This window comes from Streptomyces sp. ISL-10 (assembly GCF_018614575.1).
Taxonomy (GTDB): domain Bacteria; phylum Actinomycetota; class Actinomycetes; order Streptomycetales; family Streptomycetaceae; genus Streptomyces.
This window is the reverse complement of record NZ_JAGGOJ010000005.1, coordinates 224,115-279,931: the sequence shown is the minus strand read 5'-3', so window position 1 is coordinate 279,931 and position 55,817 is coordinate 224,115. Positions and strand designations below refer to the sequence as shown.

Annotated in this window: 57 protein-coding genes and 1 pseudogene (1 of these 58 only partly in view); 31 read left to right on the top strand and 27 right to left on the bottom strand. The window is 70.2% G+C overall.

Features of this window, described 5'->3' with window-relative positions; all coding sequences use genetic code 11:
- Positions 1-226 precede the first annotated feature (226 nt).
- Positions 227-535, bottom strand: coding sequence for a hypothetical protein (locus tag J7E88_RS06195; protein ID WP_005315450.1), 309 nt, complete (start codon positions 533-535; stop codon positions 227-229).
- A 407-nt stretch (positions 536-942) separates the two neighbouring features.
- Here J7E88_RS06195 and J7E88_RS06190 point away from each other — a divergent pair, with 407 nt between their 5' ends.
- From J7E88_RS06190 to J7E88_RS06170, 5 genes are all read left to right on the top strand, one after another.
- Positions 943-1,497, top strand: coding sequence for a hypothetical protein (locus tag J7E88_RS06190; RefSeq protein ID WP_215178153.1), 555 nt, complete (start codon positions 943-945; stop codon positions 1,495-1,497).
- Between the two features lie 139 nt (positions 1,498-1,636).
- Entirely contained in the window at positions 1,637-2,302 is a 666-nt protein-coding gene (locus J7E88_RS06185) for a hypothetical protein (RefSeq protein WP_215178152.1), read from the top strand.
- A 107-nt stretch (positions 2,303-2,409) separates the two neighbouring features.
- On the top strand, positions 2,410-2,922 hold the full coding sequence (locus J7E88_RS06180) for an SseB family protein (protein WP_308307328.1): 513 nt from the start codon (positions 2,410-2,412) through the stop codon (positions 2,920-2,922).
- Positions 2,919-3,566 carry a hypothetical protein gene (locus J7E88_RS06175; protein ID WP_215178151.1) on the top strand — a complete coding sequence of 216 codons (648 nt, stop codon included), beginning with the start codon at positions 2,919-2,921 and terminating at the stop codon, positions 3,564-3,566. The genes J7E88_RS06180 and J7E88_RS06175 overlap by 4 nt, the downstream gene beginning before the upstream one ends.
- Complete coding sequence (locus J7E88_RS06170) at positions 3,566-8,272, top strand: putative T7SS-secreted protein (protein ID WP_215178150.1); 4,707 nt, start codon at positions 3,566-3,568, stop codon at positions 8,270-8,272. Before J7E88_RS06175 ends, J7E88_RS06170 begins: the two co-directional genes overlap by 1 nt.
- A 462-nt stretch (positions 8,273-8,734) precedes the next feature.
- On the opposite strand, the gene J7E88_RS06165 is transcribed toward J7E88_RS06170, so the two are convergent.
- The 3 genes from J7E88_RS06165 to J7E88_RS06155 form a co-directional block, all read right to left on the bottom strand.
- Positions 8,735-9,478 carry a hypothetical protein gene (locus J7E88_RS06165; RefSeq protein WP_215178149.1) on the bottom strand — a complete coding sequence of 248 codons (744 nt, stop codon included), beginning with the start codon at positions 9,476-9,478 and terminating at the stop codon, positions 8,735-8,737.
- A gap of 250 nt (positions 9,479-9,728) precedes the next feature.
- Complete coding sequence (locus tag J7E88_RS06160) at positions 9,729-10,052, bottom strand: DUF397 domain-containing protein (RefSeq protein ID WP_215178147.1); 324 nt, start codon at positions 10,050-10,052, stop codon at positions 9,729-9,731.
- A gap of 11 nt (positions 10,053-10,063) precedes the next feature.
- Positions 10,064-10,924, bottom strand: coding sequence for a helix-turn-helix domain-containing protein (locus J7E88_RS06155; RefSeq protein WP_374196235.1), 861 nt, complete (start codon positions 10,922-10,924; stop codon positions 10,064-10,066).
- 202 nt (positions 10,925-11,126) lie between these two features.
- Here J7E88_RS06155 and J7E88_RS06150 point away from each other — a divergent pair, with 202 nt between their 5' ends.
- The 3 genes and pseudogenes from J7E88_RS06150 to J7E88_RS35590 form a co-directional block, all read left to right on the top strand.
- Entirely contained in the window at positions 11,127-11,543 is a 417-nt protein-coding gene (locus tag J7E88_RS06150; protein ID WP_215178145.1) for an ATP-binding protein, read from the top strand.
- Positions 11,540-12,055, top strand: coding sequence for a Uma2 family endonuclease (locus J7E88_RS06145; protein ID WP_308307327.1), 516 nt, complete (start codon positions 11,540-11,542; stop codon positions 12,053-12,055). The genes J7E88_RS06150 and J7E88_RS06145 overlap by 4 nt, the downstream gene beginning before the upstream one ends.
- A gap of 167 nt (positions 12,056-12,222) precedes the next feature.
- Positions 12,223-12,750, top strand: a pseudogene (locus tag J7E88_RS35590) (Uma2 family endonuclease); the annotation flags it as partial.
- A gap of 92 nt (positions 12,751-12,842) precedes the next feature.
- Here J7E88_RS35590 and J7E88_RS06135 read toward each other — a convergent pair.
- Entirely contained in the window at positions 12,843-13,637 is a 795-nt protein-coding gene (locus tag J7E88_RS06135) for a thioesterase family protein (protein WP_215178144.1), read from the bottom strand.
- A gap of 143 nt (positions 13,638-13,780) precedes the next feature.
- Positions 13,781-13,972 (bottom strand): hypothetical protein, encoded by a 192-nt coding sequence (locus tag J7E88_RS06130; protein WP_215178143.1) that lies wholly within the window; start codon positions 13,970-13,972, stop codon positions 13,781-13,783.
- Positions 13,973-14,214: 242 nt separating this feature from the next.
- Between J7E88_RS06130 and J7E88_RS06125 the strand changes: the two genes are divergently transcribed.
- From J7E88_RS06125 to J7E88_RS06115, 3 genes are all read left to right on the top strand, one after another.
- A complete protein-coding gene (locus tag J7E88_RS06125) occupies positions 14,215-15,021 on the top strand; it encodes an SAM-dependent methyltransferase (RefSeq protein ID WP_215178142.1) in 807 nt (268 codons plus the stop codon).
- 147 nt (positions 15,022-15,168) lie between these two features.
- The gene (locus tag J7E88_RS06120; RefSeq protein WP_215178140.1) at positions 15,169-16,182 is read left to right on the top strand and encodes a bifunctional lytic transglycosylase/C40 family peptidase; all 1,014 of its coding nucleotides are present in this window, start codon (positions 15,169-15,171) and stop codon (positions 16,180-16,182) included.
- A 255-nt stretch (positions 16,183-16,437) separates the two neighbouring features.
- Positions 16,438-17,166 (top strand): phosphatase PAP2 family protein, encoded by a 729-nt coding sequence (locus J7E88_RS06115; RefSeq protein WP_215178138.1) that lies wholly within the window; start codon positions 16,438-16,440, stop codon positions 17,164-17,166.
- A gap of 163 nt (positions 17,167-17,329) precedes the next feature.
- Here J7E88_RS06115 and J7E88_RS06110 read toward each other — a convergent pair whose 3' ends face one another.
- Both J7E88_RS06110 and J7E88_RS06105 read right to left on the bottom strand, forming a co-directional pair.
- Positions 17,330-18,892, bottom strand: a complete 1,563-nt coding sequence (locus J7E88_RS06110; RefSeq protein ID WP_215178136.1) for an FAD-binding oxidoreductase — start codon at positions 18,890-18,892, stop codon at positions 17,330-17,332.
- Between the two features lie 103 nt (positions 18,893-18,995).
- Positions 18,996-19,160, bottom strand: coding sequence for a hypothetical protein (locus J7E88_RS06105; protein WP_215178134.1), 165 nt, complete (start codon positions 19,158-19,160; stop codon positions 18,996-18,998).
- A gap of 164 nt (positions 19,161-19,324) precedes the next feature.
- Here J7E88_RS06105 and J7E88_RS06100 point away from each other — a divergent pair, with 164 nt between their 5' ends.
- Both J7E88_RS06100 and J7E88_RS06095 read left to right on the top strand, forming a co-directional pair.
- On the top strand, positions 19,325-20,149 hold the full coding sequence (locus J7E88_RS06100; protein ID WP_215178133.1) for a hypothetical protein: 825 nt from the start codon (positions 19,325-19,327) through the stop codon (positions 20,147-20,149).
- A gap of 122 nt (positions 20,150-20,271) precedes the next feature.
- The gene (locus J7E88_RS06095) at positions 20,272-20,463 is read left to right on the top strand and encodes a hypothetical protein (protein WP_251022194.1); all 192 of its coding nucleotides are present in this window, start codon (positions 20,272-20,274) and stop codon (positions 20,461-20,463) included.
- A 174-nt stretch (positions 20,464-20,637) separates the two neighbouring features.
- On the opposite strand, the gene J7E88_RS06090 is transcribed toward J7E88_RS06095, so the two are convergent.
- The gene (locus J7E88_RS06090) at positions 20,638-20,982 is read right to left on the bottom strand and encodes a metal-sensitive transcriptional regulator (protein WP_251022193.1); all 345 of its coding nucleotides are present in this window, start codon (positions 20,980-20,982) and stop codon (positions 20,638-20,640) included.
- 194 nt (positions 20,983-21,176) lie between these two features.
- Between J7E88_RS06090 and J7E88_RS06085 the strand changes: the two genes are divergently transcribed.
- Both J7E88_RS06085 and J7E88_RS06080 read left to right on the top strand, forming a co-directional pair.
- Positions 21,177-21,797: a DUF47 domain-containing protein gene (locus tag J7E88_RS06085; RefSeq protein WP_215178131.1), complete on the top strand. Its 621-nt coding sequence runs from the start codon at positions 21,177-21,179 to the stop codon at positions 21,795-21,797.
- A gap of 5 nt (positions 21,798-21,802) precedes the next feature.
- Entirely contained in the window at positions 21,803-22,801 is a 999-nt protein-coding gene (locus J7E88_RS06080; RefSeq protein WP_215178130.1) for an inorganic phosphate transporter, read from the top strand.
- A 931-nt stretch (positions 22,802-23,732) separates the two neighbouring features.
- Here J7E88_RS06080 and pstB read toward each other — a convergent pair.
- The 11 genes from pstB to mshD all read right to left on the bottom strand — a co-directional run bounded on the left by pstB (position 23,733) and on the right by mshD (position 35,576).
- A complete protein-coding gene (gene pstB, locus J7E88_RS06075) occupies positions 23,733-24,509 on the bottom strand; it encodes a phosphate ABC transporter ATP-binding protein PstB (protein ID WP_215178129.1) in 777 nt (258 codons plus the stop codon).
- Positions 24,510-24,560: 51 nt separating this feature from the next.
- The gene (gene pstA / locus J7E88_RS06070) at positions 24,561-25,637 is read right to left on the bottom strand and encodes a phosphate ABC transporter permease PstA (RefSeq protein WP_215178128.1); all 1,077 of its coding nucleotides are present in this window, start codon (positions 25,635-25,637) and stop codon (positions 24,561-24,563) included.
- Positions 25,634-26,629 carry a phosphate ABC transporter permease subunit PstC gene (gene pstC, locus J7E88_RS06065; RefSeq protein ID WP_215178126.1) on the bottom strand — a complete coding sequence of 332 codons (996 nt, stop codon included), beginning with the start codon at positions 26,627-26,629 and terminating at the stop codon, positions 25,634-25,636. The genes pstA and pstC overlap by 4 nt, the downstream gene beginning before the upstream one ends.
- Positions 26,630-26,726: 97 nt before the next feature.
- Complete coding sequence (gene pstS / locus J7E88_RS06060) at positions 26,727-27,857, bottom strand: phosphate ABC transporter substrate-binding protein PstS (protein WP_215178124.1); 1,131 nt, start codon at positions 27,855-27,857, stop codon at positions 26,727-26,729.
- 247 nt (positions 27,858-28,104) lie between these two features.
- On the bottom strand, positions 28,105-28,554 hold the full coding sequence (locus J7E88_RS06055) for an NUDIX hydrolase (protein WP_215178122.1): 450 nt from the start codon (positions 28,552-28,554) through the stop codon (positions 28,105-28,107).
- The gene (locus tag J7E88_RS06050; protein WP_308307325.1) at positions 28,551-29,885 is read right to left on the bottom strand and encodes a CHAD domain-containing protein; all 1,335 of its coding nucleotides are present in this window, start codon (positions 29,883-29,885) and stop codon (positions 28,551-28,553) included. The genes J7E88_RS06055 and J7E88_RS06050 overlap by 4 nt, the downstream gene beginning before the upstream one ends.
- A complete protein-coding gene (locus J7E88_RS06045; RefSeq protein ID WP_215178120.1) occupies positions 29,872-32,103 on the bottom strand; it encodes an RNA degradosome polyphosphate kinase in 2,232 nt (743 codons plus the stop codon). The genes J7E88_RS06050 and J7E88_RS06045 overlap by 14 nt, the downstream gene beginning before the upstream one ends.
- Before the next feature lie 199 nt (positions 32,104-32,302).
- Positions 32,303-33,280, bottom strand: coding sequence for an ABC transporter permease (locus tag J7E88_RS06040; RefSeq protein WP_215178118.1), 978 nt, complete (start codon positions 33,278-33,280; stop codon positions 32,303-32,305).
- Positions 33,277-34,158, bottom strand: a complete 882-nt coding sequence (locus J7E88_RS06035; RefSeq protein WP_215178116.1) for an ABC transporter ATP-binding protein — start codon at positions 34,156-34,158, stop codon at positions 33,277-33,279. The genes J7E88_RS06040 and J7E88_RS06035 overlap by 4 nt, the downstream gene beginning before the upstream one ends.
- Positions 34,155-34,553 (bottom strand): GntR family transcriptional regulator, encoded by a 399-nt coding sequence (locus J7E88_RS06030; protein WP_215178115.1) that lies wholly within the window; start codon positions 34,551-34,553, stop codon positions 34,155-34,157. Before J7E88_RS06030 ends, J7E88_RS06035 begins: the two co-directional genes overlap by 4 nt.
- A 99-nt stretch (positions 34,554-34,652) precedes the next feature.
- A complete protein-coding gene (gene mshD / locus J7E88_RS06025; protein WP_215178107.1) occupies positions 34,653-35,576 on the bottom strand; it encodes a mycothiol synthase in 924 nt (307 codons plus the stop codon).
- 469 nt (positions 35,577-36,045) lie between these two features.
- On the opposite strand from mshD, the gene J7E88_RS06020 reads away from it, so the two are divergent.
- Positions 36,046-37,863, top strand: coding sequence for a bifunctional UDP-sugar hydrolase/5'-nucleotidase (locus tag J7E88_RS06020; RefSeq protein ID WP_215178100.1), 1,818 nt, complete (start codon positions 36,046-36,048; stop codon positions 37,861-37,863).
- A gap of 177 nt (positions 37,864-38,040) precedes the next feature.
- A complete protein-coding gene (locus J7E88_RS06015; protein WP_215178098.1) occupies positions 38,041-38,916 on the top strand; it encodes a phosphatidylinositol-specific phospholipase C in 876 nt (291 codons plus the stop codon).
- Between the two features lie 51 nt (positions 38,917-38,967).
- Here J7E88_RS06015 and J7E88_RS06010 read toward each other — a convergent pair whose 3' ends face one another.
- The 6 genes from J7E88_RS06010 to J7E88_RS05985 form a co-directional block, all read right to left on the bottom strand.
- Positions 38,968-39,282, bottom strand: coding sequence for a hypothetical protein (locus J7E88_RS06010; RefSeq protein WP_215178096.1), 315 nt, complete (start codon positions 39,280-39,282; stop codon positions 38,968-38,970).
- Between the two features lie 113 nt (positions 39,283-39,395).
- Complete coding sequence (locus tag J7E88_RS06005; RefSeq protein ID WP_215178094.1) at positions 39,396-40,862, bottom strand: cell wall metabolism sensor histidine kinase WalK; 1,467 nt, start codon at positions 40,860-40,862, stop codon at positions 39,396-39,398.
- Positions 40,859-41,572: a response regulator transcription factor gene (locus tag J7E88_RS06000; RefSeq protein WP_215178093.1), complete on the bottom strand. Its 714-nt coding sequence runs from the start codon at positions 41,570-41,572 to the stop codon at positions 40,859-40,861. The genes J7E88_RS06005 and J7E88_RS06000 overlap by 4 nt, the downstream gene beginning before the upstream one ends.
- A gap of 20 nt (positions 41,573-41,592) precedes the next feature.
- Positions 41,593-42,624, bottom strand: coding sequence for a S1C family serine protease (locus J7E88_RS05995; RefSeq protein ID WP_215178088.1), 1,032 nt, complete (start codon positions 42,622-42,624; stop codon positions 41,593-41,595).
- 728 nt (positions 42,625-43,352) lie between these two features.
- The gene (locus tag J7E88_RS05990; RefSeq protein WP_215178086.1) at positions 43,353-44,375 is read right to left on the bottom strand and encodes a LacI family DNA-binding transcriptional regulator; all 1,023 of its coding nucleotides are present in this window, start codon (positions 44,373-44,375) and stop codon (positions 43,353-43,355) included.
- A gap of 24 nt (positions 44,376-44,399) precedes the next feature.
- Positions 44,400-45,179, bottom strand: coding sequence for a response regulator transcription factor (locus tag J7E88_RS05985; RefSeq protein WP_215178084.1), 780 nt, complete (start codon positions 45,177-45,179; stop codon positions 44,400-44,402).
- A gap of 368 nt (positions 45,180-45,547) precedes the next feature.
- On the opposite strand from J7E88_RS05985, the gene J7E88_RS05980 reads away from it, so the two are divergent.
- The 8 genes from J7E88_RS05980 to J7E88_RS05950 all read left to right on the top strand — a co-directional run bounded on the left by J7E88_RS05980 (position 45,548) and on the right by J7E88_RS05950 (position 50,801).
- Positions 45,548-46,360 carry an alpha/beta hydrolase gene (locus J7E88_RS05980; RefSeq protein ID WP_374196234.1) on the top strand — a complete coding sequence of 271 codons (813 nt, stop codon included), beginning with the start codon at positions 45,548-45,550 and terminating at the stop codon, positions 46,358-46,360.
- 70 nt (positions 46,361-46,430) lie between these two features.
- On the top strand, positions 46,431-46,685 hold the full coding sequence (locus tag J7E88_RS05975) for a MoaD/ThiS family protein (RefSeq protein WP_215178081.1): 255 nt from the start codon (positions 46,431-46,433) through the stop codon (positions 46,683-46,685).
- Positions 46,686-46,695: 10 nt separating this feature from the next.
- Positions 46,696-47,820: a hypothetical protein gene (locus J7E88_RS05970; protein WP_215178079.1), complete on the top strand. Its 1,125-nt coding sequence runs from the start codon at positions 46,696-46,698 to the stop codon at positions 47,818-47,820.
- A 169-nt stretch (positions 47,821-47,989) separates the two neighbouring features.
- The gene (locus tag J7E88_RS05965; RefSeq protein WP_215178077.1) at positions 47,990-48,739 is read left to right on the top strand and encodes a DUF2993 domain-containing protein; all 750 of its coding nucleotides are present in this window, start codon (positions 47,990-47,992) and stop codon (positions 48,737-48,739) included.
- Between the two features lie 309 nt (positions 48,740-49,048).
- A complete protein-coding gene (locus tag J7E88_RS37325; RefSeq protein WP_355648638.1) occupies positions 49,049-49,132 on the top strand; it encodes a putative leader peptide in 84 nt (27 codons plus the stop codon).
- Positions 49,133-49,280: 148 nt separating this feature from the next.
- Positions 49,281-50,120 carry a sulfurtransferase gene (locus J7E88_RS05960; RefSeq protein ID WP_215178075.1) on the top strand — a complete coding sequence of 280 codons (840 nt, stop codon included), beginning with the start codon at positions 49,281-49,283 and terminating at the stop codon, positions 50,118-50,120.
- A 39-nt stretch (positions 50,121-50,159) separates the two neighbouring features.
- A complete protein-coding gene (locus tag J7E88_RS05955; protein WP_215178073.1) occupies positions 50,160-50,447 on the top strand; it encodes a DUF1416 domain-containing protein in 288 nt (95 codons plus the stop codon).
- 39 nt (positions 50,448-50,486) lie between these two features.
- On the top strand, positions 50,487-50,801 hold the full coding sequence (locus J7E88_RS05950; protein ID WP_215178071.1) for a DUF3099 domain-containing protein: 315 nt from the start codon (positions 50,487-50,489) through the stop codon (positions 50,799-50,801).
- Here the strand turns inward: J7E88_RS05950 and J7E88_RS05945 are convergent.
- Positions 50,795-51,157: a DsrE family protein gene (locus tag J7E88_RS05945; protein WP_215178069.1), complete on the bottom strand. Its 363-nt coding sequence runs from the start codon at positions 51,155-51,157 to the stop codon at positions 50,795-50,797. The two genes, J7E88_RS05950 and J7E88_RS05945, sit on opposite strands and share 7 nt — an antisense overlap.
- 105 nt (positions 51,158-51,262) lie before the next feature.
- Between J7E88_RS05945 and J7E88_RS05940 the strand changes: the two genes are divergently transcribed.
- The 6 genes from J7E88_RS05940 to J7E88_RS05915 form a co-directional block, all read left to right on the top strand.
- The gene (locus J7E88_RS05940; protein WP_251022191.1) at positions 51,263-52,153 is read left to right on the top strand and encodes a hypothetical protein; all 891 of its coding nucleotides are present in this window, start codon (positions 51,263-51,265) and stop codon (positions 52,151-52,153) included.
- Positions 52,150-53,022 carry a hypothetical protein gene (locus tag J7E88_RS05935; protein WP_308307322.1) on the top strand — a complete coding sequence of 291 codons (873 nt, stop codon included), beginning with the start codon at positions 52,150-52,152 and terminating at the stop codon, positions 53,020-53,022. The genes J7E88_RS05940 and J7E88_RS05935 overlap by 4 nt, the downstream gene beginning before the upstream one ends.
- The gene (locus J7E88_RS05930) at positions 53,019-53,936 is read left to right on the top strand and encodes a hypothetical protein (protein ID WP_215178067.1); all 918 of its coding nucleotides are present in this window, start codon (positions 53,019-53,021) and stop codon (positions 53,934-53,936) included. The genes J7E88_RS05935 and J7E88_RS05930 overlap by 4 nt, the downstream gene beginning before the upstream one ends.
- 221 nt (positions 53,937-54,157) lie before the next feature.
- Entirely contained in the window at positions 54,158-54,730 is a 573-nt protein-coding gene (locus tag J7E88_RS05925) for an FABP family protein (protein ID WP_215178066.1), read from the top strand.
- A gap of 41 nt (positions 54,731-54,771) precedes the next feature.
- Positions 54,772-55,230, top strand: coding sequence for a Fur family transcriptional regulator (locus J7E88_RS05920; RefSeq protein ID WP_215178065.1), 459 nt, complete (start codon positions 54,772-54,774; stop codon positions 55,228-55,230).
- Between the two features lie 138 nt (positions 55,231-55,368).
- Positions 55,369-55,817 carry the start of a folate-binding protein YgfZ gene (locus tag J7E88_RS05915; RefSeq protein ID WP_215178064.1) on the top strand. 517 nt of this gene lie beyond the right edge of the window, so the window shows 449 of its 966 coding nt (coding positions 1-449); it begins with the start codon at positions 55,369-55,371; its stop codon lies off the right edge, out of view.

Below are 55,817 nucleotides of genomic sequence, written 5' to 3'. Positions count from 1 at the left end.
GCCCGGGAGGCGGGTGCGGGTCTGCCCGGAGCCGCCGAAGCCGTCGTTCGTGCGGTCGCCGTGCTCGTCGCCGAGGCTCATCAGGCGCAGGCCCCCTCAACCGGTCGTGGACGTGCTGCGTGCCCCGCAGGCGCGGGGTGGTGACGTGTCTTCAGGAACTTCGGGTACATCGGGGAAACGCAACCTCGGGGTGGGCCGGGCGAGCCCGGAAAGGGCGGGCGGGCGGCTAGACGGCCATCCCGTACACGATGGTGAACAGTGTCCCCAGCGAGCCGATGATGAAGACGCCGGTGAGGCCGGCGACGATCAGGCCCTTGCCCTGTTCCGCGCTGAACGTGTCGCGCAGGGCCGTCGCCCCGATGCGCTGCTTGGCCGCACCCCAGATCGCGATGCCGAGGCAGAGGAGGATGGCAATAGCCATCACGACCTCGATCATCACTCGAGCCTCGTTGCCCAGGCTTCCGAACGGTCCCCAGTTCGGGGCGATACCGCCGATGATGGTGGTGATGTCGCCCTTTTCGGCTGCCAGGATCATGTAACTCACCGCCCCTGTTGGGTTGTTCGCCGCCCACGCCCCTCGGCACGGGTCAGGTTCTATCTTCGCTGATGAAACCGTCCACGTAAGCCGACTTCGAGGGTCTCTTTACCCGATCTCCGCACGTTTGACCGAACAGGCTGCCCTGACCTGCGCGAGTGTGGCGCGATCCGGCGTCTGCATACATAACGTCACTCTGTTTATCACGGAGCGTGACGTCGGGCAATGACTGTCGTTGTGCCACCTTTGGGGTGGTCTGCGCTGCCGGCCGGCCGCGGTCGAGGGGTCCGGCTGGGCGGGATGCGGAGGCGTCTCGCTCATGTGATCGAAATCGCGCCAATGTCGACCATGAATCAGCCACCCTTCACTGGTTGCCATTCCAACTGGGGTCATGAAGGCCCGCTCGCATGGGCCATTCACACGCGCACCGTCCGCAAGTCTCCCGCCGGGACTCCCTGCGCCGCAGCGCGATCGTCGGTGCGGCGGGGCGACCGCCGCGAGTGGTGTGTGGCTCTGGCGCCGGCCGGCGTACGGCACCGAAACCCCGTCTCGCGGATCCACGTGAACTTCGGCAGTGGCGCGGCGTCCGAGATGCCGTCACGCCGGCGTACGGCTTCATCACCGGGCCGCGCGGCCGGGAGAAGTTCACGTTCACGGCGTTCGGCGACCAGGGAGCCGAACTCGCGACCACGGCGCAGCAGCCGATCGAGCCGAGCATGAACACCAAGCCGGCGCAGTCGTTCAACCCGGCGTTCCACGTCGTCGTCGGCGACCTGGCCTACGCCAACGGCGACCAGAAGCTGTGGGACGAGTGGTTCGACATGATCTCGCCGATGGCCACGTCCACGCCGTGGATGCCGTGCATCAGCAACCACGCGACCGAGAGCCAGCTCGACGTGCTGGTGTCCGGTGACAGCTGGGGCGAGTGGAGCTACGACCCGTACCGGACGCGCTTCCCCTGACCGGCAACGGCTACCCGGAGCTGGACAACTGCTTCTACTCGTTCCGCTACGGCAGCGTCGTTTTCATCAGCATCGACAACAACGACGTCAACACCGAGATGAAGCACAGCATCGGCTACACCGGCGGCCGTCAGCGGCTGTGGTCGAGAAGGCCCTCGCCGCCGAGCACGCGGACAAGGGCGTCGACTTCATCGTCGCTCTGGTGCACCAGGCGGCGTTCAGCTCCTCCTCGCGGCACGGAGCGGACGACGGTGTACGCGAGACCTGGCTCCCAGCTGTTGCCCGCTACTCGGTGGACCTGGTCCTCCAGGGGCACGACCACAACTACGAGCGCAGCCATGTGCTCGCCGGCAACCAGGTCGTCGCCGGCGTGCCCGACAAGCTGGACTCGGCACCGGGAACATCCTGTGCGGCAACGGCGGCGCGGTGCAGGACTCGTTCGACCCCTGTCCAGCCGGCCTGGGCCGCCTTCCGTCAGGCGCTAAAGATCGGCACGCTGAAGGTCGAGGTGGACCCGCTTACGCCCAACGGGATGAGCCGTCTCACCCTCGGCGACTACTGGGCACTGGACGGCTCGCCCATCGAGGAGGGCATCGTCCTGGAGAAGAACGCGAGGTCCGCGCCGCGCCAGGACGATGCGGCCGGCACCACCCCGCAGAGCGCCGCCCCGGCGAGCACGCCTACCTCTGCGGACGCTCCCGCGGGGACCATGCTGATCGGCGTGGTCCCGGCGGGAGCGAGGGGGCTCGCGATGCATGTCCGCACGCGTGAGGAAGCACTGGACGAGCGCGCCTCGCTGACCTGACGGGGCCGGCCGTCCCGCCGCGTGGCTGTGGGGTGTGATTGCCGCCATGGCAGGATTCGGTCCTTTGTTCGTTGCTCGTGGGAATGGGTGCGTGGCAGCATTCGTGGGTGACTGACAACGGGGACGGGACAGCGAAGCCTCAACGAGCTTCGCGGCTTGCGGAGTTGACCGATGCGTCGGTACCGACCACATCGTTTGAGCCGTCAACGATTCCACCGGTAACACCAACGGTGCCAGTGGCCGCTGAGCCGGTGGATGCGGTGACCGTCGCCCGCCGCGAGTTTGCGCGCTTGCTGGGGGAGTTCCGGCGCACGGCGGTGCTGGTGCCGTTCGATGCGCAGGGGAGTTTGTGGACGGCGGATTTCAACGGGGTGCGGTGGATCTGTGCCTTCTCGGACGAGGAGGCGTTGGCGCGGTTCGCGCGGGCGCAGGGGGATGCGGACCGGGAGTGGGCGTACCGGACGATTCTCGGCGCCCGGTTGCTGGATGTGATGGTGCCGATGCTGCCGGGGCCGGCCGGGGTCGCTTTGGACGCGGGCAGTGACGAAGGCATGGTGTTCCCGCCGGTGGAGGGCATCGTGCCCGATGCGGTGGCGGTGGATCTCGGGGGGATGCGGTGAGTGGGGGCGAGCCGGAGCTGAAGGCTCCGCCGGCGGCGCTGGCGGAGATCGCGAACGGGATCAATCTGGCGCATGCCGAGCTGAAGGAGCTCGGGATGATCGGCGAGGCGTCGGTGGGGCGAGGGTTCTCGGACCTCGCGCTGTCGGGGCTGGAGTTGGGCCATGGCGGGCTGGCGGCGGAGTTCGAGACCTTCTGCAGCCGCTGGGAGTGGGGGGTTCGGACGCTGACGCTGAAGGGCAACGCATTCGCCAAGGGGGTCGGTCTGTCAGCGGGTTCGTTCGCCGAGCAGGAGCAGTACGTCAAGGACGCGTTCAAGATCGGTGTGAACTCGCTGAACGGTAATCCTCATCTGTCGGAGGACGAGGTCAAGCAGATGAGCTGGGACACGATCCGTGACCAGCACGCGTGGGACAACGCGGACTGGAGCCGCGAGTCGATGGCTGAGGCGCACGGCGAGGTCAAGCAGACGTGGAAGAACACGACGTATGACGTGATGGACGCGCAGATGGACTCGATGGAGCGTTCCGGGCTGATCGATCCGAAGATCCGGGATGCGATGGACGAGCAGTTGAAGGAGGACCTGGATCCGGATCAGGCGACGATCGACCAGGCTGAGCAGCCGCGGTGGGGGGAGAGTCGCTGATGGACTGGCGGGGGCTCGGGGACAAGCTTGTCGACGGTGCCGACCGGGCGATCGACAAGGGCAAGGAAGTGGTCGGCGAGGGTGTCGACTATGTGACCGACAAGGCCGGCGAGGGCCTGCGGCACTACGGGCATGACGCGGTCGCCGAGGCCGTCGAGGACTGGGGGGATGAGACCGCCTCCTCCCTGGGCGCGGAGGTCGGCGAGAAGCAGCTCGGGCAGAGTGAAGAGGCGAATGAGCTGATTCACGGCAAGCCGGAGAAGATCGCCGCGACGGTGAAGAACCTGCGGGACTTCCAGACCGCGTTCGACCTCGTCGGCGGCGGGATGAAGAAACTCGACTCCCATCACTGGAAGGGCGAGGCCGCCACCACCTTCCGGGAGAAGTTCCAGACGCTGCCCACGGACTGGCTGCGCGCGGCGGATGCGTTCGAGGACGCGGCCAAGGCTTTGGAGACCTACTCGAAGGCGATCGTCACGGCGCAGGGCAAGGCACGGGAGGCGATCGCCCTCTACAAGGAGGCGAAGAAGGACTACGAGAGGGCGGCTGCGGACTTCAAGAAGAAGGCCGACGCCTACAACGCCGCCCGCAACGGGGACAACCCGCTGCCGCACCCCGGCGAGTTCTCCGACCCCAGCACCGCGAAACGCAAACGCGCCCAGGAGATCCTGGACGACGCCCGTGCCGCGCGGAACCAGGCCGCGGACACCGCCAAGGCCGCGGTCAAGGCCGCGCTCGCCCACGCGCCGAAGGACAAGACTGGACTGGACAAGCTCCAGACCGAGCTCATGGACTACAGCCTGGGCCAGAGCATCGAGCTGGCCCACTTCGGCGGCGGCATCATCAAGGGCACCGCCGGGCTGGTCAACTTCGTCCGCTCGGTCAACCCGATCGACATCTACAACCTGACCCACCCCGCCGAGTACTACAAGGGCGTCAACACCACGCTCGCCGGCCTCGCCTCCACCATCGCCAACCCCGACCGCGCACTGAAGAACGCCTGGGACGCCGCCAAAGGCGACCCTGCCGAATTCCTCGGCCGCCTCGTCCCCGAAATCCTGGGAACCAAGGGCGCGGGTGTCGTCAAGGGCGTGGCCACAGCGGGACTGCGCAGCGGCGCGAAGCACGCGATCACCGAGGCTGCGGAGACGGGGGCGCACAAGGCACTGGACGATCCGCCCAAGCATTCCCGCACGAAGGAGTCGGTGGAGAGCGGTAACACGGACCCGATCGACCTCGCCACCGGCGTGATGTATCTGCCGCAGACGGACATCACCCTGCCGGGCACGCTTCCCCTCTCCTTCCGCCGCCGGGTGGCGTCCGACTACCGGGCCGGCCGTTGGTTCGGCCCGTCGTGGTCGTCCACCGCCGACCAGCGCCTGGAGATCCACCCCGAGGGCGTCATCTTCGTCTGCGAGGACGGACTGCTGCTGTCCTACCCGCACCCCGCCCCGGGCGTCCCGGTCATGCCCAGCCACGGACCGCGCTGGCCCCTCGACCGGGACATCGACGGCGACTACACGGTCACGGACCCGGGCACGGGCCGTGTGTGGCACTTCACCACACGCCACGACGACCTCGCCCTCCTCGCCCAGATCGACGACCGCAACGGCAACTGGATCACCTTCGAATACGACGAGTCCGATGCGCCGACCTCGATCGTCCACCACGGCGGCTACCACCTGAAGCTCACCACCAGCGACGGCCGGATCACCGCCCTGCATCTCGCAGGCGCGGCACCGGACGGGTCGGATCAGGAGATCCTGCGCTATGGCTACACCGACGGCCACCTCACCTCGGTCACCAACTCCTCCGGCCTGCCCCTGCAATTCGCCTACGACGAGCACGGCCGCGTCACGTCGTGGACCGACACCAACGGCAGCGCTTACACCTACGAGTACGACGACCAGGACCGCTGCATCGCCGAAGGCGGCTCGGCCGGCCACATGGCCCTTCGACTCGCCTACAGCGACCCGGACCCGGAGACCGGCCTGCGCGTCACCACCGCGACCACCAGCGCAGGTGCGGTCCGCCGGTACGTCATCAACGACGCCCACCAGGTCGTCGAGGAGATCGACCCGCTGGGCGCGGTCACCCGCTTCGAACGTGACCGCTACAACCGGCTCCTGAGCCAGAACGACCCGCTCGGCCGCACCACCCGCTTCGCGTACGACGAAGCCGGTCACCTCACCACGGTGGTGCGTCCCGACGGCCGCGAATCGACCGCGGAGTACAACGACCTCGGCCTCCCGGTCCGCGTCGTGAACCCGGACCGGACGGCCGCCCGCCAGGAGTACGACGAACGCGGCAACCGCACCAGCGTGACAAGCCCGTCCGGGACCGTCACCCGCTACACGTACAACGATCCCGGACACGTCACCGCCGTCACAGACGGCCTTGGAAACACCACCCGGATCCGCTGCAACGCTGTCGGGCTGCCTGTCGAGGTCACCAACCCCCTCGGCGCGACAACTCGGATCGACCGGGACGCCTTCGGGCGACCGGTCACCCTCACCGACCCGCTCGGCGCGGTCACCCGCCTGGAATGGACGCCCGAGGGCAAGCTCGCCCGCCGCATCGACGCCGACGGCAGCGAGCAGTCATGGACGTACGACGGCGAGGGCAACTGCCGCACCCACACCGACGCCATGGGTCAGGTGTCGCGCTTCGAGTACACCCACTTCGACCTCATGAGCGCCCGCACGGGCCCGGACGGCGTGCGCTACGAATTCAGCCACGACCACGAGCTGCGCCTTACCCAGGTGCTCAACCCGCAGGGTCTGACCTGGGACTACGCGTATGACGCGGCGGGGCGGCTCATATCCGAGACCGACTTCGACAACCGGACGCTGACGTACGAACGGGACCCGGCGGGCCGTCTGACCGCCCGAACCGATGCGCTCGGCCAGACCCTCCGCTACGAGCGGGACGAGCTCGATCGCATCGTCCGCAAGGACGCCGCCGGGGCGGTCACGACCTTCGCGTACGACTTCACCGACCAACTCGCGGAAGCCGTCAACGCAGACGCCACGATCACCTACCTGCGTGACCGCTACGGCCGCCTCGTCTCCGAGACCGTCAACGGCCGCACCATGTCGTACACGTACGACGCACTCGGCCGCCGCATCGGCCGAACGACCCCCACCGGGGCGGTCAGTGCCTGGACCTACGACGCCGCGGGCCGCCGCACCTCCCTCACCACATCCGGGCGCACCCTCACCTTCGAACACGACGCCGCAGGCCAGGAAATCGCCCGCCACATCGGCGACACCGTCTCCTTCACGAATGAGTACGACCCGCTCGGCCGCCTCACCAGCCAACAGATCACCGGCGCCGGCCGCAGCATCCAACGCCGCGACTACACCTATCGCGCCGACGGCAACCTCATCGGCCTCGACGACCAGCTTGCGGGCACGAAGACCTTCGACCTCGACGCGGTCAGCCGGGTAACCGCCGTCCACGCGGCAGGTTGGACAGAGCGCTACGCCTACGACGAAGCAGGCAACCAGACCGAGGCCTCCTGGCCCGCTTCCCACCCCGGCCAGGAAGCGGTCGGCACCCGCGCCTACACCGGCACCACCATCAGCCGCGCAGGCAGCATCCGCTACGAACACGACCCGCTCGGCCGCATAACCCTCCGCCAGAAAACACGCCTCTCACGCAAGCCGGACACCTGGCGCTACGAATGGGACGCCGAAGACCGCATGCGTTCGGTGACCACACCGGACGGCACGGTCTGGCGCTACGAGTACGACGCGCTGGGGCGGCGCACAGCAAAACAACGCCTCGCGGACGATGGCAGCACCGTCCTGGAGCTGGTCGTATTTACCTGGGACGGCACCACGCTCTGCGAGGAAACGTCCCAGAGTGAAGATCTGCTTAACCCGGTCGCGTTGACGTGGAACCACCAGGGCCTCCGGCCACTCACCCAGTACGAAAGGATTCTTGATTCCAAGCCATCACAGCAAGCGCTCGACGAACGCTTTTTCTCCATCGTCACAGATCTCATCGGAACCCCAAGCGAACTGATTGGCGATTCAGGGGAGCTTTCCTGGGGTAAGCGGTCCACACTGTGGGGTAAGACAGCGTGGGAAGCCTCCAGTTCGGCGTACACCCCACTCCGGTTCCCTGGTCAGTATTTTGATCCAGAAACCGGTCTCCATTATAATTTTCATCGCCATTACGATCCCGAGACAGCCCGTTACGCCAGTGAGGATCCGCTCGGAATTTCTCCTGCCTCAAATCCGGCAACCTACATACACAATCCGCTGACATGGTCTGATCATCTCGGCCTCGCCCCCGACTACCAGGAATTTCATACGGTGCAAGACCGCTGGAACGCGCAAAGGCTGCGTGGCGATGGGGAGCCGTGGCCCACGGAAGATATCAGAGGGCAGTACGGTGAGGGCGTCTACTCATGGGGGACGGCAGAGGAGGCCGTCCGTTACGCCGAGCGGCTGCGCACCCGCGGCGCCGACGTGGAAATCCTGCGCTTCAAGGTCTCAGCGAGTGACTTCGACGGAATGCGTAAGGCGGACGTAATCGAGATGAGCCCCGCCGAAGCCGAGGCGTTCGTCGACAAATACAGCCGGCTCTACGGTGACGGCACACCTCACGACTTCGACTACATACGCGGGCCGACCGGAATGGGAGATGAGCACTTCTTCAGAAAAGAAATATTCCATCTTTTGAAATTCAATAGCTGAGGACTCATGAGAAAGTACCAATATCGATTTAGGAGTCGGCGCGGAGGCTTGGCTGCCGATATCACGGCTGACGCATATGTGTCAGCAGCGCCTCCAGATAGGGCCATCCAAATCGACCGACGGGTATGGCTCACAACTCCAATGGCAGGGATGCATTGGAGAGACGTGGCGTGGATTTCCCTCAGCATTTCACTCCATTCGGAGGGGCTTGCGACTAGGTACCCGGACGGGGTGTGCGTCGACGTCGAGTCCCTCGCGTTTCCACTCAGCGACTACCGATCCGAGGTGGCAGCTCTCGCCATGGACGGCTGGCTTCGGGAGGAACTGGGTCTACCCCCGGTCGGTATTGATGTGAATTTCAGTGAATCAACTGGCTCCTACTCCTTCACCTGGGGGCACGGTCAAAATCCATTCGCCGACGAGTGGCCATTTCCGACGCTATAATTCGCGCGTTGAGGTGTTTTACAGCTGTGCGTTGGAGTGATGAGGGCAGAAAAGTCGCGGAAAGGCCCAGCCAGAGCGGGGCTTCACCGTGGTTAATACGGATCTGTTACCAGTGCTCACTCCCAGAAGGGATGACGGCAGGCTCAGTCGATCGGCTGGCGCACTTCCTTGCGGATCTTCAGGGTCTTCCCCTGCGATGTCTTCGAGGTCGACGGAGTCGGGGTCCTGCGCGTCTGAAGCGGGCGTGAGGAAGGCGACGTACGCGGCCGTGTTCTCGTCGCCCCACGCGCAGACCGGAACGGTGGACGTGCCGTCCGTGTCCTTCGACAGCATCACCGTGCACTTGAACTCGACGTCCGATCCCGTTGGAGTGATCGACCGCGCAGGCTTCGGCTCGCTCATGCCGTCGCCCTTGCGCATGCCGTCCAGAAGGCTGTCGCGGGGCTGCTCCGGATTCCGGAACTGCCCGTACATGCCGGTGATGACGGCCCCGCTCTTCCTCGTGCTGCTGGTGCCGTTGTAGGAGCCGAGGACGGCCTTGACGTTCCGGGCGTCCGGGCCGGCACCGTAACCGCTCTTCTCCGCGTCGGCGTTCGCCTCCGAGGAGCCGTCCTTGATCAGTTCGTACTCGCCGTCCAGGAGCGTCTTCGGCACCGTCAGCCGGTATGCGGCCATGGGGAACGGCTCCGAAGAGTCGTTTCCTCTGTAGGCGAGGAAGTAGAGGCCGAGCCCCGCCGCTATCGTCCCGAAGACGACGCTCAAGGTGAGAATGGCGGTGCTCTTGCGTCGCGGTGCTGGGGGCGGAGGCCCCCAGGTGGCTTGCCCGGGATACGGCTGGTACGGCTGCAGAGGCGCGGTGGGGTGGCCGTAATGCGGCTGAGGAGGGGTGTGCGGGTACGGCTGGCCGTATGGCTGTGGCTGGGGCGGCCGTCCGTACGGTCCGGTCGGCTGCTGAGGCGGAGGCATGGTCATGATCGCACGCTACGTCAGACCGCCGACCGGCTCGGAGCAGTTACCGGACAGGTCGACCGAAGTGGTCGAACTCGCCGGCCTGAACGCCCCGTACGAACGCCTCCCACTTCGGGCCCGTCGTCGTCACGACCTCGCCGATGCGGACGAAGCCGTCGGGGGTGTGGGCGACGGTTATGTGGGGGCTCGGCGTGCCCGTCTTGAGGGCGTGCGTGAGGGTGGCGAAGGTGGCGGGGGTGGTGTGGAGTACGGCCCCGGCCGGGTCGCTGCTCTCGGTGAGATGGACGCCGGATGCATCCGCAGCAACGTTTACGCAGGCTTCGCCCTGAGCGCAGTACGAGGACTTCTGCCACGCATACGCGGTCATTCGGGTTCCCTTCACAGGCTTTCGGCGAGGTTGTGGACAAAGGTCCGGGACTCGTCCGGGGGCAGGGCCAGTGTCTCCAGACGAGCGAACAGTTCGCGGTACTGGGAGAGTTCGTTGGCACCATCGACGAAGGCCACGCCATGGGACTGGTCGAGCTGAACGGTGTCGAGCCGGGGCACGGCGCCGTGCACGTAGTTGATCGACTGGCCGGACCCCGGATATGAGCCGGCGGCGAAGGGCAGGACCCGGATCGTCAGGTGCTCCAAGGTGGCGAGCTTCACCAGGTGCTGGAGCTGCACCCTTGCGATCTCGGGCCCTCCGAACTGCATGCGCAGCGCGGCCTCGTGGATGATCGCCTGGTAGGGGATCGGGTTCGTCCGGTAAAGCACCGCCTGCCGTTTCATGCGGTGGGAGATTCGGTGCTCGATATCGGAAGGTGGTAGCTCGGGGATCGCCTGGCGATAGATCTCGCGGGCGTGTTCGGGCGTCTGCAACAGCCCCGGGATGTGGGCAGTATGCGCCGTACGGAGCCGAGTGCCGTGATGTTCGAGCTCTGCGAGATCGAGCAAGCCGACCGGCAAGATGTCACGGTACTCCTCCCACCAACCACGGCTCCGGTCCTCTGCCATGGCGGCGAGCGCGTCGACGAAGCCGTTGTCCGCACACGAGTAGACGTGTGCCAGCGCGCGGATGCGGCTACCGCTCACACCGAAGCGGGCCGTTTCGACATTGCTCAGCTGCCCCTGGGCAACGCCCAGCCTCTGAGCGGCCTGTGTCGAGCTGAGGCCCGCACCTTCGCGAAGTCGGCGTAGTTCGGAGGCAACGCGGAGGCGTCTGGCGGTAGGAGCTGCCCTCCCGGCCAATCGGCACACCCCATTCGGTCATCAGTGCGTGGCGCCACTCTGGCGAAGGAAGATTGGCGCCGATTCTTACGTAGGTGGCGCAAGTGATACTTGCACCACCCTAGCCTCTGTCTCAGGCCACCCGCCTGGAAGCACCCCGCTCGACGGAGCGGCCTGGTCACCAGGCATCCCAGTCCAGCCAGCCAACGCGCCCTCCGTCGAGGGGACTTCCATGCCCACCGTATCCCCGCCCTGGACCTACGCCCTCCAACTCCCGCAGGATCCCCGGGCTCCCGGTATCGCCCGGCACACCCTGCGCGCCGTCCTGAACGCGCACAGCCTGGCACGGCTGGTCGAGAGCGCCGAGTTGCTCGCCTCAGAGCTCGTGACCAACGCCCTGCGGCACACCGACGGCCCGTACGGGCTTCGGCTGCGGGCGGTCGGGCAGGGCCGGATCAGGCTCGGGGTGTGGGACACCAGCCCCGACCTCCCCGCGCCCTTCGAAGGGCTGCCGCAGCGGCCCGCGCCGGATGCGGAGGGCGGGCGCGGGCTGTGCCTTGTCGCGCACTGCGCCGACGCGTGGGGAGCGACCGCGCTGCCGCAGGGCGGGAAGCTGCTCTGGGTCGAGCTGGGCGGGGGGCGGGCGTGATCGGCCGCCGCCTGCTGCCGCGCAGCCCGCGCGAGCTGGCGAGGATGATCTCGCGCGCGACGGGCTTACGCGTCGAGGTCCTCGGCGGCAGCCTCGTGCTGTCCCGTACGGACTGTGCGACGCGGGCCGAGGTGGTGCGGCGGCTCGCTGCCACGCTGCCGGCCGAGTGCGGTGTGCCCGTCGCGATGCCCATGGATCCTGACGACTTCGCCGTACCCGACCTCGTCGTCCGACGCGAGGGCGGTGGGCCGGAGATCGCCCTCGTTGTCGAGGTCGTGGCTCGGCAGGAAAAGGCCAGGGAGATGGTGCAGAAGAACGACTGGTACGCGGTCGCCTGCGTATCGGCCCTGCTGGTCGTCGATCCTCGACATGGCACATGGATGCTCGGCACCCGTCCGCGTGATGGGCGTTACGGGGAGACCCGGGCCGGTCGGTACGGCCAGGACATTCCCCTGCCCGCACCCCTGTCCCGCTCCCTCTCGACGAGTGGACTGCCCCGATACGGGGCGTGAGGTCGGGGCGTTGTCAGTGGCGAGTCGTACCGTGACGTTGGTGGCGAGTGCGTCGCAAAGAGGAGGCGGTCGTGTCCGAGGCCCATGACTACGCCTGGCAGTACGAGCCTCCCCCCGGCCGCACCCGCGCAGCCGAGGAGCCCGAGTCGCAGGGATGGAGGCCGTCCATGATGTCTGTACTGCCGCCGCTGCGTCCCCGCCCGCGCCCCGGGAATCTGCGCGAGGTCGCCGAGAAGATCGAAGCAGCGACGGGTCTGCGCGTGCAGATCGTGGGAGGAAGCCTCGTGATGTCGCTGACACTCCGCGGCACGCACGCGGGAGTGATCCATCAGGTGCGGCGACAGATCGACGAGGCAGTGCCGGGGCACTTGGCCGCGTACGAGGTGTCGTCGATCGCGATGCCGGGCGATTCCGATGACTATGTGACACCGCACTTGGTCGTTCTCCCGACGGGCTGGGGGGACGACGAAGACTGGTTGGCGGATCCACAAGATGTCGCCCTGGCCGTCGAGGTCATCTCCCAGTCCGAGAAGGCCCGGGACATCACCCAGAAGGCCGACTGGTACGCCGTTGCCGGCGTCCGTGCCCTTCTCGTCGTCGACCCCCGTCATGGCACCTGGGCCCTGCACGCGAAGCCGGACGGCAGCAGCTACAAGGACACTCTGCGCGGCTCATACGGCGAGGACGTCCCGCTGCCGGAGCCGCTGGCGCTCGTCCTGGCCACCGGTGACCTACCCGTGTACGAGGCCCGCCCCGCTGACGTTCGCTGCGGTGACAGCCCGTCCCGTCAGCGCGGGCCGATGAACAGGCTCTGGGCGCTGCGGCCGATCGGGCCCTTCTCGTCGTGGAGGCGTGCGTCCGCCAGGCCGATGCCCGCCTCGTCCACGCTGGTGCGTGCCTCGACGCAGACCCACTCGCCCACCGGGTGGCGGTGCAGATGGACCGTCAGGTCGGGGTTGATGAAGACGTGCCGGGAGAAGTCCAGGACGTTGCTCATCCCGTTGCCGGAGTCGGCGGCGACGAGGACGCGGTCCAGCGGGCGGGGTGCGTCTCCCGCGACGAGTGGCATCCGCATGCGCATCCAGCACGTTCCGGGTCCCTGCTCCTGCCAGGCGCCCTCGGCGAAACGGGTCTCGACCGCCGTGTGGTAGCCGATGTCCCACGGGACGCCGAAGAAGGGGGTGGGAGCCGTGTCCTCGGGGGAGGGGAGCAGCGGGCCCTGCGCGACGGATGGGCCGGGCTCGTGAGTGGTCCGTACCCGAAGGGCACGGGCGAGCATCGCGGGCCGGTCCGAGCCTTCCGGTGTCAGCGTTGCCTCGACGACCTCGACGCTCCGGCCGGCGCGCACCACGGAGATGGACACCTCCAGGGGCGCGATGGGCACCGGGCGCAGGATCTCGTACGTGACGCGTGCCAGGCGCATGTCCGTACGCGCGTCCGGGCGTTCCTCGATGGCGCGGCCCAGCAGCGCGGCGGGAGGGCCTGCGTGCTGGGAGGCGGCGTCCCAGGGGCCGCGGGTGTGCTCGGTGGGGGCGTAGCGGTTCTCGGAGAGTCGCTCGTAGAACGCCTGGTGGTCCGTCATGCGGGGCCGCCTTTCCCTGCCACCTCGCGGATGGGTGTACGGCACACGCTACCCGCCGGTAACCGTGTGATCCAGAGGCCGGAGCACGGCAAAGGGCCCGTGATCCCCTGCGGGTCACGGGCCCCTTCCGGCGGCCTGCGGGGTCAGCCGGAGGCGACCATGTAGCCGAGCAGTGCGACCGCGATGCCCAGCAGCGCGATGAAGGTCACCGTGGCGGCGGTGCCGCCGGCGTCGCTGCGGCGACCCTGGCGGCGCGCCTTCATCGCCCCCGACAGGCCCCCGTTCTGCGTGTTGTCCGTGCCCGGCGCTTCGGTCACGATCGCAGAGTTCTTCACGTGTTACTCCTGTGTTGCCGGCCCGCCGTGGTCGTCGGAGGGCGTCTGACCTCAGCCTTCCTGGCTGCATTACACAGAGTAGCGGCTATGGTCCAGACCACTTGCGCGGGGGTCGGACCCCGCGCGACCGGCGCCGGCCGCACTGCCGCTGCCCTCCCGCGACCGTATGCCCGGCCCGTGGAAGCGGACTCTTTTCACGCCAACCCTGCTGCTACACAGCGCAGTTGACTAAGGTGCCTGGCGTGACCGACGACGCGCACCTGAGAGCACGTATCGACGCCACCCGGCCCCATACCGCCCGGATCTGGAACTACTGGACCGGCGGCAAGGACTACTATCCCGTCGACCGCGCGGCGGGCGACCAGATCCGCGCCCTGCACCCCGGCATCGGCGACTACGCGCTCGCCGACCGGCGCTTCCTCGGCCGGGCCGTGCGCCACCTCACGGCCGAGGCCGGCATCCGGCAGTTCCTCGACGTCGGCACCGGACTGCCGAGCGCCGAGAACACGCACCAGGTCGCCCAGCGCATCGCGCCCGACGCGCGCATCGTCTACGTGGACAACGACCCGCTCGTCCTCGTCCACGCGCGCGCCCTGCTCACCGGCACGCCCGAGGGCCGCACCGACTACCTCGACGCAGACCTGAGGGACACGGACGCCATCCTCGGACAGGCCGCCAGGACGCTCGACCTCACCCGGCCGGTGGCGCTGATGCTGCTCGGTGTCGTCATCTTCGTCGAGGACGACGAGGAGTCGTACGCGGTGGTGCGCCGCCTCATGGACGCGCTGCCGGCCGGCAGCCATCTGGTGCTGTCGCACACGATCACCAGCCCCGACATGCCGGACGTGGACGCGGCGGTCGCCTTCTGGAACGAGAACGGCACACCGCGCCTGACCCAGCGCACGCCGGAGCAGGTGACCCGTTACTTCGACGGCCTGGAGCTGCTGGAGCCGGGCGTCCTGTCGTGCAACCGCTGGCGGCCGGACGAGGAGGACCTGGCCGCCCCGGCCGAGGTGGCGATGTACGGCGGCGTCGGGCGCAAGGGGTAACGGCGCCCAGGCGCGGCGGGGTGTGGGGGCGGGGCGCGGCGGGCGCGCCGGGACGACTCGAGGCACGGCGGCGCGCCCTGGTGCCAAGTGGCCGGGCACCTACACTGGCTTCCGGGCGGACTACCGTGCGGTGGAAGGTGGTTGACGGTGCGTAAGGCGTGGCTGATCGGTGGCGCTTCGATCGGGCTGTGTCTGAGCTTCGTCGCGCTGCTCGTCGTCGGGACGTTCTCGGCCGCCGCCGGGCTGATCGGCGGGGGCGTCAAGGGCGGTGCCGTGGGCCTGGCCAAGGGGGCCGTGCCCGGGCTGTACCAGCCGCTGGTGCAGCAGTGGGGGAATCTCTGCCCCGCCATCAACCCGGCCCTCCTCGCCGCGCAGCTCTATCAGGAGAGCGGCTGGAATCCCAAGGCGCAGAGTCCCGCGGCCGCGCAGGGCATCGCGCAGTTCATCCCCGGCACCTGGGCGACCCATGGCATAGACGGGGACAAGGACGGCGACCGTGATGTCTGGGACCCGGCCGACGCGATTCCGTCCGCCGCTTCGTACGACTGCGAACTGGCTGGATATGTACGCAAGGCGCCGGGTGACCCGACCGACAACATGCTGGCCGCCTACAACGCCGGCGCGTATGCCGTCATCAAGTACGGCGGAGTCCCGCCGTACCGCGAGACACAGAACTATGTGAAGGTCATCCGTAGCCTGGAGAAGAGCTTCGCCAAGCCCGTCGGCCGGGTGGAACCGTCGCGACAGGCGGCCGGGGCCATCTACTTCGCCCAGAAGAAGCTCGGCACCAAGTACCTGTGGGGCGGCAACGGAACTGCCGAGCAGGGCGGGCGGTTCGACTGCTCGGGCCTCACCCAGGCCGCGTACCGCACCGTCGGCATCGAGCTGCCGCGGGTGGCCAACGACCAGTACAACGCAGGTCCGCACCCCGCGCGCGACGAACTGCTGCCGGGCGACCTGGTCTTCTTCTCGGACGACCTGACCAATTCGCGCGCGATCAGACACGTCGGCATCTACGTCGGCGGCGGGTACATGATCAACGCGCCTTACACCGGAGCGGTGATCCGGTTCGACAAGATCGACACACCGGACTACTTCGGCGCGACCCGCGTCACCAAGGACGGTGCTGCGGCTCTGCCGACCGACCTGCCGCCGGCGTGAGCCGGCGTGGGAGGACCGGATCGGATGGCTGGAACTCGACTCCTCGGCCACCGCTCTGAGCTGCGACGACGTGTCACTCTTCGATAACGTCATGGTGATCGTTCGGTGGAGGCTGGAACGACACCGGGGATCACGTCGTTCCCTGGACTGGGACGGCCGCACTGACCATGCAGCACACACCGGACTGACCACGGGGGTTGGCAAAGCGGCGCACAGGCTGGTGCGCCGGTGGCACAAGGCAAGGGGCCGCGGCAGATGTCTGGACTCGCAATCGGGTTTCCCCTGACGGAGTCGAGGGGCGGGACGAACCCCGACGTCGGCCTGCTCTACGACATCAACGGCCTGGCCAAGGACGCACCCGGCTGGCTGGATCGGACCATGGAGTTCGTCGGCGAGTACGGCATCATGCTCGGCCTGGTGCTCGTCGCCCTCTGGTGCTGGTGGAGCGTGCGCAGGCGGGGCACCGCCGAGGACTCGGTGGCCGCGGTCGCCGCGCTGATCTGGACGCCGCTGGCGGCCGGCATCGCTCTGCTGATCAACATCCCCATCCGCGGATTCGTCGAACGGCCCCGGCCGTTCGTCGACCACGAGGACCTGGAGGTCCTCGTGGTGGGCAAGACCGACTTCTCCTTCGTCAGCGACCACTCCACGTTGGCGATGGCCATCGGCGCCGGACTCTTCATCGCCCACCGCAGGTTCGGGCTCGCCGCGCTCGTCCTCGCCGTGGCGGAAGGCTTCTGCCGCGTCTACATGGGCGTGCACTATCCGACCGATGTCATCGGCGGCTTCGCGCTCGGCACGGCCGTGACCCTGCTGCTCGCTCCCCTCGCCCTGGCGCTGCTCACCCCGCTGGTGTCGGCGATCGCGGGCTCGCGCCGGCTGTCCTGGCTGGTGCGCTCCCGGCGGACCGGCGGCGCGGCCCTGGTCACGGAGCCGCTCGACATGGAGGGGTCGGATCCGGGCGAGAACGGCCTCGCGGCGTAACAACCGGGCCGCGTACGGCATCCCTTGTGGGAACGTGCGGGACGGGCGACGCGGTGTCAGAAGGGGCGAGGGCCCGGACGAATATCGTCCGGGCCCTCGTCTTGTCATCCCTCACACCATCGCCTGGGCACATCGCACCTTCACGTGGTCCGCCGGACAGAACTCAGAGGGCCTGCGGGTACGCGAAGACGCGGTCGGGGTCGTACTGCCTCTTCAGGCGCGTGAGCCGGTCCGCGGCCGGACCGTAGTAGGCCTGGCGCCAGTTCTTCAGATTCGGGTCGGCGTAGTTCTGGTACGCCGCCCCGGACGCGTACCGCCGCATCGACGCGTGGGCGTCCTTCAGCCAGGACTGCTGGGCCGTGCCGGCGGTGCCCGGCTGCCATGCGGCGATGTACTGGGCCAGCATCCGCGAGCGGCGGTGTACGAAGGACGTCGCCAGCGGGTCCACCCGGTTCACCGCGCCGCCGAGCGCGGTCAGCGCGATCGAGCCGCCGCCGCCCCGGTTCGCGGGGATACGGGTGAACGCCTCGGCCGCCGCGATCAGCGCCTGCCGGCCGGCCGGTGCCAGGTCGCGGTCGAAGAAGTCGGAGGCCGCCGCGTACGTCTCGCGCGGCAGCGCACCTCGCGGGTCGCGGCCCGGGGTGGTGCCCGGCAGGCGGCACTGGGCGGCCGGGAGGGAGAGGCAGCCCGCGTAGGCGAGCATCGCGTCCAGATAGCCGCGTGGGCGCAGTGCCGCCGAGGACGCGGGCGAGCCCGCGGCGTCGGCGAGCCGGTCGAGCGCGTTGCGCAGGTCGCTCTCGCGGCCGAGCGTGAAGGCGGCGACGGAGAGCGTGGGCCGCACGCCGCCCGGGCCCGCGGCGAGGTGCAGCGACGACCAGATCTCGTCCGGCTGGTCCGGAGCCCACCGCTGCCACGCGGCGATGACGGCAGCGGCCCGGGGCCAGGGCCAGGTCAGAAAGGCGCTGACGGTCGGCGGCGCCGGGTGCGTACGGAAGCGGAACCGGGTCACCACGCCGAAGTTGCCGTTCCCGCCGCCGCGCAGGGCCCAGAAGAGGTCCTTGTTCTCGGTGGCGCTCGCGGTCAGCGTCCTGCCGTCGGCGGTGACGAGCGTCGCCTCGGTCAGGCTGTCGCAGGTGAGGCCGTAGGCACGGGAGGTCACACCGTGGCCGCCGCCGAGGGTGAGGCCGGAGATGCCGACCGTGGGGCACGAGCCCGCGGGGACGGTGCGGCCGCGACGGGCAAGAGTCCTGTAGACGTCGACGAGTTTGGCGCCGGCGCCGATCACTCCGTCGGCGCCGACGCGGTTGAGTGACGACACGTCGATGACCAGCCTGCCGTTGCCGGACGACCAACCCCCGTAGGAGTGACCGCCGTTGCGGATGGACACCGGGGTGCCGTGCGCCTTCGCGTACGCCAGGCACTCCTTGATGTCGTCCTCGTCCGCGACGTAGGCGACCGCGGCGGGCTTCTGCCCGTCGAAGCGGGTGTTGTACAGCTGCCGGGCGCTTCGGTAGTCGGCGTCGCCGGGCCGGATCAGCTTCCCGTCGAGGCCGCGCGCGAGCGCGGTCCAGTCGGCGGGGCGGGGCGGCCGGGCCGATGTTCTCGTGGTCGTCGGGGTCCGGGTGGCCGGCGTCGTGGTGGCACCGCGGCTCCCCCCGCTGCACGCAGCGGTGGTCGCAGCAGTGGTGAGAGCAACAGCAGTGGTGAGCAGCGTACGCCGGTCCATGGGGCCTCCTGGGAGTGGAGACGGTACGGGGCGAAGGCGGGTTCCCGCGAGCCCCGGTCGGCGCGAAACGGCTGATCGGCCCGTACGGGCGGCCGGTTCGGTGTCAGGCGGTCGAGGCGTGTGCGCGGGCGTCCGTACGCGCCCGGTCCCTGGACCGTCTCGCGGGGCCGGACCAGCCGCAGCTGCAGCGGGCGACAGCGAAGGAACCACGTTCGACGGTCGTGGTGAGGTGCGCCGGATTGCCGGCGGGCAGGTCCTGCTGGGGCACTTGTCAACCGTACTGCCCCGGCAGCGTGTCGCAGGGCGTGGGGGCCGGCGTGACGAGGTGACCGGGCCGTCGTTATCCGAAGGGAGTGTCCCCAGGCTCCCCCGGACCGAGGGGAGGGGTGGGGTTCGTCCAAGCAGTGGTCCGGCTTTGGGGGTTGGCAGGCGATGGTGGTGCAGCAGCACAGGCGCAGGGGCGGCGCGGTCGCCGTCGCGGCGACCGTGGTGGGGGTGATGGCCGCCACCGGGTGCTCCGGCGCGGGCGCCGCCGAGGACGGCAAGGGACAGGGCGCCACCGACGAGGTCCGCCGTGCGGCCGACGCGCTGGCCGGGGCGAAGAGCGCCAGGGCGCGTACGTCGATGGAGATGGCAACGGGCGGCACCCGGGTCACCATCCGCGGCGAGGGCGGTTACGACTTCGTCCGGCGGATGGGCCGGCTGACCGTCGTCCTGCCGCAGAACCCCGCCGGGGAGGACGGGCACGAGCCGATCACCGAACTGCTGACGCCGGGCGCGCTCTACCTGAAGAACCGGGGTGCGGGGGTGCCCGCGGACAAGTGGGTGCGGGTCGACACCACCACGCTGGCGGACGGGAACCTCGTCACCGGCGGCGCGACCGACCCGCTGGCCGCCGCCGAACTGCTGCGCGCCGCCGAGCAGGTGACGTACGTGGGCGAGACGGAGCTCTCCGGCCAGAAGCTGCGGCACTTCCGGGGCACGACGGACATCGGCAGGGCGGCGAAGACCGCCGAGCCGCACGTGCGGGCGTCGCTGGCGGCGGCGGCCAAAGGGTTCACCAGGGACGTCGTCCCGTTCGACGCGTATCTCGACGAGTCCGGTCTGCTGCGCAAGGTGCGGCATCGTTTCAGCTTCGTGAACGACGGCCGCACGGTGGCGGTGACCTCGACGACCGTGCTGTTCGACTTCGGAACCCCGGTGCGGGTACGGCTCCCGGACCGGAAGGACATCTACTCCGGCAAGATCAAGGCCTGAGCGGTGCGGACGGGGCAGCGTGAAGGGGCCCGGGAAGGCCAGGGCCCAAATGGTCCGGACGTGCCATGCGCGGTGTGTGTCCGCTCCCTACGCTAGGGAACCGACATCGGCCGAAGAGGTGATTGCACGTGGCTCCGCTCAGTACGACGACGGTCCAGGAGGACCACGTGGCCGTCGCCCTCGCCGAGATCGAGCTGTGCGGTGAGCTGATGATCGCGGCGTCCGCGGCGGACGAGGACCGGCTCAGCCCCGACCGTATCGACGAGGTGCTCATGGTGGCGGCGGAGAGGTCGGCGGGGGCCGTCGGAGCGTGATGATCGCCACCCGTCGTCGACGGCCCGGACGGGGTCGTACGGCACGGGGGTCCCTTCACCGGCGCTGCACCGGCGCGCGGGCGTGCGAGCGTATAGATCAAGCCACTCGCGCCGTCCCGCGCGGCGCGGCGGTCCGCGGTGCGGGACGGCGCGAAACGGGCGGAAACGGCCCGTTCAGGTGCGCAGTAGGCGAGCGATCGCCTTCGTCGCCTCCTCCACCTTCGCGTCGACCCCGGCGCCGCCTTTGACGGCCGCGTCGGCGACGCAGTGCCGTAGGTGCTCCTCCAGGAGTTGCAGCGCGAAGGACTGCAGCGCCTTCGTCGAAGCCGAGACCTGGGTGAGTATGTCGATGCAGTAGACGTCCTCGTCGACCATCCGCTGCAGCCCACGGATCTGCCCCTCGATGCGGCGCAGCCGCTTGAGGTGCTCGTCCTTCTGCTTGTGGTAGCCGTGCACGCCGTGGTCGTGGTCGGTCTCGTGGTCCGTGACCGGGGGGCCGGCCGCCTCGGTGGTCGTCATCGCGTCCTCCCGCTGTCCAGAAAGGGAATGTATACCCCGCGTGGGTATATCGTAACGAATCATGGGGAAACCTGTGGGGGTCTGTGCTGATCACGCCGGTTCATGGGCGACACTGGGACCTTGCCGGTTAGCCGTGGCCGGATGATGCGCCTAGCATCACCCTGACCGCATCCAAAGCACCCCGAGGACCCCACGTGCGTTTTCGTCTGACCCCCAGGGAGACGAGCTTCTACGACATGTTCGCCGCGTCCGCGGACAACATCGTGACCGGCTCGAAGCTCCTGATGGAACTGCTCGGCGCGGACTCCAGCGCCCGGGCCGAGATCGCGGAACGGATGAGGGCAGCCGAGCACGCCGGGGACGACGCGACACACGCGATCTTCCACCAGCTGAACTCCTCGTTCATCACGCCGTTCGACCGCGAGGACATCTACTCGCTCGCATCGTCGCTCGACGACATCATGGACTTCATGGAGGAGGCCGTCGACCTCGTCGTCCTCTACAACGTGGAAGAGCTCCCCAAGGGTGTCGAGCAGCAGATCGAGGTCCTGGCCCGGGCGGCCGTGCTGACCGCCGAGGCCATGCCGCACCTGCGCACCATGGACAACCTCACCGAGTACTGGATCGAGGTCAACCGGCTGGAGAACCAGGCGGACCAGATCCACCGCAAGCTGCTCGCCCACCTCTTCAACGGCAAGTACGACGCCATCGAGGTCCTCAAGCTCAAGCAGATCGTGGATGTGCTCGAAGAGGCCGCCGATGCGTTCGAGCACGTCGCGAACACGGTGGAGACCATCGCGGTCAAGGAGTCCTGAACTTCGTGGACACCTTTGCCCTGATCGTGACCATTGGTGTCGCGCTCGGATTCACGTACACCAACGGCTTTCACGACTCCGCGAACGCCATCGCGACCTCCGTCTCCACGCGTGCGCTGACGCCGCGCGTGGCGCTGGCGATGGCCGCGGTGATGAACCTGGCAGGTGCGTTCCTCGGACAGGGCGTCGCCAAGACCGTCAGTGAAGGACTCATCGCGACGCCCGAGGGCTCGCGCGGCATGGGCATTCTCTTCGCCGCGCTGGTCGGCGCGATCGTGTGGAACCTCGTCACCTGGTACTTCGGCCTGCCGTCCTCCTCCTCGCACGCGCTGTTCGGCGGCATGGTCGGCGCGGCGCTCGCGGGCGGGACGGACGTCATCTGGACCGGCGTGCTCGAGAAGATCGTCATCCCGATGTTCGTGTCGCCCGTCGTCGGGCTCATCGCCGGTTACCTGGTGATGGTCGCGATCATGTGGATGTTCCGGAAGTCCAGCCCGCACAAGGCGAAGCGCGGTTTCCGTATCGCCCAGACGGTTTCGGCGGCCGGCATGGCACTCGGTCACGGTCTTCAGGACGCTCAGAAAACGATGGGCATCGTGGTGATGGCCCTGGTCATCGCGGACGTGGAGAACGCGGGCGACCCGATCCCGACCTGGGTGAAGATCGCCTGTGCGCTGATGCTGTCGCTGGGCACGTACGCGGGCGGCTGGCGCATCATGCGGACGCTGGGCCGCAAGATCATCGAGCTGGATCCGCCGCAGGGGTTCGCGGCGGAGACGACGGGTGCGTCGATCATGTTCGGCTCGGCGTTCCTGTTCCACGCGCCGATCTCGACGACCCATGTGATCACCTCGGCGATCATGGGTGTGGGGGCGACGAAGCGGGTGAACGCGGTGCGGTGGGGTGTCGCGAAGAACATCGTCCTCGGGTGGTTCATCACGATGCCGGCGGCGGCGACGGTTGCCGCGCTGAGCTACGGGGTCGTGTACGTGGTCTTCGGCTGACGCCGAGCCGTGAGGAAAGGGCCCGGTCACCTGGGGGGTGGCGGGGCCCTTCTGCTTTCCCCTGCCCGCTCCTGCCCGTTACCGGGGCTCCGCCGGCCGGACTCTCGGGGGCTCCGCCCCCGGACCCCCGCGCCTCAAGAGCCGGCGGGGCTGGAGGTTGCCGTGCGCAACCGGGGCTCCGTCCCGCACCTCGCGCCTCAAGAGCCGGCGAGGCTGGAGGTTGCCCTGCGACACGCCTCAATGCCGACGAGGTGACAGTGCCTGCGGGCAACTCCAGCCCGTCCGGCGATTGAGGACACCGCCGAGGGCGGTACCGGGGGCTCGGGGCGGAGTCCCGGTCCGGGAAGGGGATCCCTGCCTACGGTCGTCAGACCGTGGGGGCGAGGCGCCGTCGAAGGGCAGGTACCGGAGTCGGGGGAAGCCGGTACTGGAGGGGCTCAGCGCCACAGTCGTCGGACCATAGGCATCGCCGCAGCGGTACCGGAGGTTCCAGGCGGAGCCAGGTCCGGGCGGGGCGGAGCCCGGTACGGGAGGGGTGGCGGCTCACGGTCGTCGACCGGTAGGCGTCGCCGTAGCGGTGCTGGGGGTTCCGGGCGGAGCCAGGTCCGGGGAGGGGGATACCTGCTCGCGGTTCGTCGGACCGTGGGTGGTGCGAGGCCACCGCCGCGGGCGGTACGGGGGCGGGGCGGAGCCCGGTACGGGAGGGGTGGCGGCTCACGGTCGTCGACCGGTAGGCGTCGCCGTAGCGGTGCTGGGGGTTCCGGGCGGAGCCAGGTCCGGGGAGGCAATACCTGCTCGCGGTCGTCGGACCCGTGGGGGGTGCGAGGCAAGGGGCCGCCCCCGGGTGGAGACACACGTGGGCCCGCCCCCGGGAGAGGGAGCGGGCCCTTCGTCTTGTGGGTGGCACCGCCATGCAGCACCCCAAGACGTCTTATCCGAAGCGTCCCGAGATGTAGTCCTCGGTCGCCTGGACGGACGGGTTGGCGAAGATCCGCTCGGTGTCGTCGATCTCGACGAGCTTGCCGGGCTGACCGACCGCCGCCAGGTTGAAGAAGGCCGTGCGGTCCGAGACGCGCGCCGCCTGCTGCATGTTGTGCGTCACGATGACGATCGTGAAGCGCTCCTTCAGCTCCCCGATCAGGTCCTCGATCGCGAGCGTCGAGATCGGGTCGAGCGCCGAGCAGGGCTCGTCCATCAGCAGCACGTCCGGCTCGACGGCGATCGCGCGGGCGATGCACAGGCGCTGCTGCTGACCGCCGGACAGACCCGAGCCCGGCTTGTTGAGGCGGTCCTTGACCTCGTTCCACAGGTTCGCGCCCTTGAGGGACCTCTCGACGATGTCGCTCAGCTCGGACTTCTTGTAGTTGCCGTTCAGCCGGAGGCCCGCCGCGACATTGTCGAAGATCGACATGGTCGGGAACGGGTTCGGCCGCTGGAACACCATGCCGACCGTGCGGCGCACGGCCACCGGGTCGACGTTCGAGTCGTACAGGTTCTCGTCGTCCAGCATCACCTTGCCCTCGACGCGGCCACCGGGGGTGACCTCGTGCATACGGTTCAGGGTGCGCAGGAACGTGGACTTGCCGCAGCCGGACGGGCCGATGAAGGCCGTGACGGAACGGGGCTCCACCGTCATCGAGATGTCCTCGATCGCCTTGTGGGAGCCGTAGTAGGCGGTCAGGCCGCTGACGTCGATTCGCTTGGCCATGTCACTTCACTTCCAAAAGTGCCCCGCGTCGGCGGAGCCGATGTCGTGGCCTCAGCGGCCGGTCTTCGGGGCCTTCCAGCGGGCGATGCCGCGGGCGACCAGGTTGAGGAGCATGACGAAGGCGATCAGCACCAGCGCGGCGCCCCAGGCGCGCGCGATCGAGGCGTCCGTGCCGACCGCGTACTGCTCGTACACGTACAGCGGCAGTGAGGACTGGGCGCCTTCGAAGGGGTTCGGATTGATCAGCTTCGTGCCGAACACGAGCAGCAGCACCGGGGCGGTCTCACCCGTGACGCGCGCGACGGAGAGCATCACGCCGGTGGTGATGCCACCGATCGCGGTGGGCAGGACCACCTTGAGGATGGTCCGCCACTTCGGCACGCCGAGGGCGAGCGAGGCTTCGCGCAGCTCGTTCGGAACCAGCTTCAGCATCTCCTCGGTGGAACGGACGACCACCGGCATCATCAGGATCGCGAGCGCGATGGCGCCGGCGAAGCCGGAGGGGCCGAAGCCCAGCATCAGGTTCCATGTCGCGAGGACGAACAGACCGGCGACGATCGACGGGATACCGGTCATGACGTCGACGAAGAACGTGACGGCCTTGGCCAGCTTCCCGCGTCCGTACTCGACCAGGTAGATCGCGGTGAGCATGCCGATCGGCGCGGCGATCACCGTGGCGATAAGGACCTGCTCGATGGTGCCGAGCAGCGCGTGGTAGATGCCGCCGCCGGGCTGGGCGTCGAGCACGCCGTTCATCGAGTGGCTGAGGAAGTGGCCGTCGACGACCTCCATGCCCTTGCTGATGGTGACCCAGCCGAGCGAGAACAGCGGCACGACGGCCAGGACGAAGCAGACCCAGACGAGGCTGGTGGCGACGCGGTCCTTGGCCTGGCGGACGTTCTCCACCTTCGCCGTGATGACGTAGGTCGCGGCGACGAAGAGCAGCGCGGCGATCAGGCCCCACTGGACGCGGCTGTGCCAGCCGGCGCCCAGGCCGACGCCGCAGCCCGCGGCGATCGACCCGGCCGCGATGGCGGCCGGCGCCCAGCGCGGCATGCGCGCGTGCGACAGGGGGGCGGTGCGTACGGCGGCGGGCACCGGACGCGTGTCCTCAATGACCTTGCTCATGCGTTGGCCCCCGAGTACTCCTTGCGGCGGGCGATGATCGCGCGGGCCGCTCCGTTGACCAGCAGGGTGATGACGAACAGGACGAGGCCGGAGGCGATCAGCGCGTCACGGCCGAACTCGTCCGCCTCGTTGAACTTCGCGGCGATGTTCTGCGCGAACGTGCCGCCGCCCGGGTCCAGCAGGTGCCCGGAGATGACGAAGCTGGGGGACAGGACGACGGCGACGGCCATCGTCTCGCCGAGGGCGCGGCCGAGGCCCAGCATCGAGGCGCTGATGATGCCGGAGCGGCCGAAGGGCAGCACCGACATGCGGATGACCTCCCAGCGGGTGGCGCCGAGGGCGAGAGCGGCCTCTTCGTGCATCCGCGGCACCTGGAGGAAGACCTCACGGGTGACGTTGGTGATGATCGGAAGGATCATGATCGCCAGCAGGATGCCCACGGTGAACAGGTTGCGGGCGACGCCCTCGCTGGTCTTGTCGAAGATGTAGGTCCAGCCGAGGTACTCGTCGAGCCAGCTGTTCAGGCCGTCGATGTAGGGCACCAGGAAGATGGCGCCCCACAGGCCGTAGATGATGCTGGGAACGGCGGCCAGCAGGTCGACGACGTACGCGAGCGGGGCGGCGACCTTGCGCGGCGCGTAGTGCGAGATGAACAGCGCGATGCCGATGGCGACCGGCACGGCGATGACCATCGCGACGACCGAGCTCACGACCGTGCCGAAGGCGAGCACGGCGATGCCGAACACCGGCGGGCTGCCGGCCGGGTTCCACTCGGAGGCGGTGAGGAAGTTGGCGTCGTCCTTGGAGATGGCGATCGCCGCGCGGTACGCGAGGAATCCCGCGATCGCGGCCATGATCATCAGCAGGGAGATGCCCGCTCCCCGGGACAGGCCCAGGAAGATGCGGTCGCCGGGGCGGGGCTTTCCGCGGGCGCTGCGCTCGGCGCCGGGCGCGCGCGGCGGTGGGTTCGTCGTGGTGGTTGCTGTATCCATTGTCAGTCTCCGGTCTGCGGAGCCGTGGGGCTCCAGGCGGCGGTGCACCGGATGCCGGGGCCGGTCCGCGCGGTGGCGGACCGGCCCCGGCCGGACGTCAGGCCAGGGTGGGGACGATCTCGCGGACCTTCGCCGCGATCTCGGCGGGCAGCGGGGCGTAGCCGGCCTCGGCGAGGACCTTCTGGCCCTCGTCGCTGACGGTGTAGTTGAGGAACGCCTTCAGGGTCGGCAGCGTCTCCGCCTTGTTGCCCTTGTCGCAGGCGATCTCGTACGTCACGAGGATGATCGGGTAGGCGCCCTCGGCCTTGGTCTTGTAGTCGAGGGAGAGGGCCAGGTCGTTGCCGGTGCCCTTGATCTTGGCGGCGGCGATGGCCTTGGACGCGTTCTCGGTCGTGGCCTCGACCGGGGCCGCGGCACCGGTGTTCAGCTTGACGGTGTCGATGGACTGCGAGGTCGCGTACGACAGCTCGAAGTAGCCGATGGAGCCCTGGGTCTGCTTGACCTGGGCGGCGACGCCGGAGGAGCCGTTGGCGGCCTGGCCACCGGGGGCGAGCCACGACTTCGACTTCGGGTCGTGCTTCCAGTCGGCCGGGGCGGCCTCGCTGAGGTACTTGTGCAGGTTCTGCGTGGTGCCCGACTCGTCGGAGCGGTGGAAGGCCTGGATCTCGGTGTCAGGCAGCTTCACGTCGGGGTTGAGCTTGGCGATGGCCTCGTCGTTCCACTTCTTGATCTTCGAGTCGAAGATCTTCGCCAGCGTGGAGGAGTCGAGGACCAGGTTGTCCACGCCGTCCAGGTTGTAGCCGATCGCGACGGGGCCGCCGACCATCGGCAGGTTGATGCCCTGGCCGCCCTTGCAGATCTTCTTGGACTCCTCGGTCTCCTCCGGCTTCAGCGCGGAGTCGGAGCCGGCGAAGGCGACCTGGCCCTGGTTGAACTTGGTGATGCCGCCGCCGGAGCCGATGGCCTGGTAGTTGACCTCGACGCCGGAACAGGCGGCCTGGAAGTTCTTGACCCACAGGTCCATGGCGTTCTTCTGGGCGGTCGAGCCGGCCGCGAGAAGCTGGCCCTTGGCGTCGTCGCACTTGACGTTCGACGCAGCGCCGGTCTTCGTGCCGCTGCCGGGAGTGGTGTTGTCGTCCGAACCACACGCCGTGAGGACCAGGGCGCCGGACAGGGCGAGGGCACCGAGCGCGGTGGCGCGAAGCCCGTTCTTGCGCTGAAGCTTCACTTTCGGGTGTTCCTTCCAGAAGCCGCCGGACGCTGACCTTTGTCGTCACGTTCTGTGGCGGCGTGTGTCGGGGGTGGGGGACCGGCACTGCACCGGACACCGTGTAAGGCCGAAATTAGGCAGATCAGGTGAAGTGACCAACGGGGGAGAGTGAACGCAAGGTGAACCGTGTCGGGCGGCCTGGTGCTGTTCCAGGATTGACCTGATCGAGAGCGCCTGCTCCCCGGTCCGGCACGACCGGGGGCGCTCAGGCCGTGTGCAGCGCCTGCATCAGGGCGTCGATCAGCGCGCGGTCCCGGGGCTGGGTGAGCCGGTTGCGGGCGGCGGCGGGCGACAGCCAGACGATGCGGTCCACCTCGGTGCTGGCGGCGAAGGAACCCGAGCGGGCCTCGGCGGCCCAGTACACGACGTGCTTGGGCCGGCCGCTCGCGAGATAACGGAGGGAGGGCAGCCGGGCACCCGGGATGCACCGGTGGCCGGTCTCCTCCAGGACCTCGCGCAGGGCGGCGGTCAGCGCGTCCTCACCGCGCTTGAGCTTGCCCTTCGGGTGCGACCAGTCGTCGTATTTCGGCCGGTGGACGAGGCAGATCTCGATGCCGTCGTCCCCGTGCGGCGAGCGGCGCCACAGCACGCAGCCGGCGGCCCGCACCAGCTCGGCGCCGGCCGGCTGCCCCTGCTTCGCGGCGCCGTCGGTCATGGCGCGGCGACCGTCACCGTGGCGTGCCGCCACTCCTGCTGGAAGGCGAACCTGGCGGCCTCGACCTCGTGCCGCTGGTCGGCGTGGAGCACGCCGAGGGCATACGCGGTGGCCGGCGCGATCCGTGGCGTACGGGCCGCTGCCGCGGCGGCCTCGGACGCCTCCGCGGCGTCGCGATGGTGGTCCAGCACGAGTCCAGCGTGGCACAGGACCGGTTCGGCGCCCGGATGCAGCACCTCCTGCGCGTAGCGGTGCACCCGCAGCAACCTGCGGACCTCGTGCCACGGGACGTCCTGCTCCTCGCCGGCGGTGGTTGCCGCGAGGCCGTTGACCAGGGCGTCCGCGTTGTACGGGTGGGCCGCGCGGCCCAGCGGCAGCCGGGCGACGGCGTCCAGGAGGCGTCGTTCCGCGACCTCGGCGAGCAGGCCGAGCGTCTCGGCGGCCGGGCCCGCGGCGGCGGGGGCCAGCGGGAGCTCGGAGGCGAGTAAGGCGACGGAGTCGGCGACGGCGTGGAACCGGGAGGAGCCGAGCGCCTGCAGCGCGGCGGAGTGCGCCCGGGTCCGGGCGAGGGTGAGCTGCCGCTCCAGCAGGGCCCCGGCCCGCGCGGCCCCGACGGTGAGTGCTCCACCGCGCGCGGGGGCCGGGGCCCTGCCGGCGCCGGGGCCGGGGCCGGCGGGACGGTCCGGGTGTGCTTCACGGTGCCCGGCCGAGCTGTCCGCTGCGCTCGGCAGCGTGTCGGTCGTGACGCCCGAGGCGCCGCCTCGGGAGGCGGCCGCCGCGTCCGCGCGCCGCACGCCTGCGTCGCGCCCTCGGACCGGGCGCGCCCCGGCCGTGTGGCCGCCTGCCGGGAGGGCCGCCTCCTCAGGCGTGTCGGGACCGCCGGGGACCGGCGTCACCGGGCCCGCCGTACGGCCCGGTACTCCCGCCGCAGCGTGGCCGCCCGGGCCGCAGTCGTACCGCACGGGCAGTTCCGTTCGCGCCGGTGGCAGGGGTGCGGCGCCCGACAGGCGCGACAGTGCGTCGAGCAGGCGGGCCAGGCGGGACGTGCAGGCGTGCTCCTGCGCCAGGGTCGCGGACAGCCAGCCCAGCTCCGTCCGCAGGCCGTCCGCCCAGGCCGGGTCGAGCAGGGGGCGGAAGGTGTGAAGCGTCCCGCTGATCCGGCTCGACGCAGCCCGCAGCGCGCGCGCCGCCTCCGCCGTGCCCGCCGTGTCCGCGCCGCTCTCGCCGTGCAGCCGCAGACTGCGCAGGAAGTCTCCCGCCTGCGTGTGGAGGTAGTGGGCGACCGTCTCGCCCGCCGTGGCGGTGTCGCGGGAAAGGTCAGGGCTGTGCACGCCGGCGCCTCCGGGCGTCTATGAGCGTCTCCTGTACGTGCCGCAGCGGCTGACCGTCGGTGTCCGTGGCATGCCGGGTCCACGCGCCGTCCGGGCCGAGATGCCAGGACGACGTGGTGTCGGACATGCCCGACTCCAGCAGCCGGGTCAGGGCCGCGCGGTGGGCCGGGTCGGTGACCCGTACCAATGCCTCGATACGGCGATCGAGGTTGCGGTGCATCATGTCGGCGCTGCCGAACCACACCTCCGGTTCGCCGCCGTTGCCGAAGGCGAAGACGCGGGAGTGCTCGAGGAAGCGGCCGAGTATCGAGCGCACCCGGACGTTCTCCGAGAGGCCCGCAACGCCGGGGCGGATCGCGCAGATGCCGCGGACCCAGATGTCGACCGGGACACCCGCCATCGCCGCCCGGTAGCAGGCGTCGATGATCGCCTCGTCGACCATGGAGTTGACCTTGATGCGGACGTATGCGGGGCGTCCGGCGCGGTGATGGGTGATCTCCTTGTTGATGCGGGAGATCAGGCCGTCGCGCAGGGACTTGGGGGCGACCAGCAGCCGGCGGTAGGTCTCGCGGCGGGAGTAGCCGGAGAGCCGGTTGAAGAGGTCGGAGAGGTCCGCGCCGACCTGCGGGTCGGCGGTCAGCAGCCCGAGGTCCTCGTAGAGCCGGGCGGTCTTGGGGTGGTAGTTGCCGGTGCCGACGTGCGAGTAGCGGCGCAGCGTCTCGCCTTCCTGGCGGACGACGAGCGACAGCTTGCAGTGCGTCTTGAGGCCGACGAGCCCGTAGACGACATGGCAGCCGGCCTCCTCCAGCTTGCGCGCCCACTTGATGTTGGCCTGCTCGTCGAAGCGGGCCTTGATCTCGACGAGGACGAGGACCTGCTTGCCGGACTCGGCGGCGTCGATGAGCGCGTCGACGATCGGGGAGTCGCCGGAGGTGCGGTACAGGGTCTGCTTGATGGCGAGGACGTCGGGGTCGGCCGCGGCCTGCTCCAGGAAGGCCTGGACGGACGTGGAGAACGAGTCGTACGGGTGGTGCAGCAGTACGTCCCGTTCGCGCAGGGCCATGAAGATGTCGGGCGCGGAGGCGGACTCGACCTCGGCCAGCTCCCGGTGGGTGCCCGCGACGAACTTCGGGAACTTCAGCTCGGGCCGGTCCAGCGCCGAGATCCCGAACAGGCCGGTGAGGTCCAGGGGGCCGGGCAGCGGGTACACCTCGGCGTCGGAGACCTTCAGCTCGCGCACCAGCAGGTCGAGCACGTACGGGTCGATGGACTCCTCGACCTCCAGGCGGACCGGCGGGCCGAAGCGGCGCCGCATGAGCTCCTTCTCCAGGGCCTGGAGCAGGTTCTCCGCGTCGTCCTCCTCGACTTCGAGGTCCTCGTTCCTGGTCACCCGGAACATGTGGTGGGCGAGGACCTCCATGCCGGGGAACAGCTCTTCGAGGTGCGCCGCTATGACGTCCTCCAGCGGCACGTACCGCTGCGGGGAGGCCTCCAGGAAGCGGGAGAGCAGCGGCGGGACCTTGACCCGGGCGAAGTGGCGGTGGCCGCTGACCGGGTTGCGCACGACGACGGCGAGGTTGAGCGAGAGTCCCGAGATGTAGGGGAAGGGGTGCGCGGGGTCGACGGCCAGTGGCGTGAGGACCGGGAAGATCTGCTGGCGGAAGAGGGTGAAGAGGCGGGCCTGCTCCTTCTCGGTGAGCTCGGGCCAGCGGATGAGGTGGATGCCCTCGTCGGCGAGTGCGGGAGCGACGTCCTGCTGGAAGCAGGCGGCGTGGCGCGCCATGAGTTCGCGCGAGCGGGTCCAGATCAGGTCGAGGACCTCGCGGGGCTGGAGACCCGACGCGGAGCGGGTGGCGACGCCGGTGGCGATACGGCGCTTGAGTCCTGCCACCCGGACCATGAAGAACTCGTCCAGGTTGGACGCGAAGATGGCGAGGAAGTTGGCCCGCTCCAGCAGGGGCGTGGCCGGGTCCTCGGCGAGTTCGAGGACGCGTTCGTTGAACGCGAGCCAGCTGCGCTCGCGGTCGAGGAACCGCCCCTGGGGCAGCTCGCCGGCGAGCATGTGCTCCGAGTCCTCGACATAGGTGTCGAGATCCGCGTCGAGATCGGGTTCGAGATCGGAGACGGTGGCGGCGACGGTATGCGGCCGGTGCGCGGCTATGGACGCGACGGACGGCTGGGGGTGCTGGACCGGGACCTCGGCGGGCTGCTGGCTCATGGCCCCATTGTTCCGCGCGGAAAGTGTCACCGGCGCGTCGGAGAGGGCCGGGGCGAGGGCTTTTCTCCGGTCTGGGGAGTCGGGCACAGCGGGCTGCATTGGCCGAGGGTCGCAAGGGTGTCTGAATGCCCGGTAACGACTACATGACGTGAGGAAAACGTGGCGGGGCCCTGGGGGGCGTCCGGGGCCCCGCGGGGCGTCATCCGTGCCGACGGCGGAAGATCCGGAACGCCGCGTAGGCGGCGACGGCGGCGATGGCGAGGACGACGGTGGTCTCGACGAGCTGGAGCGGCCACAGGTGCGATGCCGGATGGTAGTCGTACCAGCGGCCGGTGATGCCGTGCTCGGCGAAGCAGGCGGGGCGGTCGACGACGCGGCACATGTCGCCGAGGCGCTCGTCGCCGAGGCGCTCGCCGGACGAGGTGAGCAGTCCGGTGTCGGTGACCAGCCAGTCGTCCATGACGGGGAACGAGTCCGGGTCGGTCCGTGTGCCGGTCGTGGTCGTCCACAGGCTGCCCCACCGCGACGACATGGCGAGCAGGACGGCTCCCGTCACCGTTCCCGCGACGGCCATGGCGGCCAGCGTGCGGCGCACCAGCAGCCCGGTGAGCGCGCCGACCGCGACCGCGAGCAGCCCGTACGCGATCGCCGTCGGTCCGACGGCGAGGAAGACGTGGCGCGAGTACCAGCGCAGGTGCGTGTTCGTGGACACCGGTTCCCAGGCCAGGCGGAAGACGCCGGTCAGGGCCGCCGTGAGGACCGTGACGGTCACGGCGGGGACCGTCACCTTGGCCTGGAACCACCGCAGCGGCGTCACCGACTGCGACCAGGCCAGTTTGTACGTCCCGCTCTCCAGTTCCCGGGCGACCACCGGGCCCGCGACGACGGCGGCGACCAGCAGCGGCAGCAGCAGGGCGGCCAGGCCGGCGTACTCGACGATGACCACGAGCGCGCTGCGTACGTCGGAACGGGGGAACAGGTTGCGGTCGAAGTCGTCGGGCGGGGTCGCCTCGAACCAGATCCGCAGGCCCGCGGCGACGGCGGCGGACAGCACCAGTGCCCCGGCCGCGACGCTCAGGACGGTGCGGTGCTGGCGGACGACGACCCAGGCGGTGCCACGCAGGCGGGAGGCGCGAGCGGGGGCGGGAGCGGGGGCGGGAGCGGTGAGCGTGCTCATGCCGTCACCGCCGCGTCCGGCGTCAGCAGGGCGGGGGCGCCGGGGGAGCGCAGATGCGCCATGAGCAGCTCCTCCAGGGAGGGATGAGACGTCTGCCGGTCGGGGGCGAGCGTGCCCTCTGGGCGTATCAGCGCGGTCAGCTGACGCCCTGTCGTACGGGATTCGACGACGGTGTGCGGCGCGAGGTCCGTGACGGGGCCGGTGAGCCACGTGTGCGCGGCGAGCAGGTCCTCGGTGTCGCCGGCGAGGCGGATGCGGCCGCCGTCGACGAGCAGGACGTAGTCGCAGGTCGACTCCAGCTCGGACAGGATGTGCGAGGAGATCACGACTGTCGTGCCGTGCTCGGCGGCCTCGGCCATGAGGGTGCCCATGAGCCGGTGGCGCGCCAGGGGGTCGAGGTCGGCCATCGGCTCGTCCAGCAGCATCAGTTCGGGGCGTTTGCCGAGCGCGAGGGCGAGCGCGACGCGGGTGCGCTGGCCGCCGGAGAGCGTACGGATACGGGTGCCGGCGCCGAGACCGCCCTCCTCGACGATCCGCTCGGCGAGGGCCTGGTCCCAGTGGCCGGGGTTGAGTTCGCGGCCCAGGCGGAGGGTGTCTGCGACGGTCAGCTGGGGGTAGAGGGGTTTGTCCTGGGCGACGTACGCGATGCGTTCGCGTACGGACGCGGGCTCGGCGCCGAGCACCCGCAGTACGCCCTCGCCGGGGCGCGTGAGTCCCGCGGCCAGGGCCAGCAGGGTGGATTTCCCGGCGCCGTTGGGCCCGGTCAGGGCGCACACCCGCCCGGCGGGCACCCGGAACGAGCAGTCGCGCAGGGCCGGGTGACCCTGTCTGCGGTAGGTCTTGCCGAGGCCGTGCGCCTCGATCGCGGTCGCGGTCATACGCCGCCCCCCTTGTGTCCGTCCGGTCCCTCTGCCTCCAGTACGGAGGTGAGTAGAGCGGTGATGTCGTCCGTCTCCAGTCCCGTCGCGCGGGCCCGTGCCACCCAGTCGGCGAGCTCGGCGCGCAGCGGTGTGCCGGCCGCCTGGCCGCCGAGGGTCCGGGTCACGAAGGTGCCCAGGCCCCGGCGGGCCTCGACGAGTCCTTCGCGTTCGAGCTCGCGGTAGGCCTTGAGCACGGTGTTCGGGTTGATGGCCGTGACCTCGACGACCTCGCGTGCCGTCGGCAGGCGGTCGCCGGGGCGCAGCAGTCCGAGGCGCAGGGCCTGTTTGGTCTGCTGGACGATCTGGAGGTAGGTGGCGACGCCACTGCGCCGGTCGATGCGGAACTCGACCACGTCACTGCACCCCCCTTTCACTAATTGAGTAGTGAAAGGGTGGTGTAAGAGAGGGGGCGGTGTCAATGCGCCGCCCCCTCTGCCCGTTGGCGGGCCGGCTCAGGTCTCGGTGCGGTACATCAGATCCACCTCGTGCGTCACGAAGCCCAGTTGCTCGTACACCCGCAGCGCTGCCAGGTTGTCGGCGTCCACGTAGAGCATCGCGGTGGGCAGGCCCTGAGCGGCGAGGTGGCGCAGGCCGGTCGCCGTGAGGGCCTTGCCGAGGCCGCCGCCCTGGGCGTCGGGGCTGATGCCGACGACGTAGACCTCGCCGAGCTGTTCCTCCGCATGCACCTTCGTCCAGTGGAAGCCGACGATCCGGCCGTCCCGTTCGGCCAGGAAGAAGCCCTTGGGGTCGAACCACGGCTCGGCCTTGCGGTCGTCCAGGTCCCGCTGGGTCAGCGAGCCCTGCTCGGGGTGGTGGGCGAACGCGGCGGCGTTCACCTCGAGCCATGCGGCGTCGTCCTGCCCCGGCGTGAAGGTCCGTACGGTGACACCCGGCGGGTACACCGCCTCAGGGACGCTCTGCGTGCTCAACGGGAGGCGCAGCTGGCGCAGTTCACGGAACAGCGTCAGGCCGAGGACCTGCGCCAGGTGCCGGGCGGCGGACTTCCCGCCGTGCGCCCAGACCCGCAGCCGCTTGCCCGACGCGTCGAGCAGGGTGGTCCCGAGAGCCCGTCCGTGGCCGCGTCCGCGGTGGTTCGGGTGGACCACGAGTTCGGCGGCCGGGGCCTCGACGGGATCGGTGTCCTCCAGTTGGGCGTAGCCGACGAGCTTGCCCTCGACGGTGAGCAGGAAGTGCCGCACGCCTTCCCTCCGACCGCCGCGCAGCTGCAGTCGGCCCTGCTCGGACACGGCCTGCATCCCGTCGGACCGGGCGGCTTCGGCGAGCAGCTCGGACACGGCCTCGGCCTGCTCCGCGGTGAGTTCGTCGAGGGACTGGATCTGCCGGCCGGGCTCCGGAATCACTGCGTCGATCGTCATGTGTCGAGGGTACGGCGGGGGGTGCCGGTGCGGGCGACGCGTGGTGCGCGATGTGTCGGACCGGTCCGGGGTGGCGCGGCCGGTCGCGGGGCGGGGGTGCGGCGTGTGCGGGGGCGGAGGCCGCCGGTCGTGGCGCGCCCGGGGCCGGAGCGGCCGCCGTCCCGCCCGCCGCGCGGGACCGGATGTGCCGTGTCGCAGCGGGCAAGCCGGTGTGCATCCCGCCGCGCGGACCGGATGGGTCGTCGGCCGTCCGTGTCGCAGCGGGCAAGCCGGTGCGTTCCGCCCGCCGCGCCGGATGGGTCAGCGGGCAAGCCCGCGCGTTCCGCCGTGCGGCCGATATGCCTCGAACACCCCTTTCCTGCGCGATGGCAACCAGGTCGTAACCCGTATCCCCCTGTCGTGCTACGCGCGTTGACTCTAGGCTGCCGCTCGCAGCCCCTCCACCACGTTGGACCTGACGAGGAGACAGATGTCAGCGACACCCCCCAACCATCGCGCGGCCAGGCGCACCCGGCGCGTGCTCGCCGTTGCCGCCGGGCTGGCGACGGCCGGCGCGCTCGTCGCCGCGCTGCCGGCCGGCGCCACCGACGGTGACCGGCAGGGCTCCGGGCACCACCCGCGCACCGTCGATGTGCAGCTGCTCTCCTTCAACGACCTGCACGGCAATCTGGAGCCGCCGGCCGGCTCGGCCGGCGCCGTCTCCGAGAAGCAGGCCGACGGCACGGTCAGGACGATCCCGGCCGGTGGTGTCGAGTACCTCGCCACCTCGCTGCGCACCGCGCGCCAGGGGCACCCGTACTCCGTGAGCGCCGCCGCCGGTGACCTGGTGGGCGCGAGCCCCCTGCTGTCCGGTCTCTTCCACGACGAGCCGACCGTCGAGGCGCTCAACAAGCTGGACCTCGATGTGGCGGGCGTGGGCAATCACGAGTTCGACGAGGGCGCGGTCGAGCTGGCCCGACTGCAGAACGGCGGCTGCCACCCGACCGACGGCTGCTTCGAGGAGGGCAAGGAGTTCGAGGGCGCGGACTTCCCCTACCTCGCGGCCAACGTCACCAAGGAGTCGACGGGCAAGCCGATCCTGAAGCCGTACACGGTCTGGAAGAAGAACGGCGTCAAGATCGGCTTCATCGGGGTGACGCTCGAAGGCACGCCGGACATCGTCAGCGCGAACGGCATCAAGGGCCTGAAGTTCCACGACGAGATCGAGACGGTCAACAAGTACGCCCGTGAGCTGGACCGCAAGGGCGTGAAGTCGATCGTCGCGCTCATCCACGAGGGCGGCTCGCCGGCCTCCGCGTCGTACAACTACGACTGCGACTCGCCGGGCGCGGGCGACGGGATCTCCGGCCCCATCGTGGACATCGCCAAGGGCATCACGCCCAAGGTCGACGCGCTGGTGACCGGCCACACCCACCAGGCGTACGTGTGCACGATCCCGGATCCCTCCGGCAGGCCGCGCATGGTCACGTCGGCGTCCTCGTACGGCAAGCTCTACACCGACACCACGCTCACCTACGACCGGCGGACCGGTGACATCGTCCGCACGTCGGTGAAGTCGGCGAACCACATCGTCAGCCGTGACCAGGCCCGGGCCCAGGACATGACGGACCTGATCACGCGCTGGAACAAGCTGGCCGCGCCGATCGCGAACCGTCCGCAGGGCTTCATCTCCGCCGACATCAACGGCCGTGGCGCGACCACCCCGGAGAAGCCGCTCGGCGACCTGATCGCGGACGCGCAGCTCGCGGGCCTGGCTCCGGCGGACAAGGGCGGTGCGCAGCTGGCACTGATGAACCCGGGCGGCATCCGCTCGGACCTGGTCTTCAAGGCGTCGGGCAGTGAGGGCGACGGTGTGGTGACGTACGGCGAGGCCTTCACGGTCCAGCCGTTCACCAACATGATGAACGTCGTCGACCTGACCGGGGCCCAGCTGATCACCGCGCTCCAGCAGCAGGTCAGCGGCCCGAACGAGGCGTCTCCGAAGATCCTCCAGATCTCGAAGGGCTTCACCTACACCCTGGACCTGACGAAGACCGGCGCCGACCGGATCGTCGTGGACTCGGTGAAGCTGAACGGCGAGGCGATCGACCCGGCAAAGACCTACCGGGTCGCGATGAACGAGTTCCTCGCGGGCGGCGGTGACGGCTTCGCGGTCTTCAAGGAGCACACCAACAAGCTGGTGGGCGCTTCTGACCTGGAGGTCTTCAACGCCTACCTGGCGGCGAACTCCTCGGCGTCCGCGCCCATCGCGCCGCCGGCCGCGGACCGCATCACGGTCGTGCAGTAAGCGGGAAGCGCGAAGCGCGCAGAGTCGAACGGTGGGGCGGTGGGCCGGTGGGCCCGCCGCCCCACCGGCGTCATGGGGCGCTGTCCCCGGCCGGCGTCAAAGGGAGATGTCCGGCCGTGTCCTGTGGGTCCCCGGGCCCTGGCGCATCTTGTCGTGACCGCGTCATACTCCGCAGCCATGGACCGACGGAGATTTCTCTCGGGCGCGGCGGCCTTCTCCGCCGCCGCCCTCATCGGCGCCCCCCACGCCGCCGCCGCACCGCGCCGTACCACCCTGTCCGCGCAGGACTGGATGGCCGGTGCCGCCGACTCGACGCCCCTTCAGCGACTGACGATCCCCGGCACCCACGACTCGGGCGCCCGGTTCGGCGGGCTGTGGACGGAATGCCAGAACACGACCATCACGGAGCAGCTGAACAGCGGCATCCGCTTCCTGGACGTACGGTGCCGGGTGACCGGCGGCTCGTTCGCCGTCCACCACGGGCCGTACTACCAGAACATGATGTTCGGCGACGTCCTCGTGGCCTGCCGTGACTTCCTCGCCGCCCACCCTTCCGAGACCGTGCTGATGCGGGTCAAGCAGGAGTACTCCGAGGACAGCGACGCGACCTTCCGGGCGATCTTCGACGACTACCTCGACGGTCGCGGCTGGCGGCCGCTGTTCCGCATCGGCGACGGCATACCCGCGCTCGGCCAGGCGCGCGGGAAGGTCGTCCTCCTCGGCGACAACGGCGGCCTGCCGGGTGTGCGGTACGCGGACGGCGCGCTCTTCGATGTCCAGGACGACTGGAACGCGGCGCCGAACGCCAAGTACCCGAGGATCGAGGCGCATTTCCGCAAGGCCGTGGAGCAGCCGGGAAAGCTGTTCGTCAACTACGTGAGCACGGCGGCGTACCTGCCCCCGCGCTGGAACTCCGACAACCTCAATCCGCGCGTCCACTCCTTCATCGACGGCTCGGTCGCGAGCGGCTGGCGAGGGCTCGGGATCGTCCCCATGGACTTCCCCAACACCCGTAGAGGACTGGTCGATTCCCTCATCCGCCACAACGGCTGACGGGCCCCGCGTTTCGGCGGAGAGCCTGCGGGCCTCGGCGATGTCCTTCTTTCACGCGGGCGTCGAACGCGAAGAGCCGCGCAAGGCGGCCCGCCGCCCGGCGCAGCTGTCCGCGAGCGGCTGGTACGCCGAGTCGCCCCTGTCCGCCGCGGCGGACAGGGGCATGGCCGCGGACAGGTGGTTGAGCGCGACCAGGCCCTCGTCGCCGTCGGCCGTGCACTTCGACTCGTCGAAGCCGGCCAGGGCGTCGCACGCGCCACGGGCGTCGCCCGCGCCGCCGCCGGACGAGCCGCCGGTGAGCGCCCAGGCCGCGCCCGCGCCGCCGCGGCCGGACGAGCCGGCGGTGAGCGCCCAGGCCGCGCCCACGCCTCCGCGGCCGGACCAGCAGCCCGATCGCCGGCACGACCACCAGCGGCCCGGCGCCCCCGGCCGCTGGTGGCGCGGCCGCGGCCCGGCACCGCCACCGGGCCGTGCCCGCTCTACTGAACCGAGGACGGCGGTGGCGTCGACGCGCCCGGCAGGCGGATCACCGCGACGGTGCCGCCACCCTCCGCGGGTGCGAGCGCCACCTCGCCGCCCGCCTGCCGGACCGTACGAGCCACGATCGACAGGCCCAGCCCCGACCCCGGCAGCGACCGTGCCGACGGAGAGCGCCAGAACCGCTCGAAGACATGCGGGAGCTCCTCGGCCTCGACGCCGGGCCCGTGGTCGCGCACGGTCAGCTCGCCGTCCCGCAGACCCACCTGGACGACTCCGCCGGGCGGTGAGAACTTCACCGCGTTGTCCAGCACGTTGACCAGCGCCCGTTCCAGGGCGGCCTGTTCACCGCGTACGTACCAGGGCAGGACGGCGGCCTCGAACGTCAGCTCCGGCCCGCGCAGCCGGGCCCGTTCCAGCGCGCCGTCGACGATCTCGTGCAGTGCCACGACCTCAACCTGGCGCCCGGGGGCCCCGCTGTCGGGCCGGGACAGCTCCTGGAGATCGCCGATCAGCGACGCCAGTTCCGTCATCTGCGCCTTCACCGACTCCAGCAGGGCCCGGCGGTCTTCCGGCGGGATCGCGCGTCCGGTCTCGTCGCTGCGGGCCAGCAGCTCGACATTGGTCCGCAACGAGGTCAGCGGGGTGCGCAGTTCATGACCGGCGTCGGCGATGAGCTGCTGCTGGAGGTCGCGCGAGGAGGCGAGCGCGGCGGTCATCGCGTTGAACGAGCGCGACAGCCGGGCGATCTCGTCGTTCCCCTCGGCCGGGATGCGCACGCTCAGGTCCTCGGTGCGGGCCACATGCTCGACGGCGCCGGTCAACCGGTCCACGGGGGCGAGCCCCGTGCGCGCGATCCACAGGCCGGCCGCGCCCGCGCCGAACACCCCGATGCCGGAGACGACGAGCAGCAGCAGGGCCAGCTCGCGCAGCGTGTTCTCCATCTCCTTGAGCGGGAACGCGTACATGACGGCGGTGTCCCGGACCACCCCGCCGACCCCCCCGGCCGGGCCGTCCGCGACGGCCGCGACGGTCAGCACCCGCACCGCCCGGCCCTCGGTGTCCGTGCCGTTGCGGTACGTCTCGACCGTCGGGTCACCGGCCCGCGCCACGTCCCGGTCGGCGGTGGTGACCTGGACGGTGCCCGCCGAGTTCTTGGCGAAGACGCACGGCCGGTCGTCGTCGGCCCGGGCGAACTGGAAGTAGTAGTCGGACCTCGGCCCCTGGAACTCGGCGGGGTCGGCGGTCTCCCGGGCGCAGCTGCCCAGCGTGGCGGCGATGTCGATGGCCCGCAGCGGCGGCGTGTTCTCGCTGACGGAGTGCAGCTTGTTGTCCACCTCGTCGTACAGCTTGCCGCGCACGACGACCCAGCAGACCGTGGAGACCACTGCGACCGCCACCGCGACCGCCGTCGCCACCAGCAGAGCGAGCCGGGAGCGCAGGGGCAGGGCACGCAGGCGTGCGATCACTCCGGCCCGCCCGACCGCAGCACGTATCCCACGCCGCGCACGGTGTGCACCAGCCGCGGCTCACCGGCCGCCTCCGTCTTGCGCCGCAGATACATCACGTACACGTCCAGCGAGTTGGAACTGGGCTCGAAGTCGAAGCCCCACACGGACTTGAGGATCTGCTCACGGGTGAGGACCTGGCGCGGATGGGCCAGGAACAGCTCCAGGAGCGTGAACTCGGTACGGGTCAGCTCCACGCGACGGGTGCCACGGGTGACCTCGCGCGTCGCCGGGTCCATGCGCAGGTCGGCGAACGACAGCACGTCCTCCTCGGCTGCGGCCCCGGTCGCCGCCGCGTACGAGCTGCGCCGCAGCAGCGCCCGGATCCGCGCGAACAGCTCGTCCAGCTCGAACGGCTTGACCAGGTAGTCGTCGGCGCCGGCGTCGAGCCCCGTGACGCGGTCGCCGACGGTGTCGCGGGCCGTCAGCATCAGGATCGGCACCCGGGACCCGGCGGACCGCAGCCGGCGGGCAGCGGTCAGGCCGTCCATCCGGGGCATCTGGATGTCGAGGACGATCAGGTCGGGGGCGTACGCCTCCACCTTGGCGAGAGCGTCGACGCCGTCGACGGCGACCTCGGTGCCGTACCCCTCGAAGGCGAGGGAGCGCTGCAGCGCCTCGCGCACGGCGGGCTCGTCGTCGACGATGAGGATGCGGTCGCCTTCAGTCATGGACCCAGCCTCGCACGCGATCAGTTGTCCCCGCCGGAGCGCAGACTGTCCAGGTCGGCCTTGACCGTGTCGATGGGGATGGCGAAGCCGAGACCGACGCTGCCGGCGGTGGAGCCGGTGGCCGAACTGGGCGAGTACATCGCGGAGTTGATGCCGATGATCTCGCCGTTCATGTTGATCAGCGCGCCGCCGGAGTTGCCGGGATTGAGGGAGGCGTCGGTCTGGATGGCCTTGTAGGTGGTCCTCGAGTCGCCGGTGTCGCCGTTGAACTGCTGCCCGCCGAACTCGAAGGGCCAGTTCTGGCGGGGGTCCTGCCGCTCCTGGTCGTCCTGCTTGGCGACCGTCACGTCACGGTCGAGCGCGGAGACGATGCCGCTGGTGACGGTGCCGGTCAGACCCTCGGGGGACCCGATCGCCACGACCTCCTCGCCGACCTTGACGGCGCCGGAATCGCCGAGGGTGGCGGCCTTCAGCCCGGACGCGCCGCGCAGCTCGATGAGGGCCAGATCCTTGTCGGGATCCGTACCGACGATCTCGGCGGTGTACGTCTTGCCGTCGCTGAGCCGCACCTTGATGCTGTCGGCTCCGGAGACGACGTGGTTGTTGGTGACGATCTCGCCGCCGGAGGTGATGATCACGCCGGAGCCGGTGGACTGTCCGGCGGCGGAGGTGGCATTGATCTCGACGATGCTCGGCGAGACGGCCTGGGCGACGCCGGCGACGGTGCCCTTGCTGGTCTGCGAGAGGTTGGTGCCCGCGGCGACGGAGCCGGAGCCGGTGCTGCTGCTGCCACCGTCCGTGAGCTGCCCGACGAGCGCGGAGGCGCCGCCGCCGACGGCCGCGGCGGCGATCGCGACGGCGGCGATGAGCGCGACGGGTCGCTTGGCCCGGGCCCGGTGCGTCGCAGGCGCGTCACCGATGGGCGGGTGGTACGCCGCCCCACCGCCCCCCGGCCACACGGTGACCGGCGGCCCCTGGGGCGGGGGCGGCGGGTAAAGGCCGGGGTGGTGGTGGGTTCCCTCGTCGCCGCTTCGGCGGTAGTGGTCGCTCATGGAAACGACTGTCGGGGGTGCGGATGAGAGGAGTCTGAGGCGGCGCTGAGAAGCCCGACAGAACCGTGTATGCCCGACATGAGGCTGTCGATCCGCCCCGGCCCCTGCCCGCTTCTGCCGGACAGCGGCCCTGGTGTGGCGGATGAGCCGTGCCCTGCCTGGCAGTGGGCCTGCCCGGCCGCCGCCCAGGCCGGTTGCAGCCCGCGGGCGTGTGCGGTTGCGGGTTCCCTCCCTGCTCGTCTGTCGGCGTGGGGGGTGCGGGTTCGTTGCGGCCTCGCCGGCGTTTGAGGCGCGGGGTCCGGGGTGGCACCCCGGCGGGTGCATGGTGTGCGGGGGCGTAGCTACGCCCGGTGGCGCGTGGTGGGCCGGGCGTCTTCCCGGCCGCGGGGCGGCAGGGGTCGTCCCGCCGCGGTGGGCTGGGCGGGCCGGGCCCCTTCGTGGCCCGCTCGCCGACGTGGGGCGGGGTGCTCTCCCTGCTCGTCTGTCGGCGTGGGGGTTGCGGGTTCGTTGCGGCCTCGCCGGCGTTTGAGGCGCGGGGTCCGGGGGCGGCACCCCCGCGGGTGCATGGCGCTCGGCAGGGCAGCCACGCCACGGCTGCGCACCCCGGCGGGGTGTATGGCGCTCGGGGCAGCCACACCAGGGGCGGCGCGCTCCGGCGGTGCGTGGCCCCTGGGGCGCAGCCACGGCCGCCGGGGGCGCGGCCTCACCGAGGGCGACGCGCCCGCGCGTCAGCCGCAGCCGCAGGAGCGGCGGATGACCAGGCCCGAGGGGAAGAGCTTCACGCGTTCGCGGCGCGAGCCCGCCACCCGCAGGCCGTCGTCCAGGACCAGGTCCACCGCGGCGCGGGCCATCGCCGGCCGGTCCGAGGAGATCGTCGTCAGCGGCGGATCCGTCAGCGCCGCTTCCTTCACGTCGTCGAAGCCGGCCACCGCCAGCTCGCCCGGTACGTCGATCCGCAGCTCCCGCGCCGCCCGCAGCACGCCGAAGGCCTGGTCGTCCGTCGAGCAGAAGATCGCCGGGGGCCGGTTCGGCCCCGACAGGATCTGCAGCGCGATCCGGTAGGCGTCGTAGCGGTTGTACGGCGCCTCGAAGAGCCGGCCGTCCGTCGAGCGCCCGGACTCCTTCATCGCACGGCGCCAGCCCTCGACGTGGTCGGCGACCGGGTCGCCGATCGCGGGGGTCGACTCGACACCGCCGAGACAGGCGACGTACTCGTGGCCGTGCTCCAGCAGATGCCGCGTCGCGAGCTGCGCACCGCCGATGTCGTCCGTCACGACCGCGACGTCGTCGATCGCCTCGGGCCGCTCGTGCAGCAGCACGACCCTCGCGTCCCACGCCTCGATCTCGGCCGCGGCCCGCTCGCTCATGCCCTGGCTGACCAGGATCAATCCCGAGACGCGCATTCCGAGGAACGCCCGCAGATAGTGGACCTCGCGCTCGTCGCGGTAGTCCGAATTGCCGACGAGCACCATTTTTCCGCGCTCGGCCGCGGCCTGTTCGACCGCATGCGCCATTTCGGCGAAGAACGGCTGCCGGGCGTCCGGCACGATCATGCCTATGAGGTCCGTCCGCCGCGAGGCCATCGCCTGCGCGACCCTGTCCGGCCGGTAGCCCAGCTCCTTGATCGCTGCGAGAACCCGCTCGCGCGTGGCCGGGGCGACCGGCCGGGGTCCGTTGTTGATGACGTAGCTGACAACGGCGGTCGAAGTACCCGCCAGTCTTGCTACGTCGTCCCGCGTCACCTTGGCCACGGCGCGCAGTCTACGCGGGGTGACCTACCTCTGGGCAGGGCGGACGGCCGCTTCCTCCACTTCAGGGGCGTCCTCCGTCTGGGCGACGGCCACGGCGGCCTTCGCCTTGGCCTCTTCGGCAGCGCGTTCGACCTTCTCCGGGGCGACGAAGCGGTAGCCCACGTTCCGTACGGTTCCGATCAGGGACTCGTGCTCGGGACCGAGCTTGGCGCGCAGCCGCCGCACGTGGACGTCGACCGTGCGCGTGCCGCCGAAGTAGTCGTAGCCCCAGACCTCCTGGAGCAGCTGGGCGCGGGTGAAGACCCGGCCCGGGTGCTGGGCCAGGTATTTGAGGAGCTCGAACTCCTTGAAGGTCAGGTCCAGGACCCGCCCCTTCAGCTTGGCGCTGTACGTCGCCTCGTCCACCGACAGATCGCCGTTGCGGATCTCCATGGGGGAGTCGTCGGAGGTGATCTGCTGGCGGCCCGTCGCGAGCCGCAGCCGCGCCTCGACCTCGGCGGGGCCCGCGGTGTCGAGCAGGACGTCGTCGATGCCCCAGTCGGCGGTGACGGCGGCCAGCCCGCCCTCGGTGACGACGAGGATCAGCGGGCAGCCCGGCCCGGTGGAGCGCAGCAGCTGGCACAGGGAACGCACCTGCGGCAGGTCGCGGCGGCCGTCCACCAGGATCACGTCGGCACCCGGGGTGTCGACGAGGGCCGGGCCCTCGGCGGGGGCCACCCGTACGTTGTGCAGCAGCAGGCCGAGGGCGGGGAGCACCTCCGTCGACGGCTGGAGAGCATTGGTGAGGAGCAGCAGAGAGCTCATCGGATTCCACCCGCCTGGATCGCCTTGCGGTCCACGTATACGGATCGGTGCTCGGATCGGTGCTCGGTTCGGTGCTCGGTTCGCTCGTCCATGACGTCGGTTCCTCCTCGGTCCCTGCGAGGACGCGTGCGGCACTGCTTCGTACGGCGGCTCCCTCGCGCCAGAGAGCCTTGTGAGTCTGCGTTCACCCGGCCGTAACAACGGTCGGAAACACAAAAGGACCCGGGGGCGGCATTGCCCGGATCCTCTGCCCAGCAGAATAGCCCACATGAGTTCCACGGAAGAGGGCCGATTTCATACTGTGGACTTTTCCACGATCGACTCCCGTCCCGGCGGACACATCCGCGTCCCCGCCCGGCCCCCGGCGCGTGACACTGCGCGCCCGTGACGGGGTGCCCATCGAGGCACTCCACGAACCGTGCACGGCCGGTCCGGCCACGACGGCGATCGTGGTCGCACACGGTTTCACCGGCTCCGTCGACCGGCCCGCGGTGCGGCGCGCGGCCGGGGTCCTCGCGCGGCGGGCGGGGGTGGTGACCTTCTCGTTCCGTGGGCACGGCCGCTCCGGAGGGCGTTCGACCGTGGGCGACCGTGAGGTGCTCGACCTGGTCGCCGCGGTGGAGTGGGCCCGCTCGCTCGGCTACGCCAGGGTGGTGACGGTCGGCTTCTCCATGGGCGGCTCCGTCGTCCTGCGCCATGCGGCGATGTACGGGGCGCACAGCGCGGAGAGGGCGGAGAAAGAAGCGGCGCACAGCGCCGAGAAAGCGGAGAAGCACGGGGGGCGCATGGAAGCGCGGACCGACGCGGTGGCCGCCGTGAGCGCCCCCGCCCGCTGGTACTACCGGGGTACGGCCCCGATGCGCCGTCTCCATTGGGTCGTCTCACGCCCGGTCGGCCGGCTGGTGGGCCGCTACGGTTTCCGCACCCGTATCCACCCCGAGAGCTGGGACCCCGTCCCGCTGTCCCCGGTCGAGGCCGTCCCCTTGATCGCACCGACTCCGCTGCTGATCGTCCACGGCGACCGCGACCCGTACTTCCCGCTCGACCACCCGCGCATGCTGGCGGCCGCGGCGACGGGAGGATCGGCCGAACTGTGGCTGGAAGTGGGCATGGGCCACGCCGAGAACGCCGCCGACGAGGCGTTGCTCGTCCGCCTGGCGGACTGGCTGCTCGGGACATGATCCATGATGGAGAGCTCGGCGCATGACCCATGATGGAGAGCGGCGCGACACGAATGAGAGGAGTGCCGCTATGGCAGCGGGGACCATCCGCTACTGGGCAGCGGCCAAGGCGGCGGCCGGCGTCGCGGAGGAGCCGTACACCGCGGGGACGCTCGCCGAGGCGCTCGACGCCGTGCGCGAACGGCACCCGGGCGAGCTGACCCAGGTACTCCGTCGGTGTTCGTTCCTCGTCGACGGTGACCCCGTCGGGACCCGGAGCCATGAGACCGTACGGCTTGCCGAGGGCGGCACGGTCGAGGTGCTCCCGCCGTTCGCAGGAGGGTGAACCGCACAGCATGAGCAGCGATCAGCAGTATCCGTACGGCTCCTACGGGACGTACGAGCCGTACGGGCAGCAGCCGCAACAGCAACCGCAACAGCAACAGCAACCGGAGCCGTACCAGGGCCACCAGGACGCGTACGCGCAGCAGCCCTACCAGGACGCCGGTGCGACGCAGACCTGGCAGGGCGACACCTGGGACACCCAGTACCAGCCGGTCGTGCAGCCCCACGCAGCGGCGGACGCCGCCGGCCCGCCGCCGCAGCACGCCACGGCGGCCGCGCTGCCGCCCGAGAACGGGCCACATGGCGCTCCGACCGCTTCCACTTCCGCTCCTCCCGCTCCCGATGCCGAGGCCGCGCCCGAGAACGGTGCGCAGACGCGGCTCACGGCGGCGCAGCGGGCCCGCGCCGAGGGGCGCTCGCCGATCATCGCCCCCGGTGTGCAGCCCGCAGGGCTGACCGCCGTGCTCGGTCTGCTGGTCGCCGGCGGCGCGGCCCTCGGCACGTACGCGCTGCTCGTGCCGCTCGTGCTGCTCCAGGCGGTCACCGCGGCCGGCTGGTTCCGGCTGAACGGCATGTGGCCCGCCCGGCAGGGCATCGCCCTGGCCTTCGCGGGCGGACTGGCCGCCGATGCAGCGCTGCTCGCGGTCGGCAGGGACAACGCCCCGGCCGCGATCATCGGCACGCTCGGGGTGTGGGTGCTGCTCACCCTCGTGCTGCAACTGCGCAGCCACGCCAGCGCGGACGAGAGGATGTCCGGGCTGATGGCGACGGTCGCGTCGGCGGCGCTGGCGATCCTGGCCACGGGATTTCTCGCCGCCTCGCCCGACGCGGTGACGGTCGGCGCGATCGCCGTCGCCGTGGCCGCCGTCGCCCGTGCGCTGCCGCTGCCGGGCGTGGTCTCCGTGGTGGTGTCGCTGTCGGCCGCCGCCGGGGCGGGCATCGCCGTCGGCGGGCCGACCGGCGTGGGGTCCGCGGGCGCGCTGCTCGGGTTCGCCTCCGGCGCCTGTGCGCTGATCGGCCTGCGGGTGGCGAGCTACGACTACCCGTCCCGTTTCGTGCACATGACGGCGGGAGTGGCGCTGCCGCTGACGGCCGCGGCCCCCGCGGTGTACCTGCTCGGCCGCGCACTGGTCTGAGCACCGTCCTGGTACGCGGCAGGCCCGGCGGTTCGGGTGCGCGGCGGAACCTTTGCCGGGTCCCGGACGTCGATCAATGTGCAGACGGCGTCGTCCGGACCGATTCACGCCCGTGGGCGACCGGGGGCCGACAGGACAGGGCCAGGGACAGGGTGGGGGACACCGAGCAATGCGAGCACTGCGAATACTGCTGATCGTGGCCGTGGTCCTCGGCGGCCTTTTCGTCGCCGCCGACCGGCTGGCGGTCAATCTGGCCGAGTCCGAGGCGGCCGACAGGATCAAAAGCAGTCAGGGCCTGGCGTCGACGCCGGAGGTGTCGATCGGCGGCTTCCCGTTCCTCACCCAGGTGATGGGCAAGGAGCTGGACGAGGTCGATGTGAGCCTCGCCGGCATAACGGCCACCGCGGGCGGCCGTGAGGTCAATGTCACCGAGGTGAAGGCCGAGCTGCGCGACGTGCGCGTCGACGGCAGCTTCTCGTCCGCGACCGCCGGCCGGGCCGACGGTTCGGCGCGTATCGCGTACGCGGATCTGACCAAGGCGGCCCCCAGGGGCGCCACGGTCGGCTACGCCGGTCCCGAGCGGGCCACGAAGGGGCAGGTCAAGGTGACAGGTCCGCTCACCGGGCTGCTGGAGGGGGCGGGCATACCGGTGTCCGGCACGGTGAAGGCGCTGCTCGGTGACCGGCAGGTCAGCACGTACAGCACGGTCAGCCTGAGCGACGGCGCCACGGTGCGGCTGAAGGCGGAGGAACTGCCCCGGCTGCCCCTGCCGGGCTTCGACGCGAAGCTGCGCGAGGCCGTGGACTACGACCTGAAGATCGACGGCCTGCCGTCGAGCATCACGCTGGACAAGGTGGGCGTGACGGACCAGGGGCTGCGGTTCTCGGGCACGGGCCGGGACGTGGCGCTGACGGGCTGAGTCCTCCCGTGACAGGGCGGCCGGTGGGCGCCGAGGGCTGGGCTCTCGGCGGGCTGAGAGCCTCCGCGCCAGTGGTGGCCGGTGGGCGCCGACCGGCTGCGATCTCCGGCCGGGAGGCGGCCTGGCGAGAGCAGTGGCCGCATCGTGAGACGGCTGTGTCCGGTGGGCAGGAGGGGACACGCGCTCGAGCCCGGGCCGGACGACGGGCGGCCCTGTTGGCCCGCCTCTCGTCCCGCATAGTGGACGATCGCGTCTCACCATACGACACGCCGGTGACACGGCCGCCGACTCGTCCCTACGATCGGTCCCATGAAGCAGCGACAGGCGGATCTCACGAAGCGGCGGGCAGTAGACCTGTGCCGCGTCGCCGCCATGCTCTGTCGCACTGTCTGAGCGGGTTCCCAGCCCCGTATCCCTCAGGCCCTTCGACCTCTGTCGGGGCCGCCCCGTGCTGATCGACGCGCCTCCCGCGTACCCGCACACCTCTCGCGCACAACCCCTCGCGCACCACCGCCGCACACTGCCCCGGAGGAGAAGAAGCATGAGCCGCAGCGACGTCCTGGTAGACGCCGACTGGGTCGAGGCCCACATCGACGACCCGAAGGTCGTCATCGTCGAGGTCGACGAGGACACCTCGGCGTACGACAAGAACCACATCCGCAACGCGATCCGCATCGACTGGACCAAGGATCTTCAGGACCCGGTCCGCCGTGACTTCATCGACCAGGAGGGCTTCGAGAAGCTCCTGTCGGCGAAGGGCATCGCGAACGACTCCACCGTCGTCCTCTACGGCGGCAACAACAACTGGTTCGCTTCCTACGCCTTCTGGTACTTCAAGCTGTACGGCCACAGCGACGTCCGCCTTCTCGACGGCGGCCGCAAGAAGTGGGAGCTCGACTCCCGCGACCTGGTGGCCGAGCTTCCGTCCCGCCCGGCCACCGAGTACAAGGCCAAGCCCCAGGACAGCTCGATCCGTGCCTTCCGCGACGACGTCGTGGCCGCGATCGGCGCCCAGAACCTGGTCGACGTGCGCTCGCCCGACGAGTTCAGCGGCAAGCTGCTCGCCCCGGCGCACCTTCCGCAGGAGCAGTCGCAGCGTCCCGGCCACGTGCCGAGCGCCCGCAACATCCCCTGGTCGAAGAACGCCAACGACGACGGCACCTTCAAGTCGGACGAGGAGCTCCGCGAGCTCTACGCCGAGGAGCAGGTCGACCTGGCGAAGGACACCATCGCGTACTGCCGTATCGGTGAGCGTTCCGCGCTGACCTGGTTCGTGCTGCACGAGCTGCTCGGTGTCGAGAACGTCAAGAACTACGACGGTTCCTGGACCGAGTACGGCTCCCTCGTCGGCGTGCCGATCGAGCTCGGCGCCAACAAGTAATCCCGGGCCCCGACCCCCCGACCATAAGGACGTAAAGACATGTGTGGAGCGAAGGCCGGCGGCCCCGACGCCTCGACGATCAAGCCCGGCGAGACCACGATCCAGGGCCATGTGACCCGCGACGGCGAGCCGGTGACCGGCTACGTGCGTCTGCTGGACTCAACTGGCGAGTTCACCGCCGAGGTCCCGACCTCGGCGACGGGACAGTTCCGTTTCTACGCGGCCGAGGGCACGTGGACCGTGCGCGCCCTGGTCCCCGGCGCGACGGCGGACCGTACGGTCGTCGCGCAGACGGGCGGTCTCTCCGAGGTCGCGATCGCCCTCTGATCGCCGACTGACCGGCCGAAGGGCCGCACCTCCTGGGGGTTGGACGCTTACCGGGAACGAGGTGCGGCCCTTCGGTCGTACGCTGAAGACATGTACACGCGACGGCGTCGCAACTATCTGTTGATGATGGGTGGATGCCTCGTCCTGTTCGTCTCCGCCTGGGCCGTCGTGCGGCTGTGGTCGGTGCCCGTGGCCGTCGGCATGTGCCTCGTCGCCATGGTCATCCCACCGATCGCGGCGATGGTCGCCAACCGGCGGGGCCCGGACGACCGCTGGTGGGACGACCCGTCCGGGGACCCGAAGTCGGACGAGTGGTGGGACGAACTGGACGGCAAGCGCAGGCCGCCTCAGTAGACCAGCGCCTGCACGTCGTCCTGCACGCTCTCGCTGACGAACACCTGCGCGCCCGCGATCCGTACGCCCTCCAGGACGTCCTTCTCCGTGATCTCGCGCCGGGCCGCGCACTGCGTGCACAAGGTGATGCGCCCGCCCGCGAGGATCGACTCGAGCAGGTCGGGAAGCGGCGCGGCATGCGGCAGCTCGAACTCCGCCGCGCGCCCGGGCAGCGCGAACCACGAGGACTCCCCGGTCAGCCAGAGCGAGACGTCCACCCCGCTGGCGACGGCGACGGCCGCCACGGTGAAGGCCTGGGAGCAGCGTTCGGGTGCGTCGGCACCTGCGGTCACCTTGATCACGAGCTTCTTCGCCATGTGCCGAACTGTAATGCGGCAGCGGGCAACGTCATGCGTCACTCACGTGTCAGGTACGTGCGCGGGTAACGGAATCCGTGCTTCATGTCTCGTGGGGGGACTCTTTTGGAATCCACGGAAACCGCGGCCGGCGCCGATCAGCAGGCCGCCGCGTCGGCATGCCCGGAAGGGGCCGCCGCCGGTGCCGCAGGCCCGGAGACGGCAGCCGCTGCGCTGCCCGGCCCGGAGACGGCAGCCGCGGCGCCCGGCCCGGTCCAAGAGCGGCCACCGTCGCGTGGGCGGGCCGGCCGCACGGTCGGCTTGATCGCGGCAGCCGCCGTGCTCGGGCTCGTCGCAGGCACGGCCGTCGGCTACGGCGTCCAGGCCGACTGCGAACCGACACCGCTGCCGGCGCTCAACCAGCCCGATCTCGCCTACCCGGCGAAGCCGCTGCCGGCGGGTGAATCCCCGGCACGGGCGGCCGCCGTCGTGGACCTGCGGGCCGAGGCGGACGGGGATCTGCGCAAGTTGCTTCTGCCGAGGCCTTCGGGGGCGCGGAAGGCCGAGTTCCTCGACGACGAGGGCTGGCTCGACACAGCCGGTTACGCGAGCGAGTTCAAGCAGGAGGGCCGTGCACTGGAGTTCATGCTGGAGAACCGGATCCGTCGGGTCGCCATCACGTCCTGGGAATCCGGCGAGCATCGGCAGGTCCATATCCAACTCGTGCAGTTCCGCTCCAGCGGCACCATCGGCGCCGCGGTCCACACCGAGGACGCGCAGGAGTGGCTCTCCGACCCCGACTACGCGGACGACGACGGCGACGTCCTGCCGGGCAGCGGCAATGGCCGCTACTACCTGTTCCCGGTCGAAAGGGAACCCGGGTATCTGGACTTCTACGAGGCCAGAGCCGTCTTCTACCGCGGCGACGTGATGGCCGAGGTCAGCATCTGGGACGCGAAGAAGATCAGCAAGAAGGACATCCGTTCGCTGGCCGAGCGGCAGCTGGAGCGCCTGTGAACGAGAACACCACCACCGTCAGCGGCCCCGACGGCCCGCACGCCGGGGCGGACGTGTTCGCCGCGACCGTTCCGCAAGCCGAACCGAAGCCGGTCGGCCCCGGGAGGCGCCGTCGGCTGCTGACCGTCGTCCTGCCATCCGTACTCATCCTGGGCCTCATCGGCGGAGGAATCACCTACACGGGGATCACCGTCGCCGGGGCCGACCGCAGCGCCCCCACCGTCGCCTGGGAGGCCCCGGACCCCGACGCGGCCGGCGAGGATCCGGCGCTCGGCGCCGCGCGTGGCAGGGCCTCGACACCGCTCAGCAAACTGCTGCTGCCGGTGCCCCGGGGCTTCCGGCTCGGCCCGGACATCCAGTCGTACGGGAACGACGGCGAGCTCGGTGAGCACGAGGCGGTCGCGCTGCTGAAGGAGGAGGCGCAGGGGCGCGGGCTCTCCGGCAAGAAGGGCCGCGACTACCGCAAGAGCATAGACAAGCTGGGCATCCAGGGCATCGCCGTGCGCTCCTTCGCCTCCGAGGACAACGATCTCGTGGTGGAGGTGCGGGTCGTCCGGATGAAGAACAAGCGGCGGCTCGCCGACATGCACGACCTGAGCGCGGAGGTCTTCGAGTTCCTGGAGTTCCCCATGGGGCCGAAGATCAAGGACCACAAGAAGTCCTCCTGCTTCCTGATGCCCAAGGCACCGGACGAGGACCGGGAAAGCGACAAGGAGGAGAACCTGGACGGCATGTTCTGCTCGGCCTACGACTCCGAGCTGCTGGTGAACGTCTCCGCCGTGGGCGCGAGGCCCTTCGACAAGGCCGCGGTCGCCGACCTGGTCAAGGATCAGCTGGACCACATCGAATCCCCGGGGGAGTACATATGACCGAGCAGACCGACGCTCCGGCCCGCACTCCGGACACGGCTCCGGACACGGCTCCGGACGCTGCACCGGCCCCTGCCCCGGGGCCCGGAACAGAGCCGGCCCCGGCTCTCCCTCCGGTACCGGCGGACGGGCCGGCACCGGAGGCGGCGGGGCCGCGGCCGCACAGCCGGGCTCTGCGGGCCGCCCTGCGCTGGACCGCTGCGGCAGCCGTCTGCGGCGGCGTGGCCGTCGGCACCGCGCTCGCGATCACCTCGATGGAGCGCACCGATGTGCCCGGACTGGCGACCGAGCACGACGGACGATGGACGTACCCCGAGCTGAGCCTCCCGGCGCTGCCGGCCGGCTCGCCACGGCCCTACACCGAGGGCAACGAGGCCGAGATCCACCACGCCGACCTGCGGCAGCTGCTGCTTCCGGCGCCCGAGGGGGCAACGGTCGACAAGAAGGCAGACGGGGTGTGGATGGACCCGGACGCGTTCGTGGAGCTCTACGAGAAGGACGAGCGGGCCGACATCAGGCAGGCTCTGACCGACTCCGCCCTGCGGCGCATCGCCACCCGCGCCTGGACCATGCCGGACGGCACCAGGACCCGCATCCATCTGCTGCAGTTCACCTCGGGCGCCTACTCACAGGGGTTCGTGTACGACAGCCTGCGTCCGGGAGCCGGTGGCGGGCCCTTGCAGGTGGGCGTGGGCGTGGGACGGATCGACAGCAAGGTCCTGGATGCCGCTGAGGTGGAGTTCACCGGGGTGCAGGCGTATGAGGAGATCGCGCCGTACGGGCCTGAGCAGACCAGCTGGACGTACATCACCGCCGGGGACACGCTCGCGCTGATCACCCAGACCCGTGACAAGGCGGTGCTCGGCGTCCCTTACCAGCAAACTGTCATCCTGCAGAACCAGCTCCTCGGCTGACGCGGACCTCACAGAACGGGCCCGGCCCGGGCCTACTAAGCTGGGGTCCGGCCCGTTCTGCCTTCACCGCTCATTCGAGGAGCACTCCGTGATCGTTTTCTTCGAAGCCCTGCTGGTCCTGGTCTGCGTCGGCGTCCTCGCCTTCACCGGTCTGGCTGTGAAGAAGCTGTACCAGGGCCAGCGCTGAACGCCCGTACCGTCACCGACCGACAGAGCTGCTCATGATCGAGATCCCTTCCGACCTCAACCCCGACCTCGTCCCCCTCGCCTTCCTCCTCGGCACATGGGAGGGTGCGGGCGTATCGGACTTCCCCGGCGCCGAGAAGTGCAACTTCGGCCAGTCCGTGACCTTCAGTCATGACGGCCGGGACTTCATCGAGTACGCCTCGCACTCCTGGGTTCTGGACGCCGAGGGCAACAAGGTCAAGCCGCTGGAGAGCGAGAGCGGCTACTGGCGCATCGACAAGGAGCGCAAGGTCGAGGTCGTGATGGTCCGCGACCAGGGCATCGTGGAGGTCTGGTACGGCGAGCTCGCCGACCAGAAGCCGCAGATCGACCTGGTGACGGACGCCGTCGCGCGCACCGCCGCCTCAGGCCCGTACAGCGGAGGCAAGCGGCTCTACGGCTATGTGAAGAGCGACCTGATGTGGGTGGGCGAGAAGTCCACCCCCGAGGTTCCGCTGCGGCCGTACATGTCGGCGCACCTGAAGAAGGTCGTCACCCCGGAGCAGGTCGAGTCCTGGGCCAAGGACCTCGGCGACCTGCCCGACGACGGCATCGCGTTCTTCAAGTAAGCCTGGGGCCGGCCGGCGTGCCGCTGCCTACACTGGGGGCTGTGGTGAGCACCGACTGGAAGAGCGATCTGCGGCAGCGCGGCTACCGGCTGACTCCGCAGCGCCAGCTTGTCCTGGAGGCCGTGGACGCCCTTGAGCACGCCACCCCGGACGACATCCTCGGCGAGGTGCGCAAGACCGCGTCCGGGGTGAACATCTCCACGGTCTACCGGACCCTGGAGCTGCTGGAGGAGCTGGGGCTCGTCTCGCACGCCCATCTCGGCCACGGCGCCCCCACCTATCACCTCGCGGATCGCCACCACCATCTGCATCTGGTGTGCCGGGACTGCACACAGGTGATCGAGGCGGACGTCGAGGTGGCCGCGGACTTCACCGACAAGCTCCGCCGGACGTTCGGCTTCGACACGGACATGAAGCACTTCGCGATCTTCGGACGGTGCGAGGACTGCACCGCGAAGGCGAACGCCGAGGCGGACGACGCGGCGCAGGCCAAGCCGTAACACGGTGGCGCAGGGACCAGGCGCAGGACCGTGCGCAGGGCGGCCCAGGACGGGGCCGAGCAGGGCAAAGGCGTCCGGCAGGACGCAGGGACCAGGCGTCCTGCCGGACGCCCGCTACCGGGTCGTAGTCTTGCTTATATGAAGAGCCCTCTCCTGTCCCAGCCCGGCGCGGTCCCCGCCGAAGGGCGCGACGAAGGGGTCGCCGCGCACTACGGCGACCTGTTCCGTGAGCAGCGCGCACTCGCCGACGGCAAGGGTCTCGTCGACCTCTCGCACCGTGGCGTCGTCACCGTCACCGGGGACGACCGGCTGAGCTGGCTGCATCTGCTGCTCACCCAGCATGTGAGCGAGCTGCCCGCGGGCCAGGCCACCGAGGCGCTGATCCTCTCCGCGCACGGCCACATCGAGCACGCCCTGTACCTCGTCGACGACGGCGAGACGGTGTGGGCACACGTCGAGCCGGGCAGTCAGGAGGCGCTGATCGCCTACCTGGAGTCGATGAAGTTCTTCTACCGGGTCGAGGTCGCCGACCGCACCGACGAGTTCGCCGTCGTGCACCTGCCGGCCGGTTCGATCGCCGAGGTCCC

What these genes read in the sequence shown, in the direction of transcription:
- J7E88_RS05945 (WP_215178069.1), bottom strand. Translation starts at nt 51,157, where the DNA reads ATGGCGAAGAAGCTCGTGATCAAGGTGACCGCAGGTGCCGACGCACCC.
- J7E88_RS05970 (WP_215178079.1), top strand. Translation starts at nt 46,696, where the DNA reads ATGAGCAGCGATCAGCAGTATCCGTACGGCTCCTACGGGACGTACGAG.
- J7E88_RS05965 (WP_215178077.1), top strand. Translation starts at nt 47,990, where the DNA reads ATGCGAGCACTGCGAATACTGCTGATCGTGGCCGTGGTCCTCGGCGGC.
- J7E88_RS06160 (WP_215178147.1), bottom strand. Translation starts at nt 10,052, where the DNA reads ATGACCGCGTATGCGTGGCAGAAGTCCTCGTACTGCGCTCAGGGCGAA.
- J7E88_RS05960 (WP_215178075.1), top strand. Translation starts at nt 49,281, where the DNA reads ATGAGCCGCAGCGACGTCCTGGTAGACGCCGACTGGGTCGAGGCCCAC.
- mshD (WP_215178107.1), bottom strand. Translation starts at nt 35,576, where the DNA reads ATGACGATCGACGCAGTGATTCCGGAGCCCGGCCGGCAGATCCAGTCC.
- J7E88_RS06195 (WP_005315450.1), bottom strand. Translation starts at nt 535, where the DNA reads ATGATCCTGGCAGCCGAAAAGGGCGACATCACCACCATCATCGGCGGT.
- pstB (WP_215178129.1), bottom strand. Translation starts at nt 24,509, where the DNA reads ATGGCCAAGCGAATCGACGTCAGCGGCCTGACCGCCTACTACGGCTCC.
- J7E88_RS37325 (WP_355648638.1), top strand. Translation starts at nt 49,049, where the DNA reads ATGAAGCAGCGACAGGCGGATCTCACGAAGCGGCGGGCAGTAGACCTG.
- J7E88_RS06035 (WP_215178116.1), bottom strand. Translation starts at nt 34,158, where the DNA reads ATGACCGCGACCGCGATCGAGGCGCACGGCCTCGGCAAGACCTACCGC.
- J7E88_RS05985 (WP_215178084.1), bottom strand. Translation starts at nt 45,179, where the DNA reads ATGAGCTCTCTGCTGCTCCTCACCAATGCTCTCCAGCCGTCGACGGAG.
- J7E88_RS06135 (WP_215178144.1), bottom strand. Translation starts at nt 13,637, where the DNA reads ATGACGGACCACCAGGCGTTCTACGAGCGACTCTCCGAGAACCGCTAC.
- J7E88_RS05995 (WP_215178088.1), bottom strand. Translation starts at nt 42,624, where the DNA reads ATGAGCGACCACTACCGCCGAAGCGGCGACGAGGGAACCCACCACCAC.
- J7E88_RS05955 (WP_215178073.1), top strand. Translation starts at nt 50,160, where the DNA reads ATGTGTGGAGCGAAGGCCGGCGGCCCCGACGCCTCGACGATCAAGCCC.
- J7E88_RS06040 (WP_215178118.1), bottom strand. Translation starts at nt 33,280, where the DNA reads ATGAGCACGCTCACCGCTCCCGCCCCCGCTCCCGCCCCCGCTCGCGCC.
- pstC (WP_215178126.1), bottom strand. Translation starts at nt 26,629, where the DNA reads ATGGATACAGCAACCACCACGACGAACCCACCGCCGCGCGCGCCCGGC.
- J7E88_RS05925 (WP_215178066.1), top strand. Translation starts at nt 54,158, where the DNA reads ATGATCGAGATCCCTTCCGACCTCAACCCCGACCTCGTCCCCCTCGCC.
- J7E88_RS06100 (WP_215178133.1), top strand. Translation starts at nt 19,325, where the DNA reads ATGGTGGTGCAGCAGCACAGGCGCAGGGGCGGCGCGGTCGCCGTCGCG.
- J7E88_RS06115 (WP_215178138.1), top strand. Translation starts at nt 16,438, where the DNA reads ATGTCTGGACTCGCAATCGGGTTTCCCCTGACGGAGTCGAGGGGCGGG.
- J7E88_RS06110 (WP_215178136.1), bottom strand. Translation starts at nt 18,892, where the DNA reads ATGGACCGGCGTACGCTGCTCACCACTGCTGTTGCTCTCACCACTGCT.
- J7E88_RS06045 (WP_215178120.1), bottom strand. Translation starts at nt 32,103, where the DNA reads ATGAGCCAGCAGCCCGCCGAGGTCCCGGTCCAGCACCCCCAGCCGTCC.
- pstA (WP_215178128.1), bottom strand. Translation starts at nt 25,637, where the DNA reads ATGAGCAAGGTCATTGAGGACACGCGTCCGGTGCCCGCCGCCGTACGC.
- J7E88_RS06020 (WP_215178100.1), top strand. Translation starts at nt 36,046, where the DNA reads ATGTCAGCGACACCCCCCAACCATCGCGCGGCCAGGCGCACCCGGCGC.
- J7E88_RS06190 (WP_215178153.1), top strand. Translation starts at nt 943, where the DNA reads ATGGGCCATTCACACGCGCACCGTCCGCAAGTCTCCCGCCGGGACTCC.
- J7E88_RS06055 (WP_215178122.1), bottom strand. Translation starts at nt 28,554, where the DNA reads ATGACCGACGGCGCCGCGAAGCAGGGGCAGCCGGCCGGCGCCGAGCTG.
- J7E88_RS06090 (WP_251022193.1), bottom strand. Translation starts at nt 20,982, where the DNA reads ATGACGACCACCGAGGCGGCCGGCCCCCCGGTCACGGACCACGAGACC.
- J7E88_RS05930 (WP_215178067.1), top strand. Translation starts at nt 53,019, where the DNA reads ATGACCGAGCAGACCGACGCTCCGGCCCGCACTCCGGACACGGCTCCG.
- J7E88_RS05975 (WP_215178081.1), top strand. Translation starts at nt 46,431, where the DNA reads ATGGCAGCGGGGACCATCCGCTACTGGGCAGCGGCCAAGGCGGCGGCC.
- J7E88_RS06150 (WP_215178145.1), top strand. Translation starts at nt 11,127, where the DNA reads ATGCCCACCGTATCCCCGCCCTGGACCTACGCCCTCCAACTCCCGCAG.
- J7E88_RS06000 (WP_215178093.1), bottom strand. Translation starts at nt 41,572, where the DNA reads ATGACTGAAGGCGACCGCATCCTCATCGTCGACGACGAGCCCGCCGTG.
- J7E88_RS06170 (WP_215178150.1), top strand. Translation starts at nt 3,566, where the DNA reads ATGGACTGGCGGGGGCTCGGGGACAAGCTTGTCGACGGTGCCGACCGG.
- J7E88_RS06015 (WP_215178098.1), top strand. Translation starts at nt 38,041, where the DNA reads ATGGACCGACGGAGATTTCTCTCGGGCGCGGCGGCCTTCTCCGCCGCC.